Origin of the sequence: Limnohabitans sp. JirII-31 (assembly GCF_002778315.1) — a bacterium.
In the GTDB taxonomy this organism is placed as follows: Bacteria; Pseudomonadota; Gammaproteobacteria; order Burkholderiales; family Burkholderiaceae_C; genus Limnohabitans.
Genome location: NZ_NESA01000018.1, coordinates 1 through 56837, shown reverse-complemented (window position 1 = coordinate 56837; position 56837 = coordinate 1). Strand labels below are relative to the sequence as shown.

51 protein-coding genes, 1 tRNA gene and 1 pseudogene are annotated in these 56837 nt (G+C 57.6%); 30 read left to right on the top strand and 23 right to left on the bottom strand.

The features are described 5' to 3' along the window. The first annotated feature begins 239 nt into the window (after positions 1-239). On the top strand, positions 240-1199 hold the full coding sequence (locus B9Z41_RS16300; RefSeq protein ID WP_100148138.1) for a tripartite tricarboxylate transporter substrate binding protein: 960 nt from the start codon (positions 240-242) through the stop codon (positions 1197-1199). A gap of 2 nt (positions 1200-1201) precedes the next feature. Here the strand turns inward: B9Z41_RS16300 and B9Z41_RS16295 are convergent, their stop codons facing one another. From B9Z41_RS16295 to B9Z41_RS16225, 15 genes are all read right to left on the bottom strand, one after another. Continuing rightward, positions 1202-2479 (bottom strand): HlyD family efflux transporter periplasmic adaptor subunit, encoded by a 1278-nt coding sequence (locus tag B9Z41_RS16295; RefSeq protein ID WP_199173015.1) that lies wholly within the window; start codon positions 2477-2479, stop codon positions 1202-1204. A gap of 8 nt (positions 2480-2487) precedes the next feature. Next, positions 2488-4623, bottom strand: a complete 2136-nt coding sequence (locus B9Z41_RS16290) for an ATP-binding cassette domain-containing protein (protein WP_100148137.1) — start codon at positions 4621-4623, stop codon at positions 2488-2490. Between the two features lie 22 nt (positions 4624-4645). After that, entirely contained in the window at positions 4646-5893 is a 1248-nt protein-coding gene (locus B9Z41_RS16285) for a TolC family protein (RefSeq protein WP_158236206.1), read from the bottom strand. Between the two features lie 173 nt (positions 5894-6066). Next, the gene (locus B9Z41_RS16280; RefSeq protein ID WP_100148135.1) at positions 6067-6513 is read right to left on the bottom strand and encodes a GatB/YqeY domain-containing protein; all 447 of its coding nucleotides are present in this window, start codon (positions 6511-6513) and stop codon (positions 6067-6069) included. A 103-nt stretch (positions 6514-6616) separates the two neighbouring features. Next, complete coding sequence (rpsU, locus tag B9Z41_RS16275) at positions 6617-6829, bottom strand: 30S ribosomal protein S21 (RefSeq protein WP_007833691.1); 213 nt, start codon at positions 6827-6829, stop codon at positions 6617-6619. Positions 6830-6955: 126 nt separating this feature from the next. Beyond that, entirely contained in the window at positions 6956-8203 is a 1248-nt protein-coding gene (locus B9Z41_RS16270; protein ID WP_100148134.1) for an NAD(P)/FAD-dependent oxidoreductase, read from the bottom strand. Positions 8204-8238: 35 nt separating this feature from the next. Next, positions 8239-9036 (bottom strand): uroporphyrinogen-III C-methyltransferase, encoded by a 798-nt coding sequence (gene cobA / locus B9Z41_RS16265; RefSeq protein ID WP_100148133.1) that lies wholly within the window; start codon positions 9034-9036, stop codon positions 8239-8241. Between the two features lie 25 nt (positions 9037-9061). Next, complete coding sequence (ybiB, locus tag B9Z41_RS16260) at positions 9062-9967, bottom strand: DNA-binding protein YbiB (RefSeq protein WP_100148132.1); 906 nt, start codon at positions 9965-9967, stop codon at positions 9062-9064. A gap of 34 nt (positions 9968-10001) precedes the next feature. Further along, positions 10002-12815, bottom strand: coding sequence for a nitrate reductase (locus B9Z41_RS16255; protein ID WP_100148131.1), 2814 nt, complete (start codon positions 12813-12815; stop codon positions 10002-10004). Between the two features lie 2 nt (positions 12816-12817). Continuing rightward, positions 12818-13156: a nitrite reductase small subunit NirD gene (gene nirD, locus B9Z41_RS16250; RefSeq protein ID WP_100148130.1), complete on the bottom strand. Its 339-nt coding sequence runs from the start codon at positions 13154-13156 to the stop codon at positions 12818-12820. 14 nt (positions 13157-13170) lie between these two features. After that, complete coding sequence (gene nirB, locus B9Z41_RS16245) at positions 13171-15633, bottom strand: nitrite reductase large subunit NirB (protein ID WP_100148129.1); 2463 nt, start codon at positions 15631-15633, stop codon at positions 13171-13173. Further along, a complete protein-coding gene (locus tag B9Z41_RS16240) occupies positions 15630-16463 on the bottom strand; it encodes an ABC transporter ATP-binding protein (RefSeq protein WP_100148128.1) in 834 nt (277 codons plus the stop codon). Before B9Z41_RS16240 ends, nirB begins: the two co-directional genes overlap by 4 nt. Further along, on the bottom strand, positions 16460-17254 hold the full coding sequence (gene ntrB, locus B9Z41_RS16235) for a nitrate ABC transporter permease (RefSeq protein ID WP_100148127.1): 795 nt from the start codon (positions 17252-17254) through the stop codon (positions 16460-16462). The genes B9Z41_RS16240 and ntrB overlap by 4 nt, the downstream gene beginning before the upstream one ends. Positions 17255-17264: 10 nt before the next feature. Continuing rightward, positions 17265-18509 carry a CmpA/NrtA family ABC transporter substrate-binding protein gene (locus tag B9Z41_RS16230; RefSeq protein ID WP_100148126.1) on the bottom strand — a complete coding sequence of 415 codons (1245 nt, stop codon included), beginning with the start codon at positions 18507-18509 and terminating at the stop codon, positions 17265-17267. A 232-nt stretch (positions 18510-18741) separates the two neighbouring features. Continuing rightward, a complete protein-coding gene (locus B9Z41_RS16225) occupies positions 18742-19395 on the bottom strand; it encodes an ANTAR domain-containing response regulator (protein ID WP_100148125.1) in 654 nt (217 codons plus the stop codon). A 97-nt stretch (positions 19396-19492) separates the two neighbouring features. Between B9Z41_RS16225 and tsaD the strand changes: the two genes are divergently transcribed. Continuing rightward, positions 19493-20536, top strand: a complete 1044-nt coding sequence (gene tsaD, locus B9Z41_RS16220; RefSeq protein WP_100148124.1) for a tRNA (adenosine(37)-N6)-threonylcarbamoyltransferase complex transferase subunit TsaD — start codon at positions 19493-19495, stop codon at positions 20534-20536. Positions 20537-20541: 5 nt separating this feature from the next. Here the strand turns inward: tsaD and B9Z41_RS16215 are convergent, their stop codons facing one another. After that, positions 20542-20904: an Hsp20/alpha crystallin family protein gene (locus B9Z41_RS16215; RefSeq protein WP_100148123.1), complete on the bottom strand. Its 363-nt coding sequence runs from the start codon at positions 20902-20904 to the stop codon at positions 20542-20544. Between the two features lie 276 nt (positions 20905-21180). Here B9Z41_RS16215 and rpsO point away from each other — a divergent pair, with 276 nt between their 5' ends. The 22 genes from rpsO to B9Z41_RS16105 all read left to right on the top strand — a co-directional run bounded on the left by rpsO (position 21181) and on the right by B9Z41_RS16105 (position 42280). Beyond that, a complete protein-coding gene (rpsO, locus tag B9Z41_RS16210; RefSeq protein WP_100148143.1) occupies positions 21181-21444 on the top strand; it encodes a 30S ribosomal protein S15 in 264 nt (87 codons plus the stop codon). 232 nt (positions 21445-21676) lie between these two features. After that, a complete protein-coding gene (pnp, locus tag B9Z41_RS16205) occupies positions 21677-23896 on the top strand; it encodes a polyribonucleotide nucleotidyltransferase (protein WP_100148122.1) in 2220 nt (739 codons plus the stop codon). 25 nt (positions 23897-23921) lie between these two features. After that, positions 23922-24926 (top strand): NAD(P)H-quinone oxidoreductase, encoded by a 1005-nt coding sequence (locus tag B9Z41_RS16200; RefSeq protein ID WP_100148142.1) that lies wholly within the window; start codon positions 23922-23924, stop codon positions 24924-24926. Then, positions 24923-25681, top strand: coding sequence for a triose-phosphate isomerase (gene tpiA / locus B9Z41_RS16195; RefSeq protein ID WP_100148121.1), 759 nt, complete (start codon positions 24923-24925; stop codon positions 25679-25681). The genes B9Z41_RS16200 and tpiA overlap by 4 nt, the downstream gene beginning before the upstream one ends. Positions 25682-25704: 23 nt before the next feature. Further along, on the top strand, positions 25705-26067 hold the full coding sequence (gene secG, locus B9Z41_RS16190) for a preprotein translocase subunit SecG (protein WP_100148120.1): 363 nt from the start codon (positions 25705-25707) through the stop codon (positions 26065-26067). 102 nt (positions 26068-26169) lie between these two features. Next, positions 26170-26254: transfer RNA gene (locus tag B9Z41_RS16185), tRNA-Leu, on the top strand. Positions 26255-26341: 87 nt separating this feature from the next. Further along, positions 26342-26701 (top strand): NADH-quinone oxidoreductase subunit A, encoded by a 360-nt coding sequence (locus B9Z41_RS16180; protein WP_100148119.1) that lies wholly within the window; start codon positions 26342-26344, stop codon positions 26699-26701. Positions 26702-26742: 41 nt separating this feature from the next. Then, complete coding sequence (locus B9Z41_RS16175; RefSeq protein WP_100148118.1) at positions 26743-27219, top strand: NADH-quinone oxidoreductase subunit B family protein; 477 nt, start codon at positions 26743-26745, stop codon at positions 27217-27219. 14 nt (positions 27220-27233) lie between these two features. Further along, positions 27234-27845 (top strand): NADH-quinone oxidoreductase subunit C, encoded by a 612-nt coding sequence (locus tag B9Z41_RS16170; protein WP_100148117.1) that lies wholly within the window; start codon positions 27234-27236, stop codon positions 27843-27845. Positions 27846-27935: 90 nt separating this feature from the next. Beyond that, on the top strand, positions 27936-29189 hold the full coding sequence (locus B9Z41_RS16165) for an NADH-quinone oxidoreductase subunit D (RefSeq protein ID WP_100148116.1): 1254 nt from the start codon (positions 27936-27938) through the stop codon (positions 29187-29189). Then, the gene (nuoE, locus tag B9Z41_RS16160; protein WP_100148115.1) at positions 29186-29707 is read left to right on the top strand and encodes an NADH-quinone oxidoreductase subunit NuoE; all 522 of its coding nucleotides are present in this window, start codon (positions 29186-29188) and stop codon (positions 29705-29707) included. The genes B9Z41_RS16165 and nuoE overlap by 4 nt, the downstream gene beginning before the upstream one ends. A gap of 85 nt (positions 29708-29792) precedes the next feature. Further along, positions 29793-31145, top strand: a complete 1353-nt coding sequence (gene nuoF / locus B9Z41_RS16155) for an NADH-quinone oxidoreductase subunit NuoF (protein ID WP_100148114.1) — start codon at positions 29793-29795, stop codon at positions 31143-31145. Positions 31146-31157: 12 nt separating this feature from the next. Continuing rightward, the gene (gene nuoG / locus B9Z41_RS16150; RefSeq protein ID WP_100148113.1) at positions 31158-33302 is read left to right on the top strand and encodes an NADH-quinone oxidoreductase subunit NuoG; all 2145 of its coding nucleotides are present in this window, start codon (positions 31158-31160) and stop codon (positions 33300-33302) included. After that, complete coding sequence (gene nuoH, locus B9Z41_RS16145) at positions 33302-34384, top strand: NADH-quinone oxidoreductase subunit NuoH (RefSeq protein WP_100148112.1); 1083 nt, start codon at positions 33302-33304, stop codon at positions 34382-34384. The genes nuoG and nuoH overlap by 1 nt, the downstream gene beginning before the upstream one ends. Positions 34385-34400: 16 nt before the next feature. Further along, positions 34401-34913, top strand: coding sequence for an NADH-quinone oxidoreductase subunit NuoI (nuoI, locus tag B9Z41_RS16140; RefSeq protein WP_100148111.1), 513 nt, complete (start codon positions 34401-34403; stop codon positions 34911-34913). A gap of 11 nt (positions 34914-34924) precedes the next feature. Next, entirely contained in the window at positions 34925-35656 is a 732-nt protein-coding gene (locus tag B9Z41_RS16135; RefSeq protein ID WP_100148110.1) for an NADH-quinone oxidoreductase subunit J, read from the top strand. Next, positions 35653-35961: an NADH-quinone oxidoreductase subunit NuoK gene (gene nuoK / locus B9Z41_RS16130; RefSeq protein WP_100132908.1), complete on the top strand. Its 309-nt coding sequence runs from the start codon at positions 35653-35655 to the stop codon at positions 35959-35961. The genes B9Z41_RS16135 and nuoK overlap by 4 nt, the downstream gene beginning before the upstream one ends. Before the next feature lie 92 nt (positions 35962-36053). Further along, on the top strand, positions 36054-38081 hold the full coding sequence (gene nuoL, locus B9Z41_RS16125) for an NADH-quinone oxidoreductase subunit L (protein WP_100148109.1): 2028 nt from the start codon (positions 36054-36056) through the stop codon (positions 38079-38081). A 12-nt stretch (positions 38082-38093) separates the two neighbouring features. Next, positions 38094-39572: an NADH-quinone oxidoreductase subunit M gene (locus B9Z41_RS16120; protein WP_100148108.1), complete on the top strand. Its 1479-nt coding sequence runs from the start codon at positions 38094-38096 to the stop codon at positions 39570-39572. Positions 39573-39585: 13 nt separating this feature from the next. Next, on the top strand, positions 39586-41073 hold the full coding sequence (gene nuoN / locus B9Z41_RS16115; RefSeq protein WP_100148107.1) for an NADH-quinone oxidoreductase subunit NuoN: 1488 nt from the start codon (positions 39586-39588) through the stop codon (positions 41071-41073). Positions 41074-41105: 32 nt separating this feature from the next. Next, positions 41106-41717: an NUDIX domain-containing protein gene (locus B9Z41_RS16110; RefSeq protein WP_233202753.1), complete on the top strand. Its 612-nt coding sequence runs from the start codon at positions 41106-41108 to the stop codon at positions 41715-41717. Between the two features lie 26 nt (positions 41718-41743). Continuing rightward, positions 41744-42280 (top strand): DUF1178 family protein, encoded by a 537-nt coding sequence (locus tag B9Z41_RS16105; protein ID WP_100148141.1) that lies wholly within the window; start codon positions 41744-41746, stop codon positions 42278-42280. Here B9Z41_RS16105 and miaA read toward each other — a convergent pair. Beyond that, positions 42261-43247, bottom strand: a complete 987-nt coding sequence (miaA, locus tag B9Z41_RS16100) for a tRNA (adenosine(37)-N6)-dimethylallyltransferase MiaA (protein WP_100148105.1) — start codon at positions 43245-43247, stop codon at positions 42261-42263. The two genes, B9Z41_RS16105 and miaA, sit on opposite strands and share 20 nt — an antisense overlap. Then, positions 43247-45160 (bottom strand): DNA mismatch repair endonuclease MutL, encoded by a 1914-nt coding sequence (gene mutL / locus B9Z41_RS16095; protein WP_100148104.1) that lies wholly within the window; start codon positions 45158-45160, stop codon positions 43247-43249. Before mutL ends, miaA begins: the two co-directional genes overlap by 1 nt. A gap of 32 nt (positions 45161-45192) precedes the next feature. Between mutL and B9Z41_RS16090 the strand changes: the two genes are divergently transcribed. Next, positions 45193-45837, top strand: a complete 645-nt coding sequence (locus B9Z41_RS16090) for a VTT domain-containing protein (RefSeq protein WP_100148103.1) — start codon at positions 45193-45195, stop codon at positions 45835-45837. A 6-nt stretch (positions 45838-45843) separates the two neighbouring features. On the opposite strand, the gene B9Z41_RS16085 is transcribed toward B9Z41_RS16090, so the two are convergent. Genes B9Z41_RS16085 through tsaE form a run of 4 tightly spaced genes read right to left on the bottom strand, consistent with a single transcriptional unit; the run spans position 45844 to position 49189 of the window. Next, a complete protein-coding gene (locus B9Z41_RS16085) occupies positions 45844-46104 on the bottom strand; it encodes a VF530 family DNA-binding protein (RefSeq protein ID WP_100148102.1) in 261 nt (86 codons plus the stop codon). A 3-nt stretch (positions 46105-46107) separates the two neighbouring features. After that, complete coding sequence (locus tag B9Z41_RS16080) at positions 46108-47262, bottom strand: aminotransferase class V-fold PLP-dependent enzyme (protein WP_100148101.1); 1155 nt, start codon at positions 47260-47262, stop codon at positions 46108-46110. Between the two features lie 8 nt (positions 47263-47270). Next, on the bottom strand, positions 47271-48704 hold the full coding sequence (locus B9Z41_RS16075) for an N-acetylmuramoyl-L-alanine amidase (RefSeq protein WP_233202752.1): 1434 nt from the start codon (positions 48702-48704) through the stop codon (positions 47271-47273). Further along, positions 48701-49189 (bottom strand): tRNA (adenosine(37)-N6)-threonylcarbamoyltransferase complex ATPase subunit type 1 TsaE, encoded by a 489-nt coding sequence (gene tsaE, locus B9Z41_RS16070; RefSeq protein WP_100148099.1) that lies wholly within the window; start codon positions 49187-49189, stop codon positions 48701-48703. Before tsaE ends, B9Z41_RS16075 begins: the two co-directional genes overlap by 4 nt. Positions 49190-49242: 53 nt before the next feature. Here tsaE and queG point away from each other — a divergent pair, with 53 nt between their 5' ends. Both queG and B9Z41_RS16060 read left to right on the top strand, forming a co-directional pair. After that, positions 49243-50319, top strand: coding sequence for a tRNA epoxyqueuosine(34) reductase QueG (queG, locus tag B9Z41_RS16065; RefSeq protein ID WP_100148140.1), 1077 nt, complete (start codon positions 49243-49245; stop codon positions 50317-50319). Positions 50320-50624: 305 nt separating this feature from the next. Beyond that, the gene (locus B9Z41_RS16060; RefSeq protein ID WP_100148098.1) at positions 50625-53105 is read left to right on the top strand and encodes an autotransporter-associated beta strand repeat-containing protein; all 2481 of its coding nucleotides are present in this window, start codon (positions 50625-50627) and stop codon (positions 53103-53105) included. Between the two features lie 77 nt (positions 53106-53182). On the opposite strand, the gene mltB is transcribed toward B9Z41_RS16060, so the two are convergent. Further along, positions 53183-54238: a lytic murein transglycosylase B gene (gene mltB, locus B9Z41_RS16055; RefSeq protein ID WP_100148139.1), complete on the bottom strand. Its 1056-nt coding sequence runs from the start codon at positions 54236-54238 to the stop codon at positions 53183-53185. 147 nt (positions 54239-54385) lie between these two features. On the opposite strand from mltB, the gene B9Z41_RS16050 reads away from it, so the two are divergent. The 3 genes and pseudogenes from B9Z41_RS16050 to B9Z41_RS16040 all read left to right on the top strand — a co-directional run. Continuing rightward, positions 54386-55339, top strand: a complete 954-nt coding sequence (locus tag B9Z41_RS16050; protein WP_100148097.1) for a histone deacetylase family protein — start codon at positions 54386-54388, stop codon at positions 55337-55339. A 15-nt stretch (positions 55340-55354) separates the two neighbouring features. Continuing rightward, positions 55355-56590 carry a mechanosensitive ion channel family protein gene (locus B9Z41_RS16045; protein WP_100148096.1) on the top strand — a complete coding sequence of 412 codons (1236 nt, stop codon included), beginning with the start codon at positions 55355-55357 and terminating at the stop codon, positions 56588-56590. Positions 56591-56715: 125 nt separating this feature from the next. Continuing rightward, positions 56716-56837: pseudogene (locus tag B9Z41_RS16040) on the top strand (electron transfer flavoprotein subunit beta/FixA family protein); the annotation flags it as partial.

Genomic DNA, 56837 nt, shown 5'->3' with positions numbered 1-56837 from the left:
TTAATAACGCCACGTTGATCACTCCTGTGTCTCCTGCTCAATGCTGAGCAGGACAGTTTGACTACGTGGGTCAAATTTGGATGCAAATACCTAGGTTTAGTGGCTCACTATTGGATGCAATTCAACATGCTTGCAGGTAAAGTGGCGCGTGCGATGGTGCTGATTGGGCTGTGCTCTACGAATGTGCAAGGCCGCAGTTTCAGTGGCCTGTTGATTCATGACATATACAAGGAGACACGATGGACTTCAAGAAAATAGCAGGGGTGGTGTTACTCGGTGTCGCACTGCCTATATTTGCCCAAAGCTACCCCAACAAGCCCATCAAAGCGATTGTTCCATTTGCTCCTGGTAGTGCGACCGATCAAATCGGTCGCGCATTCGCATCCAAGATGTCTGATGTTTTGGGGCAACCCATCATCGTAGAGAACAAAGCTGGTGTGAATGGCATGCTAGGTGCCGATGTAGTCGCCAAATCAGCAGCAGATGGCTATACCTTGCTGATTGGCACCAACAGCACCAATGCTGCCCTCAAAAGCTTGATGAAGAAGCTGCCTTACGACCAAGACACCGCTTTTGCACCCTTGGGTTATTTGGGGTCTGTTCCATTGGTTGTCGCCATCAACAACGACGTTCCTGTGAAGACGTTGCGTGATTTGGTGAACTTGGCTAAATCAAAGCCTGGTCACGTCACATTCGCCAGCGCCAGTACATCTCAATTGGTGTCCAGTGAGGTGTTGGCAAATATGGCAGGAATTGAGATGACCAGTGTCCCTTACAAAAGCGGGCCAGCGGCCATGACTGATCTCATTGGTGGACAAGTGATGCTGTTCACTGCCGACTTCGCCGTCATGCTACCCCAGGTGAACGCTGGAAAGATTCGAGGCTTGGCCGTGACATCAATGAAACGCTCTTCTGCGATTCCAGAGTTGCCGACAGTCAATGAGGCTTTGGGACTCAAAGATTACGAAATGATTGCTTACTTTGCCATGTTCGCACCCGCAGGCACGCCTTCGGAAATCGTCACAAAACTCAACCAAGCCATCAATGTGGCCGCGCAAAGCAAGGACCTTCAAGAGAAGTTCTCTCAGATTGGTTTTGTGGTCGAGCCCGGCACGCCTGAAGCATTGGGGCGTCGCACCCAACTGGAGAGCGCTAAGTGGGCCAAAGCGATCAGAGACGCGAAAATCGAACCTCAATAATTTCAACGTTCACCCATGGATTGACTGAACGCCTTGCTGAGTGGCTTGACCAAATAGCTCAGTACAGAGCGTTCATTGGCTTTGATGTCCACCGATGCGCTCATACCAGGCTTGAGTTGAATACGACTGCCCTTGTCTGTTTGTAAGTGCCCAGCCTCTGGGCGAATGCGTACCCGGTAGTACAAAAAGGGGCCTTGTCGGGTGTCTTCACTCAGCACGTCTGAGCTGATGTAAGTTACCTTGCCTTGTAGTGATCCAAAAATGGAAGAGTCGTAGGCGTCGACTTTGATGTTGGCGTCTTGTCCGACCAAGACGAAGGCAATATCAACGGGTGTGACTTTGGCTTCGATGATCAATTCTTCGCTCCAGGGCAGCAACTCCATCACCGACTCCCCTTGACGCACGACACCGCCCAGGGTGTTGATGCGGATGTTGTTGACAACACCATCTACCGGCGCCGTCAGCACCGTGTGTTCGAGCAATTGGTTGCGATCTCTCAGCAGCTCACTTTGCGTGCTGAGATCTTCCTGCGCCTTGGTCATTTCGGCCTGAGCATCTTGAAAGTATTTGTTCTTTTTGCTGGCCAGTTGTGCGCGCACATCTGCAACCGAGCGTTCTAGGCGCAAAACTTCGGTTCTGCTCACGTCACCGCTGGCTTCCAGTTTTAAATTGATTTTTAACTCGCTGTCACTGAGCTCCAGTATCTTGGTCAGTGCATCAATGTCTTCGCGAAACGCCTGTTGTCTTTTTTTGTATAGATCGGTTTGGTTGCTGATGTATTCAGGATAGGCTTTCAAGTCGTTGTCAAAAGTCAATGGACGGCCATAGACCTCTGCTTGCAGGCGAACCAAGGTAATGCGCAGAGCTGCCACTTTGGCTTTGGTTTCTGACACAGCTGCTTCTGCACGCTCTTTTTGCAGCGTGGCCAGCACTTGCCCAGCTTTGACTTTGTCACCTTCTTTCACATGCAATTCGGTCAGCACGCCGCCATCGGGAGACTGAATGACTTGGGTTCTTGCCTCTGCCACTACCTGGGCTTGCGCGCGTGTCACTTGATCCAGTTTTCCAAGGGCAGCCCAGGTGACCAGCAATAACAATCCGGCAAACATGACGCGCAAGGTGGTGCGAGCACCACGAGGATGCTCTTGGTCATTCAGATTTCCAGACAGCGATTTCGGATTCGACTTCGGCAGCACGTCCTTGGCTGTGTCCGCAGCAACAGCTTCGCTGGTTATCTCTGTCTCGTGGCGTGATGGTGCTTCGTTGTCTGGATGCTGCATGTTTAACTTTAGATCGCGGGGTTTAAGACGGTCGGTGGTGCAGGTTGAGCCGTTGCGGGTTGAGACAATCGTTGCAGCACGGCATCGCGGGGGCCATCCATGGCAATGGTGTGCCCGGCCACGATGATGATTCGAGAGACAAGCGGCAAGATGTTGGGCTTGTGTGTGACCACGATCAACATTTTTCCGGCCTTCACGAGTTCTTGCATCACACGGATGCAACGGCGCTCTTGTTCATCGTCCATGCTGGCGGTGGGCTCATCCAACAAAAGAATGTCTGGATTGCACAAAATCAAACGTGTGAATGCAAGCAATTGACGTTGTCCACCGCTGAGCCCTTTGCCGCCTTCCATGATGGGACGATCTAAGCCTTTCGGATGCGCTGAGACAAAGTTAATCATGCCAGTACGTTCCATGGCTTGCTTGATGACGGTATCACCCGGATCCGGCATACCAATCAGCAAGTTTTCTCTCAGCGTGCCTTGAAAAAGGCGATGGTCTTGCTGTAGATAGCCTACTTTTTGGCTGATGACTTGTCGGCTGATGTGCGACAGATCAAGCCCGTCGAGCAGCACCTGTCCCTCCTGCGGCACGTACAGACCGCTGAGCAGGCGCAACAAGGTGGATTTACCCGCTCCGATGGGACCCAAAATGGCAATGTTCTCACCGGCTTGGATATTCAAATTTGCTACCACCAAAGCGGGAGGATTACCTGGGTAAGCAAACTTGGCAGAAACGATCTTGAAGTGCCCCTGTAGATGGTCTGGCACCAGTGGGCGCTGTACACCATGGGTATCTGTTTTGAGTTGGTAAATTGCTTCAATGCCTTTGAGTGCCGCCATGGCTTGTCCCTGTTGCACAAGCAAACCGGGCAAGGCCAGGATGGGGGCTAACACTCTGCCGCTCAAAATAGAACACGCGATCAATGCGCCCATGGTCATGCTGCCTTGCATGACCAGCATGGAGCCTACTATCACCAAACCGGCATAACTGAGTTGTTGGGTCATGGCCGAGATGTACCCAATGCCTTCAATGAAGCCACGCATTTTCGAATCGCTTTTGATCGTGTGGCTGTTCACCGCAATCCAACGTGCTAAGAACTTCCAACCACCTGAACCTGCTTTGATGGTTTCTACGCCTTCAACCGCTTCAACCAATAGCCCTGTTTTGGCGTTTGAATATGCGGCCGAGTCCATCGAAAACTGATTGATTCTTTGTCGAGATGCCACCCCAATCAAAATACTCAGCACACCAAACACCAGTGGAACCAGGGCCACCCACACACTACCGATGGCCATCATTCCTAACAAAAAGATGATGCCAAAAGGCAAATCAATCAAGGTGAACATGGTGGAGCTGGTGTAAAACGCACGCAATTGTTCGTAGCCGCGCAGCTGTCCTGCCAGACTGCCCACAGAGGGCGGCAGTTGATCGACCCGCAGTTGCAACAAGCGGTGAAAGATTTCGCGTGACAGGCGGCTGTCAACCCCCACCACCACGTAGTCCATGAGTTTGGAGCGTGCATATTTCATGGCCAGTTCGAACAGGATCGACAACATCACACCCAGGCTCAAGATCAACAGGGTGTATTCACTGCGCGTCGGAATCACACGGTCGTATACCTGCATCGAAAACATCGATGTGGTGAATGCCAACACGCCGATAAAAAACGAAGCCAAGGAGGCCTCTACCAGCTCAGCTTTGTAATGTTTGATCGTTCCCAATGCGAATTGAATGAAGCTCTTGGTCAACATCGAATCGCCCGCTTCTGTGCTGCCGATCCAAGTTTGTTCGCTCTGAAATTTGATCAAAAACGCACCAGCAGCCAAGGCTTCAGCCGTCGTTGTGAATTCTTCTTTCTCGCTGCGCACCAACCACTGGCCTGAGGCGTCTTGGTTGAGTACAACACCCCATCCATGGTTGGAGTCACCGTAGAGAAACGGCAAATCAACGGCTTCTGGCACGACCGATTCAGATGCCAGCTCAGCATCCAAGGCCTCACACACGAGAGTCAGTTGCTGACGTGCTGGCAAGTTGTCTTGCATGTCTGCGAGACAGGTGTTGAGTTTGAGCAAATCCAGATGCTCGCCTTTGAGGCGCGCCAGATGTTGAATAGCCCATGTCAATCCGTTGTGGTTGGTCATTGTGATGGCGTCTTTGAGTCTTTTACAGTGGTATTCCAGCTCGAACTTGGTATCTGTAGACAGCGCCCATCAGACTTGTCTTTGCGTCTGCCAGTGCGTATTCGTTTTGCGTCAATTCGCGCACTGCATTGAGCAGGTCGAGCCATGATTTCTTACCACCTTGAAACTGTCGTTGGTACGAAGCCAAAACGGCTTCTGAGCCTGCGACGGCACGCAGCAAGGCCCGTACGCGTTTGTGCGACGCGACGATGTCTTCTCTGTCGTTTTGAAAGGCTTCAATCACTTCGCGCTGCGTGGTCTCTACCAGTTGTTGTGTGCTCTCAATGCGCGTGACCAAGGCCTGGGCTTGCAGCAAATTGGAGAACCCGGCGTTGGGTGTGTATTGCAGTCCCACGAACGCACTCATGCGTGTGTCTGTGTAGCTGACAACTTTGCCAATCGGTTGATCGACGCGCACAAAAATTTGCGGCCACTTCTCAGCATCCTTTGTGTTAAACCGTGCACGGGCTGCTTCCACCTCAGCTTGGGCACGCAACACAGCGTTGTCGCGAGATGCCAAGTACTCAAAGTCTTGGGACTGGATGTTTAAGAACATCGCATTGGCTTGCTGTGGGCTGTAAAAATCAAATGCAATGCGCCCTGGTTGTCGCAGTCCTAATAAACCCGTGATCTGCTCGAGACGGCTGATGCCATTTGCATAGGCACTTTGAGCAGTGCTCAATTCAACGTCTGTTTGAAACACACGCGCGTCAACCAACTCCAAGTCAATTTTGGGGGAGGCCAAGGCTTCAACCCGGCGTGCCATTTGGGCTTGAAACTCTTGCAGTCGAGACAAGGCGCGTTCAGCTGTGAGAATTCTTTCCTTGCTGGACATCACGCTTTGCCATGCGCTGACCACTGCCTGAAAAACTTGCTGCTGCTGTTGGTAGTACTTGTGCGTGGTGACTTTTTTCTGCGCCTCTGATTCAGAAACGACAGAAGCAATACGTCCGCCATCCCACAAAGGCTGTTGTGCGCGCAACGCTCTAGAAGGTGTACTGGATACCGTGCCTGTTTTAGATTCCACAATGGCTGACAGGACGGGCCATTTGCCCCGCTCTGCCACTTCTAGGTCTTGTCCACTGGCCATCACATCCAACCAAGACGCTTTGAGTTGCGGATTTCCTTCGACAGTGGCCATCAGTAAATCAGGTAAGCCAGCGCCTGGTTCTTTGGCATGGCTACCGAAGCTTGCAGCAGCAAGAGCGATACCGATTGCCACAGAGGCCATGAATGTATTCATCATCACCGCTAAAATAATCCTAAAGTTTAATTATTGTATTTGATTTAGATATTAAAGTTTAAAAAATATCAAAAACGATACAACAATTTATAAGAATTTTATGCGGCTTTTCCTACAGCCCTTTGCTTTTTGCGTGCGTTAAATGTCAACGACGTGTGTGCTTAGCCAGCCAGTGCTGTTTTGACCGCAGCAGAGACCAGTCCCATATCAGCTTTGCCAGCCAACTGAGCTTTCACCGCGCCCATGACTTTGCCCATGTCGCCAGGTCCCGTTGCACCCACTTGGTCCACGATGGCTTGAACTGCCAAGGTGATTTCTTCAGCGCTCAAACGCTGGGGTAGGTAGACCTCTAAGACCCTCATTTCAGCGGACTCCACATCGGCCAAGTCTTGGCGGTTGGCGCTCAGGTAGGCCGTCACCGAATCTTTGCGTTGCTTGATCAGTTTGTCGACGATGGCAATCACAGTGGTGTCATCCAGCTCGACGCGCTCATCCACTTCTTTTTGCTTCATGGCCGCCATGAGGAGACGAATTGTCCCCAAACGTGCGCTGTCTTTGGCACGCATCGCGGTTTTCATGTCTTCGGTGATTTGGTCTTTGAGGCTCATGGGAACTCCAGTAAAAAAATGATTGACGAAAAAAAACTCGCTTGAGCGTCCCCAAGCGAGCTTCTGAATAGACCCAGCAGGTCTGCTTCAGGGAAGAGGCTGATTAATACAGCTTCTTCGGCAATTGCATGCTGCGCACACGCTTGTAATGGCGTTTCACGGCAGCTGCTTTTTTACGTTTACGTTCAGCGGTGGGCTTCTCGTAGAACTCGCGGGCACGCAAGTCGGTCAACAGACCGAGTTTTTCAATGGTGCGCTTGAAGCGACGCAGCGCGACGTCAAACGGTTCGTTTTCTTTTACACGGATGGTGGTCATTACCAAATGTTTCCAAATATTGCAGCCAGAGGGTTCACAAGAAGATCGTGCTTATGCGCCATGTCTGCGGGGTTCCCCAACACAAAGTTGATCAGGCCGTTGGGGGTTTGCCAGCAAAGACGATGATTATAGCGGCTTTAATGCCGCCCCCAAAGCCCGGCCACACGCGTGCGCACTGGCCCAGGCCCACTGAAAGTTGTATCCCCCCAGCCAACCGGTGATGTCCACCACTTCCCCAATGAAATACAAGCCCGGCTGTTTGGATTCCATGGTTTGCTGAGACAAATCTCGCGTGTCCACGCCACCTACCGTCACTTCGGCTTTTTTGTAGCCCTCTGTCCCTGTGGGTGTGAGGGGCCAACTGCCCAAGCGCTGTGCCAGTTGCATCAAGGCTTTGTCGCTCGCCTCCAAGACGGGGCGTTGCCAGGCGGCGTCTTGGCTGGTCCAGGCATCGGCCAGTCGCGAGGGCACCCAAGCAGCCAAAGCGTTGGCAATGAGCTTTTTGGAATGTTGCTTGGCCTGCATCAGTTGCTCACGCAAATCGATTTCTGGTGCCAGATTCACCCGAATGTCGCTGCCCGTTTGCCAGTAGCTGGAAATTTGCAGCACCGCCGGACCGGACAGGCCGCGGTGGGTGAAGAGCAGGTCTTCGTCAAATCCTTGCAAGTTCTTCTTCGATCCTGTTTCGATGCGCACAGGCAGCGACAGACCAGACAGTTGTGCATAAGGCGCCCAGTCTGCGCCATCAAACGTCATGGGTACCAAGCCCGGACGGGGTTCCACCAAGCGCAAGCCGAATTGCTTCGCGAGTCGATAGCCCAAATCTGTTGCGCCGATCTTAGGAATGGACAGGCCACCCGTGGCAACCACTACCGATGCGGCACTGACCGTGCCTTGGTCGGTGTCGACCTCATAACGCAAAGCGGTGGGAGCGGCTGCGTTGAAGCGCACTGCCTTCAAGCCACAGGGCTGCCAGCGGGTCACATGCCCGCCTTGCGCACCTGCCTCGCACTCGCGCAGCAGCATCTGAATCAGGTCTTCGGCAGAGCGGTCGCAAAACAGCTGCCCTTTGTGCTTTTCGTGAAAAGGGATTTGATACCGCTGCACCAGTGCAATGAAATCCTGCGGGGTGTAACGCGACAGCGCGCTGCGACAAAACTGTGGGTTCTCGCCGAGAAAGTGCTTGTGCGGTGCACGCACATCGAGTTCGCGGTTGGTGAAGTTGCTGCGCCCACCGCCTGAGATGCGGATCTTCTCGGCCACCTTCTCGCTGTGGTCCAGCACCAGCACCTGCAAACCTTGTTGGGCGGCCACGCCCGCACAAAACAAACCGGCAGCACCGGCTCCGACAATCACCACATCAAACGAATTCATGCGGTGAGTTTAGTGGGGTCGGTGTGTGTGGCGCTTTAGCGCGATGCTTGTCGCGGTGCCTCGGCGTGATCGTTTTGCATCTCCAACAAGCCTTTGAAGACATCGCCCACCACGATCACCGAGGGACTGGCCATGGCTTCGCGCACCACAGTGTCATGCAAGCGAGCCAAGGTGCACACCACATGGCGTTGTGTGGGCAAGCTCACGTGCTGCACCACCGCCACGGGCGTCTGCGAGTCCAGGCCTTGAAGCAAGGCGGCTTGCAATTGAGCCGCGCCACTCATGCCCATGTAAATCACCAAGGTCAATTTGGCCTGCGCTGCTGTGTGGGCCAAGCCGACCCAGTCCACGCCATTGCCGTCACCTTGTTTGGCGTGGCCGGTGATGAACACCACCCCATGGGCGTGTTCACGGTGGGTGAGTGACACCCCCAATGAGGTGACGCCCGCCAAACCAGCGGTGATGCCGTTGACCACCGTCACCGACACCCCAAGGGCCTGCAAATGCTCAAGCTCTTCACCGCCACGGCCAAAGATGAAGGGGTCGCCACCTTTGAGGCGCACCACGTTTTCACCCGCTTTGGCTTCTTGCAGCATCAGTTTTTCAATGAAGGCTTGCGGGGTGGAGCGGCAACCTCCGCGTTTGCCAACGTACACAATGCGTGCCGTGGGCGCCGCGTAGGCCAGCACCGCGTCACTCACCAAGTCGTCCACCAACAAGACCGTGGCGGCACCAATCGCTTTGACCGCTTTGACGGTCAGCAATTCAGGGTCACCGGGGCCTGCGCCGACCAAGGTGACGTGTGGGGTGGGGGTGGCGTGTGACAAGGTCATGGCGGTGTGCTCGTGACAAGAATGTTCAAAGGGCCAAAGCCTGCAAGGCGGCTTGGACTTGGCGTGCAATTGGGGCTGGCACGGGCAGTTGGCCATTCAGCACGCGTTGGATGTAGCGCGCCGTGGTCACTGCATCGATCTGCGTGGGCACGTCGGGCAGTTGCATCAGGGAGCCAGTTTGCCCTTGAACCAAAGGCCTGCGAGCCCCATGGGCAAAGGCGTCAATTTGCGGTTGACGGCGTGCATCGGCCACCACCTCGCCTTCGGTGCCGCGCAGCAGCAGCGCGCGCGCACCTGTGAGTGCCCAAGTGTTGGCCATGGACACAGCGTATTCAGGGTGCGTGTAGCTGCCCACCAGCAAGGCGTCGCCTGCCATGGGGTTCATTAGCTTGACCAAGCTGTGTGCCGGGTTGCGCAACCCCACCACGCGGCGCACATCCAGCAAGCGCTTGAGGCCTGGGCACAACACTTCGGTCGGCACAAACACCTGCTCGCCCGCTTGCACATTGCGTACATCGTGGAGAGGCGCTTGGCCCATGGCGGCCAGCACCTCTTGGGTGGTGACGCGGGCTGACTCGGTGGCGCAGCCATGCACCACCACGGCCAGTCCCTCGCGTGCCAGCAGGGCAGCCAGCAACGGGGTGAGCACCGGCAGTTTGCGGGCACCGTTGTAGGTGGGCAGCACCACCACACGCGTGCTGGCGTCTGCGCGCATGGGCCGCAGGCGAGCGTGGGTGGCATCCAGAAACCCAGCCATTTCTTCGGGCGTTTCGCCTTTGATGCGCATGGCCAAACAGAAGGCGCCAATTTCCAAGTCGCTCACGTTGCCATCGAGCACCTGGCCCATCAAGTCGGCGGCCTGCGCGCGGTCAATGGCGCGTGCGCCATCGCGACCGCGGCCAATGACTTTGAGGTAGTGTGCAATTGCCATGCCCGTATTGTCCCGCAGCACTGATAACTTGACGCTATAAGGCCAATGACGGCGTGACCGCCTCAGGCGCTAAATGCAGGCGAATCATGCGCCTCAGCTCAGGCACGCACGACCCGCACTGGGTGCCGCATTTCAGTGTGCCTTGCAAGTCCGACAGGCAACTGTTCTCGTCTTGCTGCGCGCTGTGTGCAAGCTGCGCTTGAATCGCCAGATCGCGCACACCCACGCAGGTGCACACCGTGGTGCCAACGCTGGTCAAGGCGACTGGGGGTGTGTGACCCGTCATCAGCAAGCGACGGCCATAGGCTTTTGCCGACTGTTGGGTTTGTAGCAAGGCTTTGAGCCAAGCTTCGGCCGAGGTGTCGCCTGCAATCACAAAGGCGTCCAAGGTGGAGTCTGACTCGGCACGCAAGCGCATGCAACGCAGCTGGCTGCGCTTGGCGTCGACATAGCGCAAGCTGTTGTCTTCACTCAAGCCCAGTTGTTGCTCGACGTCTTGCACCACCGCCATATCCGGTGGCTCGCTGCACGCGGCGCGCAGCAGCACGCCTTGGCGCGGCGTGTCGGTGTTGCCGCTGTCGGCAAAGGGCACACAGCTGGCAAATTCAAACTGGGCCATGCGTGCACGCAGGGCTTGCAGCACCGTGTGGGCGCTGTCCTCGGGCAGCCAAGCCACGGCCAGCAGCGTCCAGGGTAATTCGGCTTTGAGTACTTTGACGGCGGCGTGTTTGAGTTCGGGTTGCTTGGAGGTGGGGCAGTACGCCGAGGTGGTGATGGCATTCACACCCGCCAGTGGTTTGTTCTGGTGGTCACGTCCGCCCAAAAAGGCGGGGCCCCAGTGCATGGCGATGAACGCTTGCTGTGGTCCCATGTCGGGGCTGGCTAAGGCGGGGACCACGATGGAGCCGCGTTTGCTGGTGACGTGGACCAAGGTGCCGTCGGACAACCCCAAGCGCGCCATGTCGTCGGGGTGCAGCTGCACCGAGGGTTCGGGCACATGGCCAAACAATTTACCCACCACGCCCGTGCGTGTCATGCCGTGCCACTGGTCGCGCAAGCGCCCGGTGTTGAGCGAAAACGGAAAGCGCGATTCACGCGCTTCGGCCACAGGCACGTAGTCGATGGCGGCAAAGCGGGCTTTGCCGCTGGGTGTGGCAAACACCCCGTCTTGGTAAAGACGCGCTTGGCCATGGGCTGCGCCTTCAGGCATGGGCCACTGTTGGGGGGCAACTTCCAGCTGGGCATAGCTCAAGCCCGTGATGTCTAAGTCGCGCCCACGGGTCGATTCGCGGTGCTCCAACCAAATGGCTTCGGGCGAGCTGTAGTTCATGTGCAAGCCCTCACGACGTTCGCCCACGCCAGGTTCTTGGGCCAGACGCTGCGCCAGATCGACCACGATCTGCCAGTCATGGCGGGCCAGACCGGGAGGCGGCACGGCGGCGCGTACACGCGTGATGCGGCGTTCGCTGTTGGTGACCGTGCCTTCTTTCTCGCCCCAGGTGGTGGCCGGCAGCAGCAAGTCGGCAAAGTCGCAGGTCTCGGCGGTGGCAAAGGCCTCTTGCACCACCACAAACTCGGCACGCTCCAAGGCACGACGCACCGTGTGTTGGTCGGGCATAGATTGGGCCGGGTTGGTGCACGCAATCCACAAGGCTTTGATTTCGCCGTCCGCTGCGGCTTCAAACATTTCGACGGCGGTCTTGCCGGGTTTGGCGGGCACCTCGTCAATGCCCCATAGCGCGGCCACTTCGGCGCGGTGCACGGGGTTGGCCAGGTCGCGGTGGGCACTGAGCAAATTGGCCAAGCCGCCCACCTCGCGTCCGCCCATGGCGTTGGGCTGGCCGGTGAGCGAGAAGGGCCCAGCACCGGGTTTGCCGATCTGCCCAGTGGCCAAGTGCAGGTTGATCAGCGAGGCGTTTTTGGCGGTGCCACTGCTCGACTGGTTCAAACCTTGGCAATACAGGCTGAGCGTGGCTTTTGCTGTGGCAAACCAGCGTGCAGCTTGCAGCAAGTCTGGCATGGGCAGACCGCAGAGTTGGCTCACGCGCTCGGGGGTGAAGTCGCGCACCAAGGTTTGCAGGGCAGCAAAACCTTCGGTGTGCGCGTGGATGTAGGCCGTGTCGACCCAGCCTTCGTGCAACATGATGTGCAGCAGGCCATGGAACAGCGCCACGTCGGTGCCGGGCTGCAAGGGCAGGTGCAGGTCGGCGCTGCTGGCGGTGTCGGTGCGGCGTGGGTCGGCCACGATGATTTTCAAATTTGGGTTTTGCGCGCGGGCTTCTTCGATGCGGCGAAACAAAATCGGGTGGGCATAAGCCGCGTTGCTGCCGGCAATGAACAAGCAGTCGGCCTGCATCACATCGTCATAGCAAGCCGGTGGCGCGTCGGCCCCCAGGGTGAGCTTGTAGCCCGCCACCGCGCTGCTCATGCACAGGCGGGAGTTGGTGTCGATGTTGTTGCTGCCCAGCAAGCCTTTGACCAGCTTGTTGAACACGTAATAGTCTTCGGTCAACAGCTGACCCGACACATAAAAGCCCACCGCTTCAGCGCCATAGGTGCGCACGATGTGGCCCAAGCTTTGGCTGGCCCATTGCAGCGAGGCGTCCCACGACATGGGCAGCAGTTGGCCGCCGCGCACCAAGCGCCGCTGAGGTTGCAGCAAGCGGGTTTGGGCGGCTGCCACGGGGCTGGCACTCAGGTGCAGGGTCGAGCCCTTGCTGCACAGGCGACCCAAATTGGCAGGGTGCTCGGGGTCGCCGCGCACACCCGTGATGCGTGCGCCCGACGATTCGATGATCACGCCGCAGCCCACACCACAGTACGGACAGGTGGAGCGGGTTTCTTTCATGTTTAGTCCAAGGCCAAGCCGGCCAGCTCTGCACGGCTGAGGGCCACTTCGCCGTGGGCCACCTGCACCGCAAAGCGTTGCGCACAGCCCTCGTCAGGCGCTTGGGCACAGCCGTCTGCCAAGCCAATTTGCCAGTTGTGCAACGGGCAGGCCACGGTCGTGCCATACACAATGCCTTGGCTCAAGGGGCCGCCTTTGTGGGGGCAGCGGTCGAGCAGGGCGAACACCTGATCTTCGGCGTTGCGAAACACCGCCACCTCGCAGCCTTGTGCGCGCTGCACGCGGCGGGCGCCCAGCACAGGAATGTCTTCGACCTTGCAAATGACTTGCCAATCGCTCATGGTGTGGCTCCGATTCAAGCGGTGATCTGGGGAACGATGGGCACAAACTGGCGCGTGTCCACCTGGGCTTTGGCGTGTTCGAACCAGGGGTCGGGTTCGCCTTCCAGGGCAAATTGCAAGCGGGCCCACAGGGCTTGGCGGCCTGCGTGGTCGTCCAAGATTTTTTGCTTCACATAGTCCAAGCCGACGCGGTTGACGTAATGCACCGTGCGCTCCAGGTACCAGCCTTCCTCGCGGTAGAGCTGCATGAAGGCGCCGGTGTACTCCAGCACTTCGGCGGCGGTTTTGACCTTGGTGAAGAAATGTGCCACCTCGGTCTTGATGCCGCCGTTGCCTGCGATGTACATCTCCCAGCCACTGTCCACGCCGATGATGCCCACGTCCTTGATACCGGCTTCGGCGCAGTTGCGCGGACAACCCGAGACCGCGAACTTGACCTTGTGCGGGGCATACATGCGCCACATGGCGCGCTCCAGGTCTTTGCCCATTTGCGTGCTGTCTTGCGTGCCCATGCGACACCATTCGCTGCCGACGCAGGTTTTCACGGTGCGCAAGGCTTTGGCGTAGGCGTGGCCACTGGGCATGCCAATGTCTTTCCACACGTTCACCAAGTCTTCTTTTTTCACGCCCAGCAAGTCGATGCGCTGCCCGCCGGTGACCTTCACGGTGGGGATCTTGTACTTGTCCACCACATCGGCAATGCGGCGCAACTCGTCGGCCGTGGTCTCTCCCCCCCACATGCGCGGAATCACGCTGTAGGTGCCATCTTTTTGGATGTTGGCGTGGCTGCGTTCGTTGATGAAGCGGCTTTGTGGATCGTCCACCGCCTCTTTGGGCCAGCTGCTCAAACGGTAGTAGTTGATGGCCGGGCGACAGCTGCCACACCCGGTGGGCGTGCGCCACTCTAGGAACTTGAACACCGCGTCGTTGGTCAGCAGCTTATGGTCCCGGATGGCGTCGCGCACGTCTTGGTGGCTGTGGTCGGTGCAGCTGCACACGGCTTTTTTCTTCGGCGTGGCCGAGTAGTCGCCACCGGCAGTGAACATCAAAATTTGCTCCACCAAGCCGGTGCACGAGCCGCAGGAGGCGCTGGCTTTGGTGTGCTTGCGCACCTCATCGAGTGTGAACAAACCCTTTTCTTGAATGGCTTTGCAGATGGTGCCTTTCTTGACCCCGTTGCAGCCACACACCTCGGCGTCGTCGGGCATGGCGGCGGCTTTGTTGTGGCCTGCGTGACCCACATCGCCGATGTTGGATTCGCCAAACATCAGCTTCTCGCGAATGTCGGCCACGCTGCGGCCATCGCGCAACAACTTGAAATACCAGCTGCCATCCACCGTGTCGCCGTACAGGCAGGCACCAATGAGTTGGTCGTTGCGGATCACCAGTTTTTTGTACACCCCATCGTGCGGATCGCTCAGCACAATTTCTTCGGTGCTGCCATCGGTGCTGCCCATGAAATCGCCCGCACTGAACAGGTCGATGCCTGTGACTTTGAGTTTGGTGGATGTCAATGAGCCGGTGTAGCGGCCAATGCCGTACTCGGCCAAATGGTTGGCCAAGACCTTGCCTTGTTCAAACAAAGGTGCGACCAAACCATACGCAATGCCACGGTGTGCCGCGCATTCGCCCACGGCATAAATGCGTGGGTCGGTCACGGTTTGCAAGGTGTCGCTCACCACGATGCCGCGTTCACAGTGCAAACGCATTTGCTCGGCGAGTGCGGTGTTGGGACGAATGCCCACCGCCATCACCACCAGCTCGGCGGGCACATGCGTGCCGTCTTTGAACAGCACAGACTTCACACGACCGTTCGCGTCACCTAGCAATTCTTGGGTCTGTGCACCCAGACGGAACTGCATGCCACGTGCCTCGAGTGAGCGTTGCAACATGCCGCCAGCCACGCGGTCGAGCTGGCGCTCCATCAGCCATTCGGCCACGTGCACCACCGTGACCTGCATGCCGCGCTTCATCAAACCGTTGGCGGCTTCCAGGCCCAACAAGCCGCCGCCAATGACCACAGCATGCTGGTATTTTTTGGCTGCATCAATCATGGCCTGTGTGTCTGCCATGTCGCGGTAGGCCAAGACGCCGTCGAGTTCACGCCCAGGAATAGGCAGCATGAACGGGTTAGAGCCGGTGGCCAACAGCAAACGGTCATAAGGCGCTGTGCGGCGCTCCCCGGTGGCGTTTTCGGCGGTCACCAGGCGTTTGACGCGGTCCACCTCGGTCACCTTCCAGCCGGCATGCAGGGTGATGCCGTTGTCGCGGTACCAGTCGAAGGGGTTCAGCACGATCTCGTCCATGGTTTGCTCACCGGCCAAGACCGGGGACAACAAGATGCGGTTGTAGTTGGGGTGAGGCTCGGCCCCAAACACCGTGATGTCGTACAGGTCTGGCGTGAGCTTGATCAGCTCTTCCAGCGTGCGTACACCCGCCATGCCGTTGCCAATCATCACCAATTTGAGCTTGTTCATGTTTTCTCCACATGCGCTTGGCGCGTGTACAAAAAGTCGATCACGGCTTTGCGGTACTGCAAATAGCGCGGATCGTCCGCCAGCTGCACGCGTGAGCGTGGGCGTGGCAGGTCGACGCTGAGCACCTCGCCAATGGTGGCGGCGGGGCCGTTGGTCATCATCACAATCTTGTCGGACAGCAACACGGCTTCGTCTACATCGTGCGTCACCATGACCACCGTGCTGTGGGTGGCTGCCACGATAGACAGCAACTCGTCTTGCAGCTTGGCGCGCGTCAACGCATCGAGAGCGCCAAACGGTTCATCCATCAGCAGCACCTGGGGCTCCATCGCCAGGGCCCGTGCAATGCCCACGCGTTGCTTCATGCCGCCCGAAATTTCTCCGGGCCGCTTGTGTGCCGCATGGCTCAAACCCACCAGGTCCAAGGCCGCATCGGTGCGGGCTTTGAGTTGCAGCTTGGTTTCTTTGGCTTTGCCGTCGACCAAACCCGATTGACCAAACACACGCTCCACCCCAAGGTAGATGTTTTCAAAACAGGTGAGCCAGGGCAGCAGCGAGTGGTTTTGAAACACCACCGCACGCTCTGGGCCGGGCCCTGAGATTTCGCGGTTGGCGCAAATCAGGTTGCCTTGGGTGGGGGTCGTCAATCCGGCAATCAGGTTGAGCAGGGTGGACTTGCCGCAACCGGAGTGGCCAATGAGGGCGACAAACTCACCTTTGGCCACCGTCAGGTCGATGTCGCGCAGGGCAGGAAAGTCTCCTTTGGCCGTGCGAAAGGTTTGGGCCACGCCCTGAATTTCTAAGAACTTGTGGGTCAGCGACGCATTCATGAACGCACCTCCTCAAAGGTAAACGCGGTGGCGAGTTTGATGAGTGCGTACTCCAGCACCAAGCCGACGATGCCAATCACAAAGATGGCGATGATGATGTTTTTGACGTTCAGGTTGTTCCATTCGTCCCAGACCCAAAAGCCAATGCCCACACCACCGGTCAACATCTCGGCGGCCACGATGACCAGCCAAGCAGTGCCCACAGCCAGGCGCACACCAGTCAACATGTAAGGCAGCACAGCAGGGAACAAAATTTTGCTGATGATCTTCCACTCAGACAGGTTGAGCACACGCGCCACGTTCATGTAGTCCTGGGGCACGCGCTGCACACCCACGGCGGTGTTGATGACCATGGGCCAGATCGAACAAATGAAGATGGTCCAAATGGCCGCAGGGTTGGCCCCTTTGAACACCAACAAGCCAATCGGCAACCAGGCCAACGGGGACACGGGGCGCAGCAAGCTGATGAGCGGGTTGAACATGCGCGACAAAAACTCGAAACGCCCAATCAAGAACCCCATTGGAATGCCCACCAATGCCGCCAAACCAAAGCCCATGGCCACGCGCTTGAGTGAGCTCAGCACGTTCCAGCCCACGCCTTGGTCGTTGGGGCCGTTGCTGTAGAAGGGGTCACTGAACACCGAGATGGCTTGCACCAAGGTGTCACTGGGGCTTGGAAAGTTGTTGGTGCTGCTGAGCGACACCAACGACCAGATGCCCACTAGCAGTGCCAGCCCCAAGAAGGGCGGCACCAGCTGTGACAGCAGCGATTTGAAAAAGCGAGCCAGCATGCCGTTGTCCTTAAGCTTTGACTTTGAAACCGTCGGCGTATTTCTTAGGGTCTTTGCCGTCCCACACCACACCGTCGACCAGCTTGCTGGTGCGCATCACGTCTTTGGGCAGCGGGGTTTTGCTGGCCGTAGCAGCTTGTTTGTAGACGTCAATGTGGTTGACTTCTTTGGCCACCTTCAGGTAGTCGGGGTGGTCTTTGAGCAGGCCCCAGCGCTTGTGCTGGGTCAAGAACCACATGCCGTCCGAGAGGTAAGGGAAGGTGGCCTGACCGTCGGCGTAAAACTTCATGTGGTTGGGGTCGTCCCAGGTTTTGCCCAAGCCGTTTTGGTAGCGGCCCAAGATGCGCTGGTTGATCACGTCCACACTGGTGTTCACATAGGCTTTGTCGGCAATCGTCTCGGCCATCTTCATCTTGTTTTGCAAGCCCGCGTCAATCCATTTGCCGGCTTCCAAAATAGCGGCCGTCACAGCGCGTGCGGTGTTGGGGTATTTCTTGACGAACTCGGCCGTGGTGCCCAGCACTTTTTCCGGGTGGTCTGGCCAGATGTCTTGGGTGGTGGTGGCGGTGATGCCAATGCCATCGGCAATGGCGCGGTGGCCCCAGGGCTCACCCACACAGTAGCCGTCCATGTTGCCCACGCGCATATTGGCCACCATTTGCGGAGGCGGCACAGTGATCACCTTGGCGTCTTTGAGCGGGTTGATGCCCACACTGGCCAACCAGTAGTACAGCCACATGGCGTGGGTGCCGGTTGGGAAAGTTTGGGCGAAGGTGTATTCGCGTTTCTCGGTGTTCATCAGCTTGGCCAAGCTGGCCGCATCCACGGCCCCTTTGTCTGCGAGCTTTTTGCTCAGGGTGATGGCCTGGCCGTTTTGGTTCAGGTTCATCAGAACGGCCATGTCTTTTTTCGGACCCGAGGTGCCCAGATGCACGCCATACACCAAGCCATAGAGCACATGGGCAAAGTCCAGTTCGCCATTCACCAATTTGTCGCGCACACCGGCCCAGCTGGCTTCTTTGGTGGGAATGATCTTGACGCCGTACTTTTTGTCGATGCCCAGCACCGAGGCCATGACCACGCTGGCGCAGTCGGTCAGCGGGATAAAGCCAATGCGCACTTCTTCTTTTTCGGGCTTGTCTGAGCCTTGGGCATAGACCGCTGCGCGCAAGGCGGGCGCAATAGTCAGGGCACTGGCGGTGGCGGCTTGCAGCACATTGCGACGGCTCATAGGGGTCTCCAGCAGATCGGTCATGAATCACTCCTTGAAAAAAACAGGCAACTCCAAAAGCGTTGAGGCAAAGAAAAAGGCGTCCACAGAGACAGCTCGTGAAAGCCATGTCTGGGGACGCCTTTGTCCGTTCCAACCTTGGAGGGTTATGCCTTGGGTTACGCAAGGCTTGTGCCAGCTGATTACAAGCCGATGCCGCTAGGGTTTGCCCTGATCGGGTGCGTGATCGGGTGTGTTCGGGGCGTGGTGCACCAAATTAGGACAGGAGGTCTGCCATGTCCAGAATGCGTTGGGCGACATCGGCCAGCTTGAGGCCTTTGTCCATCGCTACCTTGCGTAATTTCGCGTGGGCTTGCGCTTCGGTCAGCGATTGCTTGTCCATCAACAGAGCTTTGGCCCGGTCCACCAGACCGCGCTCTTGCAGTGCGTGTCGAGCCTGGTCACGTTCGTCACGCAAATTTTGTTCGTATTCGAAGCGCGCCATCGCCACATCCAGGATCGGGCGAATGCGCGTGCTGGAGAGACCGTCCACGATGTAGGCCGACACACCGACCGCCACGGCATCGCGCACATGGCTGGTGTCGTTGTCATCGGTGAACAACACGATGGGCCGCCTCGCATCACGGGTGGCAAACACCACATGCTCCAGTGCGTCACGGGCCTCGGATTCGGCATCCACAATGATCAGGTCGGGTTGCAACTGGCTGATGCGGTCGGCCAAAAACACATCGGCGGGCAGTGTCGCAATCAGGTTGAAGCCGCTTTCCAGCAAGCCAATGCGCAGCGCACGTGAGCGCTCGGCTTGGGTGCGTGCATGGTCGTCGTGGGGGTCGGTCACCACCAAGTCAGGAGCCACCACCACGATGCGCAAGGCTTCCTGGGGTTTGATCTTCTTGGGGCTGGCTTTCATTCCGGAACTTTCTAGGCACACTCACTGTCGGTGTGAGTGATGCAAATTGTGCGCCAGTCATGTGAGGCAACAACCCATCCGCATAAACTTGTCCACTATGTTGATCCTTGGTATTGAATCTTCTTGCGACGAGACCGGCGTGGCTTTGGTGCGCGCCGATGGACAGGCCTTGCCTTGCTTGTTATCGCATGCATTGCACAGCCAAATTGCCATGCACCAAGCCTACGGGGGCGTAGTGCCCGAGCTGGCCAGCCGTGACCACATCCGTCGCGTCATTCCTCTGGCGCGTGAGGTGTTGGCCCAAGCGCAGCAAAGCTTGCAAGCGGTGGACGTGGTGGCTTATACACGTGGCCCAGGCTTGGCCGGCGCTTTGCTGGTGGGAGCGGGTGTGGCCTGTGCGTTGGGCGCAGCTTTGGGCAAGCCGGTGCTGGGCGTACACCATCTGGAAGGGCACTTGCTGTCGCCGTTTTTGAGTGAGGATGCGCCAGAGTTCCCGTTTGTGGCTTTGTTGGTGTCGGGGGGGCATACGCAGCTGATGCGGGTGGATGGGGTGGGCCGGTATGTGTTGCTGGGCGAAACCATCGACGACGCCGCAGGCGAAGCCTTTGACAAATCAGCCAAGCTGATGGGCTTGGGTTACCCAGGTGGACCTGCTTTGTCCAAGCTGGCGCAACAAGGTGATGCCACAGCGTTCAAGTTGCCGCGCCCTTTGCTGCACAGCGGAGATTTGGATTTTTCGTTTGCAGGGCTCAAAACAGCTGTGCTGACCCAAGCGCAAAAGTTGGGGGCGCAACTTGAGGCGCGCAAGGCGGACTTGGCCGCTTCGACCGAGGCCGCGATTGTGGAGGTGTTGTTGAAGAAGTCCTTGGCCGCTTTGCGCCAGACCGGCTTGACACGCTTGGTGGTGGCTGGTGGTGTGGGAGCCAATCGTCACCTGCGTGAGCAGCTCAACGCGGCTTGTGCGCGTTTGAATGTGCGGGTGCACTACCCTGAGTTGCATTTGTGCACCGACAACGGCGCGATGATTGCCATGGCCGCTGCCATGCGCTTGCAGGCCGAGTCTCAAGAGAGCTCGGCACTGTCCACCAGTTATAGCTTTGACATCAAACCGCGCTGGCCTCTGGCCGAGCTGGTTGGATGACGCTGTTATTGCACCGACAGTGAGGTGGCGTTGCTCTTGGGTTGCTGCTTGACCAATTCCAAGGTCAACACGCCATTTTCCAATTTGGCACTGCTGCTGGCGGTGTCAATGTGCTGCGGCAATTCGTAGCTGCCACGGTATTGACGGGGGGCATCGGCCACAGTTTGGATACGCACCACGTTGTCTTCAATCTCAATTTGCAATTGCTCACGGCTGATGCCTGGCACATCAAAACTCAGACGATAGGCCTTGTCGTCTTGTTGGAAGTTTTGTGAGGGGCCGGTTTGACGCATCACATCACCCAAAAAACGCTCAAACGAGTGGAGAGCGGGGCGGTTCAAACGGGCATTGACGGGGGTAAACAACATGGTGATTTCTCCTTGCAAATAGCGGGCTGCACTGCGGAATGCGGTGCAGCATGAACAGAAATTGCGCGCGGCTCGGCTGATTTCAAGGGCATGGCAAAGAGGAATATTTTTGGATCTTGTGACTTGAAAAAGCGGCCCTTGGCGCTATGGCAAACGCCGGTCAGCGGCCTAAAGTTGGGGTTTGCTATACTCTGTGGGCTTTATCTATGAGGTGAGGCAAGCACGTTGGGTCTAAGTTCCATGGCCCAACGCAAGTCAAACATCAAAGGAAAACACATGCTGACTGCAAAAATTGCTGAAGTTGTCAAAGACAACGCACGCGCCGCTGGTGACACCGGTAGTCCTGAAGTGCAAGTTGCACTGCTGACTGCCCGCATCAACGAACTCACCCCTCACTTCAAGACACACGCCAAAGACCACCATGGTCGTCGTGGCTTGTTGCGCATGGTGAGCCGTCGTCGCAAATTGCTCGACTACCTCAAGTCCAAAGACTTTGACCGTTACGCTGCACTGATTGCCAAGCTTGGCCTGCGCAAGTAATCGCTGAAGTTCGCGACAAACGCCTGAGTTATTTAAATAGCTCAGGCGTTTTGCACTTGTTGCACTGAAATTTTTAATCCAACGGAACGGTACGAGGCGCAGATTCGAAAAGCTGTGTCATTCCAAAAAAGACGACCTAGTGGGCTTTTTTGGAATGGCATCGTTTGCTGCACCAGTTCCTCCGGGCTTCGGCGAAGTGGCCTGCACTTCCCAAACTCTTTAGGAGAAAACCATGTCACTTTTCAACAAAGTCACCAAAACCTTCCAGTGGGGCCAACACACGGTCACCATGGAAACCGGCGAAGTTGCTCGCCAAGCCGGCGGCGCTGTGCTCGTCAACATGGATGACACCGTGGTCTTGGCCACGGTGGTGGGTTCGAAGATTGCCAAAGCTGGCCAAGACTTCTTTCCTTTGACCGTTGACTACATCGAAAAAACCTATGCCGCAGGCAAGATCCCTGGCAGCTTTTTCAAGCGCGAAGCCAAGCCCAGCGAACACGAGACGCTGACCAGTCGCCTGATCGATCGTCCGATCCGTCCTTTGTTCCCTGAAGGTTTCTACAACGACGTGCACGTGGTGATTCACACCGTGTCCCTGAACCCTGAAGTCGACGCCGACATTGCCGCCTTGATCGCCGTGTCTGCTGCCCTGAGCATTTCGGGTATTCCTTTTAATGGCCCTATCGGCGCAGCCCGCGTGGGCTACATCAACGGCGAATACGTCTTGAACCCCGGCCAAACCCAGCGCAAAGACAGCCTGATGGACTTGGTGGTGGCAGGCACTGAAGCCGCTGTGTTGATGGTGGAGTCCGAGGCCCAACAACTGTCGGAAGACATCATGTTGGGTGCTGTGGTGTTTGGCCACGAGCAAGGCAACATTGCCATCAATGCCATTCACGAGTTGGTGCGCGACGCTGGCAAACCCGCTTGGGACTGGACTGCACCTGCTAAGGACGAGCCGCTGATCGCCAAGGTCACCGCACAAGCTGAAGACAAGCTGCGCGCTGCCTATCAGATCCGCAACAAACAAGCCCGTACCCATGCTTGCCGCGAAGCCTACGCCGCCGTCATGGCTGGCCTCAAGGCTGACGGTGTGGAGTTTGACGCCGTCAAGGTTGAGAGCATGTTGTTTGACATCGAAGCGCGCATCGTGCGCAGCCAAATTTTGGCTGGCGAGCCCCGCATCGACGGTCGCGACACGCGCACCGTGCGTCCCATCGAAATTCGCAACAGCGTGTTGCCCCGCACCCACGGTTCGGCCTTGTTCACACGTGGTGAAACCCAAGCTTTGGTGGTCACCACTTTGGGTACCGAGCGCGACGCACAACGCATTGACGCCTTGGCCGGTGAGTACGAAGACCGTTTCATGATGCACTACAACATGCCTCCCTTTGCCACCGGCGAAGTGGGCCGCATGGGCAGCACCAAACGCCGCGAAATCGGTCACGGCCGTTTGGCCAAACGTGCCTTGGTGGCGGTGTTGCCAAGCAAAGAAGAATTTCCCTACACCCTGCGTGTGGTGTCTGAAATCACCGAGTCCAACGGCTCATCTTCTATGGCTTCGGTCTGCGGCGGCTGCTTGTCGCTGATGGACGCTGGCGTGCCCATGAAAGCGCACGTCGCCGGTATCGCCATGGGCCTGATCAAAGAAGGCAACCGCTTTGCCGTGTTGACCGATATCTTGGGTGACGAAGATCACCTGGGAGATATGGACTTCAAAGTGGCCGGTACCACCCACGGCATCACCGCTTTGCAGATGGACATCAAGATCCAAGGCATCACCAAAGAGATCATGCAAGTGGCTTTGGCTCAGGCCAAGGAAGCTCGCATGCACATTCTGGGCAAGATGCAAGACGCCATGGGCGAAGCCAACACGCAAGTCTCTGACTTTGCACCCAAGCTCTTCACCATGAAGATCAACCCTGAAAAAATCCGTGACGTGATTGGCAAGGGTGGTTCTGTCATTCGTGCGCTGACCGAAGAAACCGGTTGCCAGATCAACATCGACGAAGACGGCACCATCACCATCGCTGCCACCGATGGCGACAAGGCCCAAGAAGCCAAGAAGCGCATCGAGCAAATCACAGCTGAAGTTGAAATTGGCAAGGTCTACGAAGGCCCGATCACCAAGATCCTGGACTTCGGCGCTTTGGTTAACCTGTTGCCTGGCAAAGACGGTTTGCTGCACATCAGCCAAATCAGCCACGAGCGCATTGCCAAGGTCACCGATGTGTTGGCCGAAGGTCAGATCGTGCGCGTGAAAGTGTTGGAGACGGACGAAAAAGGTCGCGTCAAGTTGTCGATGAAAGCCTTGACCGAGCGTCCTGCTGCTGAGCACCAGGGTGAGCATCAAGGCGAGCAGCGTCACCACCATGGTGAGCGCCAGCACGCTGACAACCAACATGCTGAGCGTCCCCATGCAGGGGATGCCCATCAAGACCATCAGTCTTGATTTGACAGCCGAGGTGACGCACATGATGCGCATTGTTGACATCACATCGCCCGGTGCTGCTGAGGTGCTGCGTCCAGGCCAACGGCCTGCGCCGCAGCCAGGCGTGGGCGAGTTGCTGATTCGCGTCAGCGCTAGCGGCGTGAACCGCCCTGACGTGTTGCAGCGTACTGGCAACTACCCTGTGCCTCCTGGGGCATCGGATGTGCCTGGGCTGGAAGTCGCCGGTGTCATCGCCTCAGGCGACGCAGCGGCTATGGCGGCTGCAGGTCTGAAGGTGGGTGACCGTGTGTGTGCCTTGGTAGCCGGTGGTGGTTATGCCGACCATTGTGTGGCACCTGTCGGGCAGTGTTTGCCAATTCCAAAAGGTCTGAGCGATGTCGAGGCTGCATCGTTGCCAGAGACATTCTTCACGGTGTGGAGCAATGTGTTTGACCGCGGTCGTCTACAGGCAGGGGAAACCTTGTTGGTGCAAGGCGGCTCGAGCGGCATTGGTGTGACGGCCATTCAAATGGCTAAAGCCCTGGGTGCCAAGGTCATCGTGACTGCGGGCAGCGACGACAAATGCGCCGCCTGCGTGGCGCTGGGGGCAGATCACGCCATCAATTACAAAACACATGACTTTGTGGCTGAGGTCAAACGCCTGACCGATGGCAAAGGCGTGGATGTGGTGCTCGACATGGTGGCCGGTGACTATGTGACTCGTGAAGTAGAGTGTTTGGCTGAAGATGGCCGTTTGGTCATCATCGCTGTTCAGGGTGGGGTTAAGAGCGGCTTCAACGCAGGCTTGGTCCTGCGTCGCCGCTTGACCATCACGGGTTCAACCTTGCGTCCACGTCCCGTCGCGTTCAAAGCCGCCATTGCCAGCAGTCTGCGCCAGCATGTGTGGCCCCTGATCGAAGCCGGTCGAATCAAGCCGGTGATTCATTCAACTTTTGATGCAGCCTCGCTGGATGGCGCTGAACGGGCCCATCGCTTGATGGAGTCGAACCAGCACATTGGCAAGATTGTGTTGACTTGGAACTTGTCATGAAACAAAAACTCATTGCAGGCAATTGGAAAATGAATGGCAGCTTGGCTGCCAACCAGGTTTTGATGCAAGGCATTGCACAAGGCTTGAGTGCAGCACTCGCGGGTCAGCAAGCGCAAGTGGCGGTATGTGTGCCTGCGGCTTATTTGTCGCAAGTGCAGCAACTGACACAGAGCTCGGGCATTGAGCTGGGCGCGCAAGATTTGTCTGCGCACGAGCAAGGTGCCTACACCGGTGAAATTTCTGCTGCCATGTTGAAAGACTTTGCGGTGCGTTTTGCCATCGTGGGGCACTCTGAGCGTCGTCAATACCATGCCGAAAGCGATGAGTTGGTGGCTATCAAGGCGCAACGTGCCTTGTCGGCAGGCATCACACCCATCGTGTGTGTGGGTGAGACCTTGGCCGAGCGCGAAGCCGGTCAAACCGAAGAGGTGGTGAAGCGCCAACTGGCTGCGGTCATTCACACCAACGGGCATTGCATCAGCGAGATCGTGGTGGCTTACGAGCCCGTGTGGGCCATTGGCACAGGCCAAACTGCCACGCCAGAGCAAGCTCAAGCCGTGCACGCTGTGTTGCGTGCGCAATTGCAGGCAGCGACTGCACATGCGGACCGCGTGCAAATTCTTTATGGTGGCAGCATGAACGCTGCCAATGCGGCTCAGTTGCTGAGCCAACCAGATATTGATGGTGGGTTGATTGGCGGCGCGGCGTTGAAGTCGGCTGACTTTTTGACCATCATCGCAGCGGCTGCCCGCTGACACACAGCTATTTCGGAGTTTTTATGAATTTGATTCTTAACATTGTGCAAGTGGTTCAGTTGTTGGCTGCTTTGGCCATGATCGGCCTCATCTTGGTCCAGCACGGCAAAGGTGCCGACATGGGCGCAGCTTTTGGCAGTGGCAGCTCAGGCAGCTTGTTTGGTGCCAGTGGTGGTGCGAACTTTTTGTCGCGTACCACGGGCGTATTAGCCGCTGTATTTTTTGCTTGCACGCTGGCCTTGGCTTACTTTGGCAACTTGCGTCCTGCCAGTTCGGGCAGTGTGCTTGAAGGTGCTGTGGTGGCACCTGCTGCGGGTGCCTCAGCCGATGCTGTTCCTGCCGCTGTTGTGCCTGCGTCTGGCGCGGCACAAATCCCCACCAAGTGAACATAAAACCTCAAGCTTCAGAGAGAAAATCGTTCTTTTCAGGGTAAACTCTGAGGCTGTTCAGTAAGCGTTATTCCTCTTCGTTGAACTGAACGCATACAAGCCGTCGTGGTGAAATTGGTAGACACGCTATCTTGAGGGGGTAGTGGCGAAAGCTGTGCGAGTTCGAGTCTCGCCGACGGCACCATCCAAACAAAGTCTGCTGTCAATCTGGTGTCAACCAGGTCGGGCAGACTCGCAGACTAAGAACGACTAGTCATACCGCGAGATTGCGATGAGCCTTGAACAGTACCTCCCCGTCCTCCTGTTTATCCTTGTAGGCCTTGGCGTGGGGGTTGTCCCCCAAGTTCTGGGTTACTTCCTGGGCCCTAATCGCCCCGACCCTGCCAAAAACTCCCCTTACGAATGCGGTTTTGAAGCGTTTGAAGACGCCCGCATGAAGTTCGATGTGCGTTACTACCTGATCGCCATCCTCTTCATTTTGTTCGACCTCGAAATTGCATTTTTATTTCCTTGGGCCGTGGCGCTCAAGGAAATTGGTTTCATCGGCTTCATCGACATGATGATTTTCCTGGCCATTTTGGTTGCAGGCTTTGCCTACATGTGGATCAAGGGTGCCATCGATTGGGAATGATCCCGAGCGTTGCATGGCAGGAAAAGAATTAAGGAGCTCATATGGCAATTGAAGGCGTTTTCAAAGAAGGCTTCATCACCACGTCCTACGACTCGGTGGTGAACTGGGCCAAGACTGGCTCGTTGTGGCCCATGACCTTTGGTCTGGCTTGCTGCGCGGTGGAGATGATGCATGCGGGCGCTGCCCGTTACGACATTGACCGCTTTGGCATGTTGTTTCGCCCCAGCCCCCGTCAATCGGACCTGATGATCGTGGCCGGCACCTTGTGCAACAAGATGGCCCCTGCTTTGCGCAAGGTCTACGACCAGATGTCTGAGCCGCGTTGGGTCTTGTCTATGGGCTCATGCGCCAACGGCGGCGGCTACTACCACTACAGCTATTCGGTGGTGCGCGGCTGCGACCGTGTGGTGCCAGTGGATGTGTATGTGCCCGGTTGCCCGCCCACTGCGGAAGCCTTGCTGTACGGCATCTTGCAATTGCAGAGCAAGATTCGCCGCGAAAACACCATTGCCCGTTGAGCAGGACTGCGACCATGAGCCACTCCATTCACACGCTTCAAGCCAACCTGCAAGAGGTGCTGGGCGACAACATCCAGCAACTTGATGCGGCGCTGGGCGAGGTCACGCTGACCGTGTCAGCCGCCAACTACCACGCGGTCATGCGCACCTTGCGCGATGACGCGCGCTTGGGCTTTGAGCAACTCATCGACTTGTGCGGCTTGGACTACTCCAGCTACAAAGACGGTGCCCATTCCAAATTCACCGACGCACCGCGCTTTGCGGTGGTGAGCCATTTGCTGTCGATTGCCCACAACTGGCGTTTGCGTGTGCGCGTCTTTGCTGTGAGCGACGACATGCCTTTGGTGGCTTCGGTCAACGACGTGTGGAACTCGGCCAACTGGTTTGAGCGTGAAGCCTTTGACCTGTATGGCATCGTGTTTGAAGGCCATGAAGACCTGCGTCGCATCTTGACCGACTACGGTTTCATTGGCCATCCGTTCCGCAAAGACTTCCCGACCTCGGGCTATGTCGAAATGCGCTATGACGCTGAACAAAAACGTGTGGTGTACCAGCCGGTCACCATTGAGCCGCGCGAGATCACGCCGCGCATCATCCGCGAAGACAACTACGGCGGCTTGGCATGACGCATCGCCCCCACGCTCATCACTTCGTGTATTCGCTGCCCCCCGAGGGGGCGCAGGCCTCCCTTGGGGCGGCCCGGCGGGAGTCCAATCATGGCTGATATCAAAAACTACACCCTCAACCTTGGTCCGCAACACCCGGCCGCGCACGGTGTGCTGCGTTTGGTGCTCGAGCTCGACGGCGAAGTGGTGCAACGCGCCGATCCGCACATCGGTCTGCTGCACCGCGCCACTGAAAAATTGGCCGAGAGCAAAACCTACATCCAATCGCTGCCCTACATGGACCGTCTGGACTATGTGTCCATGATGAGTAACGAGCATGCGTACTGCTTGGCGATTGAAAAAATGATGGGCATCGAGGTGCCCGAGCGTGCCCAGTACATCCGCGTCATGTATGCCGAAATCACCCGTTTGCTCAACCACTTGTTGTGGTTAGGTTGCCACGGGTTTGACTGCGGCGCGATGAACATCTTGATCTATTGCTTCCGCGAACGCGAAGACCTGTTTGACATGTACGAGGCTGTGTCGGGCGCCCGCATGCATGCCGCTTATTTCCGTCCAGGCGGCGTGTACCGCGACTTGCCAGACACCATGCCCCAGTACAAGGCCAGCAAGGTGCGCAACGCCAAAGCCATTGCGCGTTTGAACGAAAACCGCCAAGGCTCTTTGCTCGACTTCATCGACGACTTCACCCAACGCTTTCCCAAGCTGGTGGATGAGTACGAAACCCTGCTGACCGACAACCGCATCTGGAAACAGCGTTTGGTCGATGTCGGCATCGTCACGCCCGAGCGCGCCAAAAACCTCGGCTTCACCGGTGCCATGTTGCGTGGTTCGGGCATCGCCTGGGACTTGCGCAAGCACCAGCCGTATGACGTGTATGACCGCATGGATTTCGACATCCCTGTGGGCAAAACCGGTGACTGCTATGACCGTTACTTGGTGCGCGTCGAAGAAATGCGCCAGTCCAACCGCATCATCCAGCAGTGCGTGCAATGGTTGCGTGCCAACCCAGGGCCCGTCATCACCGACAACCACAAGGTGGCTGCGCCCAGCCGTGAAGGCATGAAGTCCAACATGGAAGAGCTGATTCACCACTTCAAGCTCTTCACCGAAGGTTTCCATGTGCCCGAAGGCGAGGCTTATGCCGCCGTCGAGCACCCCAAAGGTGAGTTTGGCATTTACCTCGTGAGTGACGGTGCCAACAAGCCTTACCGATTGAAAATTCGCGCCCCTGGTTTTGCCCACTTGGCAGCCATGGATGAAATGGCGCGTGGCCACATGATCGCCGACACCGTGGCGGTGATTGGCACCATGGACATTGTGTTCGGGGAAATTGACCGATGAGTTCTCACACCACCACCCACAGCCCCGCGCTGTCGGCCCAAACCTACGCGCGTTTCGACCGCGAAGTGGCCAAGTACCCCGATGACCAAAAGCAGTCGGCCGTCATGGCCTGCTTGGCTATCGTGCAGCAAGAGCAGGGCTTTGTCAGTGCTGACAGCGAGCGCGCCATTGCCGAGCACCTGGGCATGGCGCCCATGGCTGTGCATGAAGTGACCACCTTCTACAACATGTACAACCAGCAACCGGTTGGCAAGTTCAAGATCAATGTGTGCACCAACCTGCCATGCCAGTTGCGCAATGGCCAAGCGGCTTTGGTGCACTTGGTGAAAAAGCTGGGCATTGAGGTGGGTGAAACCACCGCGGATGGCCTGTTCACGGTGCAGCCCGGTGAGTGCATGGGCGCTTGCGCCGATGCACCGGTGTTGCTGGTCAACGACCGCACCATGTGCAGCTACATGAGCCACGACAAGATCGACCAGTTGGTCGATGGTTTGCGTGCGGTGAAGGAAAACACATGATGCCCCCACGTTCATCGCTGCGCGTATTCACTGCCCCCCGAGGGGGCGCTGGCCTCCCTTTGGGCGGCCCTGCGGGAGTCCAACCATGAACCTCCAACACCTGCTTTCTCAATTTCAGACCAACGCGGTCGAGACATGCTTTCATGGCCGTCACCTGGGCCCCCAAATCTTGGCCGACTTGAATGGCAGCAACTGGTCGCTGCAAGACTATGTGGCGCGTGGTGGCTACCAGGCCTTGCGCAAAATCTTGGGCCAAGACGGCGGCGAGGGCCTGACCCAAGACCAGGTCATTGCCACCGTCAAAGAGTCGGGCCTGCGTGGTCGCGGCGGTGCGGGCTTTCCTACCGGTTTGAAGTGGAGCTTCATGCCCCGCCAGTTCCCTGGCCAAAAGTATTTGGTGTGTAACTCGGACGAAGGTGAGCCGGGCACTTGCAAAGACCGTGAGATCTTGCAACACAACCCTCACATCGTGATTGAGGGCATGGCCATTGCGGCCTATGCCATGGGCATCAGCGTGGGCTACAACTACATCCACGGCGAAATTTTCCAGACCTACGAACGCTTTGAAGCGGCCCTCGAAGAAGCGCGTGCCGCAGGCTTTTTGGGCGATCGCATCATGGGCTCGAACTTCAGCTTCCAGTTGCATGCCGCCCATGGTTTTGGTGCTTACATTTGCGGTGAAGAAACCGCGCTGTTGGAGTCACTTGAAGGCAAGAAGGGTCAGCCCCGCTTCAAGCCACCGTTCCCAGCCAGCTTTGGTTTGTACGGCAAACCCACCACCATCAACAACACCGAAACCTTCGCGGCCGTGCCGTGGATCATTCGCAACGGGGGGCAGGCCTACCTCGAATGCGGCAAGCCCAACAACGGCGGCACCAAGATCTTCTCGGTCAGCGGTGACGTGGAACGTCCTGGCAACTACGAAATTCCCATGGGCACGCCGTTCTCCAAATTGTTGGAGTTGGCGGGTGGCGTGCGCAAAGGTCGCCAGCTCAAAGCGGTGATTCCTGGCGGATCATCTGCCCCGGTGTTGCCGGCCCACATCATCATGGACTGCACCATGGACTACGACTCGATCGCCAAAGCTGGCTCGATGTTGGGTTCGGGCGCTGTCATCGTGATGGACGATTCACGCTGCATGGTCAAGAGCCTGCAACGCTTGAGCTATTTCTACATGCACGAATCATGTGGCCAATGCACCCCTTGCCGCGAAGGCACAGGTTGGCTGTGGCGCATGGTGGACCGCTTGGAGCGCGGCGAGGGCCGACCCAGCGACATGGACTTGTTGGACAACGTGGCAGAAAACATCATGGGCCGCACGATTTGCGCCTTGGGTGACGCCGCTGCCATGCCTGTGCGCGGCATGCTCAAACATTTCCGCCACGAATTTGAACACCACATCACGCACAAGACCTGCATGGTCCCGGCGTACGTTTGACGGATAAGCACCATGGTTGAAATCGAACTCGACGGCAAAAAGATAGAAGTCCAAGAAGGCTGCATGGTCATGCATGCGGCTGAAAAGGCGGGCACCTACATTCCGCACTTTTGTTACCACAAGAAGCTCAGCATTGCGGCCAACTGCCGCATGTGTCTGGTCGATGTGGAAAAAGCCCCCAAGCCCATGCCCGCCTGTGCCACGCCCGTGACGCAAGGCATGATCGTTCGCACCAAGAGCGACAAGGCGGTCAAAGCGCAGAAGTCGGTGATGGAGTTCTTGCTCATCAACCATCCGCTCGATTGCCCGATTTGCGACCAAGGCGGTGAGTGCCAGTTGCAAGACTTGGCGGTGGGTTATGGTGGCTCGACTTCGCGTTACGAAGAAGAAAAACGCGTCGTGTTCCACAAAGACGCAGGTCCGCTCATCAGCATGGAAGAGATGAGCCGTTGCATCCATTGCACCCGCTGCGTGCGCTTTGGCCAAGAAGTGGCCGGCATCATGGAGCTGGGCATGTCGCACCGCGGCGAGCATGCCGAGATTGAAACCTTTGTGGGCCAGTCGGTGGACTCCGAGTTGTCGGGCAACATGATCGACATCTGCCCCGTCGGTGCCCTGACCAGCAAACCCTTCCGCTACCAGGCCCGCACCTGGGAGTTGAGCCGTCGCAAGTCGGTCAGCCCGCACGACGCCACCGGCGCCAATTTGATTGTTCAAGTCAAGAACAACAAAGTGCTGCGTGTTGTGCCTTTGGAAAACGAAGACGTCAACGAGTGCTGGATTGCCGACCGTGATCGCTTCAGCTACGAAGCCTTAGAGAGCGCCGACCGCTTGACCACCCCCATGCTCAAGCAAGGTGGCGAGTGGAAAGAAGTGGATTGGCAAACCGCCTTGGAATACGTGGCCAATGGCCTGCAAGGCGTCAAAGCCCAGCACGGTGCACAGGCCATCGGCACCTTGGCCAGTCCGCACAGCACCGCCGAAGAGTTGTTCCTGGCCGCGTCTCTCATGCGCGGCTTAGGCAGCCAAAACATCGACACGCGTTTGCGTGCCGCAGATTTCCAACACGACGCGACAACGCGTTGGCTGGGCACTTCATTGGCATCGCTGAGCACATTGCAGCGTGTGTTGGTGATTGGCAGCAACATCCGCAAAGACCAGCCTTTGATGGCACAACGCCTGCGCCAAGCGGTGCGCAACGGTGCCAAGCTGCATGCCTTGAACGCGCAGTCCTACGACTGGGCCATGCCGGTGGCCAACACTTTGCTGGCTGACGCCGCCCATTGGGTGCAAGCCCTGGCCGATGTCGCCGCTGCGGTAGGGGCCATCACCGGGGCTGCGGCACCTGTGGCGGGTAACGCCAGCAACGCACAAGCGCAAGCCATCGCCAAGTCTTTGACGGGTGGTGAGCGCAAAGCCATTGTGTTGGGCAATGCCGCCGCGCACCATGCACACGCATCGAGCTTGTTGAGCTTGGCCAACTGGATTGGCGCACAAACGGGTGCCACCGTGGGTTATCTCGGCGAAGCCGCCAACACCGTGGGTGCCCAAGTGGTGGGTGCCTTGCCGGTGGCTGGTGGCCTGAATGCAGGCCAGATGTTGGCTGGTGGTTTGAAAGCCGTGGTGTTGCTCAACACGGAACCTGCTGTTGACGCTGCCAACGGTGCTGCGGCTGCACAGGCCATTGGTCAAGCCGAGATGGTGGTCACCTTGTCACCGTTCAAAACCAATCTGGACATCAGCGATGTGCTGTTGCCCATCTCGCCTTTCACCGAAACAGCAGGCACCTTCATCAACACCGAAGGTCGCGTGCAAAGCTTCCACGGCGTGGTCAAGCCTTTGGGTGAAACCCGTCCTGCCTGGAAAGTGCTGCGCGTCTTGGGGTCGATGTTGCATGTGTCAGGTTTTGCCTTCGAGACCATTGACGAAGTGCGCGCCCAGGCCATTCCTGCCAACGTGGCAGCCTTGTTGTCCAACGCTTGCAGCGCGAACGTGGATGTCAGCCCAGTCGCAGGGCAACCTGCCACGGCTGCGATTTACCAACTCGACAGCTTGGTGCGCCGTGCACCGTCGCTGCAGCTCACGGCGGATGCCAAGCAACCTGCGGCGGATGCCAAACAACCTACGGTTGATGCGAAGTTGGAAGGAGGTCTGTGATGGTGGACGCAATTTTCAACGCAGGTCTGGCCCTGTCGTCCCAAGTGTGGTGGACCACCATGGCCTGGCCGGTGTTGTGGACGCTGCTCAAGATCGTGGCGGTGCTGCTGCCTTTGATGGGCTGCGTGGCTTACCTCACGCTGTGGGAGCGCAAAGCCATTGGCTACACCCAAATCCGCAAAGGTCCCAACCGCACCGGTCCCGGTGGTTTGTTGCAACCGATTGCCGATGCACTCAAGCTGTTGACCAAAGAAATCATTGTGCCGACCCAAGCCTCTACCGGCTTGTTCTTGCTCGGCCCCATCATGACCATCATGCCCGCGCTCGCGGCCTGGGCGGTGATTCCCTTTGGCCCGGATGTGGCCTTGGCCAATGTCAATGCTGGCTTGCTGTTCTTGATGGCCATCACCTCGCTGGAGGTGTACGGCGTGATCATTGCGGGTTGGGCTTCCAACTCTAAATACGCTTTCTTGGGCGCCATGCGTGCCTCGGCCCAAATGGTGAGCTACGAAATCGCCATGGGCTTTTGCTTTGTGATCGTCTTGATGGTGTCTGCCAGCCTCAACATGAGCGACATCGTGATGGGCCAGGCCAAAGGCATGATGGCCGACAAAGGCCTGACCTTTCTGTCGTGGAACTGGTTGCCCCTGTTGCCCATCTTCTTGGTCTATTTCATCTCCGGTCTGGCTGAAACCAACCGCCACCCGTTTGACGTGGTGGAAGGCGAGTCTGAAATTGTGGCCGGCCACATGATTGAGTACTCGGGCATGTCATTTGCCATGTTCTTCTTGGCCGAATACGCCAACATGATTTTGGTGTCCATGCTGGCCGTGGTGATGTTCTTGGGCGGCTGGTTGTCTCCTCTGGACAACGCACTGTTCAACCTGGTGCCGGGCTGGATTTGGTTAGGCCTCAAAACCTTCGTGGTCGTGACCATGTTCCTGTGGGTGCGCGCCACCTTCCCACGCTACCGCTATGACCAGATCATGCGTTTGGGCTGGAAGATTTTTATTCCCGTGACCTTGGTTTGGTTGCTGGTGGTGGGTGTCTGGATGCAGACCCCATGGAACATCTGGAACTGATGCCGGAGCACACACCATGACTACAACGACACATTCCGCCCCTTTCTCGTTGCGCGACTTTTTGTCGAGCTTCTTGCTCACCGAGCTGTTCAAAGGCATGGCCTTGACTGGCAAGTACATGTTCTCGCGCAGCATCACGGTGCAGTTTCCTGAAGAGAAAACGCCCATGTCGCCACGTTTCCGTGGCCTGCACGCCTTACGTCGCTATGAAAACGGCGAAGAGCGTTGCATTGCTTGCAAGCTGTGCGAAGCTGTTTGCCCGGCCATGGCCATCACCATTGAGTCCGACCAACGTGCCGATGGCAGCCGCCGCACCACACGCTATGACATCGACCTGACCAAATGCATCTTCTGCGGTTTTTGCGAAGAGAGCTGCCCGGTCGACTCGATCGTCGAAACCCACATCTTTGAGTACCACGGCGAAAAGCGCGGTGACCTGTACTTCACCAAAGAGATGTTGCTGGCCGTGGGTGACCGCTACGAACCCGAGATTGCGGCCAACAAAGCTGCTGACGCCAAATACCGCTGAAAGATTTCATGATGGACGTTCAATCGGCTCTTTTCTACGCGTTCTCAGCAGTCTTGCTGTTTGCCGCATTCCGCGTCATCACGGCGCGTAACCCTGTGCACGCCGCCCTCTATTTGGTGCTGGCGTTCTTCCAGGCTTCGGGCGTGTGGATGCTGCTCAAAGCAGAGTTCCTCTCCATCGCCTTGGTGCTGGTGTACGTGGGTGCTGTGATGGTCTTGTTCTTGTTTGTGGTGATGATGCTCGACATCAACATCGACAGCATTCGCCAAGGCTTTTGGAAACACTTTCCTCTGGCTGCCACGGTGGGCGCGGTGATTGCGCTTGAACTGGCTGCCGTGCTGTTGGGTGGCTTTCGCGTCAGCGAGCCACGTGTCTCGGCCTTGCCCTCGGTGGTCACGCCCGTGGTCGTGACGGCTCCTGCTGACACAGCCTCTGCGGCGCTGGCCGCAGCGTCTCAGGCGGCCGATGTGGGCCATGTGGTGGTGGCGCAAGTCTCCAACACCAAGGCCTTGGGCGTGTTGCTCTACACCGAGTACCTCTACCCCGTGCAAGTGGCCGCGATCATTTTGTTGGTGGCCTTGATTGCTGCCATCGCCTTGACCTTGCGCGCCCGCAAAGACACCAAAACCCAGGACCCGAGTCAGCAAGTGCGCGTCAAAGCGCGTGACCGTGTGTCCTTGGTCAAGATGGCAGCGGTTCAACCTGCCGCTGAGCCCGCCCCTGAGCAGGAGAAAAAAGCATGAGCATCACCTTAGGCCACTACCTGACGCTGGGCGCAATTTTGTTCGCCTTGTCTGTGACTGGCATCTTCTTGAACCGCAAAAACTTGATCGTCTTGTTGATGGCGATTGAGTTGATGCTGTTGGCGGTCAACATGAACTTTGTGGCGTTCTCGCACTACTTGGGCGACTTGAACGGTCAAATTTTCGTTTTCTTCATCTTGACGGTGGCGGCTGCTGAGTCGGCCATTGGTCTGGCGATTCTGGTGCAGTTGTTCCGCAACAAGTCCAGCATCAACGTGGATGAACTCAACACGCTCAAGGGCTGATATGAAGCCCCCACGTTCATCACTTTGTGTATTCACTGCCTCCCAAGGGGGCTCAGGCCTGCCTTGGGGCGGCTCTGCGGAGGTCTGACACCATGTCACAAACCCTACAAGCTTCTACTTTGCTGGCCGTTCCCCTGGCCCCGCTGGTTGGCTCCACTTTGGCGGGCCTGTTTGGCACCCGTTTCGGTGGCAACTGGATTGGCCGTCGCCTGACGCACACCCTGACCATTTTGGGCGTGTTCATCGCCTTTGTGCTGTCGGCCATGACGCTCAAGAGCGTGGCCATCGACGGCGCCCGCTTCAACGACACCCTCTACACCTGGATGGTGGTGGGTGGTTTGAAAATGGAAGTGGGCTTTTTGGTGGATGGCCTGACCGCCATGATGATGTGCGTGGTCACCTTCGTCTCATTGATGGTTCACCTGTACACCATTGGCTACATGGAAGAGGACGAGGGCTACAACCGCTTCTTCTCCTACATCTCGCTGTTCACTTTCTCCATGTTGATGCTGGTCATGAGCAACAACATGTTGCAGCTGTTCTTCGGCTGGGAAGCCGTGGGCTTGGTGTCGTATCTGTTGATCGGTTTCTGGTTCAACAAACCCACGGCCATCTTCGCCAACATGAAAGCCTTCTTGGTCAACCGTGTGGGTGACTTTGGCTTCATCTTGGGTATTGGCTTGATCGTGGCCTATGCCGGCACCTTGAACTACACCGAAGCATTTGCCAAAGCGGCTGAACTGGGTGCCATCACCTTCCCCGGCACCGACTGGATGTTGGTGACGGTGATCTGTATTTGCCTGTTCATTGGCGCCATGGGCAAGTCAGCCCAATTCCCGCTGCATGTGTGGTTGCCTGACTCGATGGAAGGCCCCACGCCCATTTCTGCCTTGATCCACGCCGCCACCATGGTGACCGCTGGCATCTTCATGGTGACGCGCATGTCGCCCTTGTTTGAGTTGTCAGACACGGCGCTCAACTTCATCTTGGTGATCGGTGCTATCACTGCCTTGTTCATGGGCTTTTTGGGGCTGATTCAAAACGACATCAAGCGCGTGGTGGCTTACTCCACCTTGTCGCAACTGGGCTACATGACGGTGGCCTTGGGCGCTTCAGCCTACTCGGTGGCGGTGTTCCACCTCATGACCCACGCTTTCTTCAAAGCCCTGTTGTTCTTGGGCGCAGGCTCGGTCATCATGGGCATGCACCACAACCAGGACATCCGTTGGATGGGCGGCGTGCGCAAGTACATGCCCATCACCTGGATCACTTCGTTGCTGGGCTCGCTGGCTTTGATTGGCACGCCATTCTTTGCCGGCTTCTATTCCAAAGACAGCATCATCGAGGCCGTGGCTGAAAGCCACCTGCCAGGCGCGGGCTTTGCGCACTTTGCTGTGTTGGCCGGTGTGTTTGTCACCGCCTTCTATTCCTTCCGCATGTACTTCTTGGTGTTCCATGGCGAAGAACGCTATGACCAGAACCCCGATGCACACCACGCACACGATGACCACCATGGCCATGATGACCATGGCCACGACCACAGCCCGCACGAGTCACCCTGGGTGGTGACGGTGCCTCTGCTGTTGTTGGCGATTCCTTCGGTGGTCATTGGTTACCTCACCATCGACCCGATGCTCTATGGCGAGTTCTTCAAAGACGCCATCTTCATCGATGCCGACAAGCACCATGCCATGCATGAGCTGGCCCACGAGTACCACGGTGCTGTGGCCATGGCCTTGCATGCCTTCAGCTCGCTGCCGTTTTGGTTGGCCTTGGCTGGCGTGGCCAGCTCGTACTACATGTACATGGTCAACCCCGCCGTGCCCGCTGCCATCCAACGCGTGTGCCAACCCATCTACACCTTGTTGGAAAACAAGTACTACCTGGACTGGTTCAACGAAAACGTCTTGGCCCGTGGCGCACGTGCCTTGGGCACAGGGCTGTGGAAGGGTGGCGACCAAGCCATCATCGATGGCGGCATCGTCAACGGTTCCTGGAAGCTGGTGGGTTGGGTGTCTTCGGTGACGCGCGGCTTGCAGTCGGGCTACCTCTACAACTACGCCTTGGTGATGATCTTGGGCGTGTTCGTGCTGATGACTTGGTTCGTCTGGCTCAAATAAGGAGAATAAAAAATGGGTTTGTTGAGCCTTGCCATTTGGACGCCAATTTTCTTCGGCGCTGTGTTGTTGGCTTTCGGGTCAGACCAACAGGCCAAGACGGTGCGTTGGATTGCCCTGATCGGCTCGCTGGTCAGCTTGGCAGTCACCGTGCCTTTGTACAACGGCTTTGAGCTGGGCACCTCGGCCATGCAGTTTGTCGAGAAAGCCTCTTGGATTGAACGCTTCAATGTGTTCTACCACCTGGGTGTTGACGGTTTGTCGCTGTGGTTCGTGCTGCTGACCGCATTCATCACCGTCATCGTGGTGATTGCGGGCTGGGAGGTCATCACCGAGCGCGTGAACCAATACATGGGCGCGTTCCTGATCTTGAGCGGTTTGATGATTGGCGTCTTCAGCGCCATCGACGGCATGCTGTTTTATGTCTTCTTCGAAGCCACGCTGATTCCGATGTACCTGATCATCGGCATCTGGGGTGGTCCGAACAAGATTTATGCCGCCTTCAAGTTCTTCCTCTACACCTTGCTCGGCTCTTTGCTGATGCTGATTGCCTTGATCTATTTGTACACCCAGTCGGGTGGCAGCTTCGATTTGGCCACTTGGCACAAACTGCCCTTGCCGGCCAACGCACAAACCTTGTTGTTCTTTGCCTTCTTCGCTGCCTTTGCGGTGAAGGTGCCCATGTGGCCAGTTCACACGTGGTTGCCTGACGTGCACGTGGAAGCGCCCACCGGTGGTTCTGCCGTGCTGGCGGCCATCATGCTCAAGCTCGGTGCCTATGGCTTCTTGCGTTTTTCATTGCCCATCGCGCCCGATGCAGCGCGCGAATTTGCGTGGCTCATGATTGCCTTGTCCTTGGTGGCGGTGGTCTATGTAGGCTTGGTGGCCATGGTGCAAGAAGACATGAAAAAGCTGGTGGCTTATTCATCGGTGGCGCACATGGGGTTTGTCACACTCGGCTTTTTCATCTTCAACGACATCGGTGTCTCTGGTGCCTTGGTGCAGATGATCGCGCACGGCTTTGTGTCGGGTGCCATGTTCTTGTCCATCGGTGTGCTCTACGACCGCATGCACTCGCGTGAAATTGCCAGCTACGGTGGCGTGGTCAACACCATGCCCAAGTTTTCCGCCTTTGCGTTGTTGTTTGCCATGGCCAACTGCGGTTTGCCAGGCACCGCTGGTTTTGTGGGCGAGTGGATGGTCATCCTGGGTGCCATCCAATACAACTTCTGGATCGGCTTTGCCGCTGCTTCCGCTTTGATCTTTGGTGCGGCCTACACCTTGTGGATGGTCAAGCGCGTGTATCTGGGCCCTGTGGCCAACGACCACGTGAAAGAGCTCACCGACATCAACAGCCGCGAGTTCCTGATGCTGGCTTTGCTGGCCATTGCGGTGCTGGCCATGGGCTTGTTCCCCAAGCCCTTCACCGACGTGATGGACACCTCTGTGGCTGACTTGCTCAAGCACGTGGCTGTCTCCAAGTTGCCCCAATAAAGAGGGATAGAAAATGTTTGAAAAACTGAGCATCGCTGCGGTTTATCCTGAAATCTTGCTGGCTGTCATGGCGATCGTCATTGCCATGATCGACCTGTTCGTCAAGAGCCCACGTCGTACCACCACCTATGCCTTGTCGCTCATCACCCTCGGCGTGGTGGCTTGGTTGGAGGCCAACGCCGCAGGTTCAGGCAGCACCGTGTACAGCTTTGGCAACATGGTGGTGTCTGACCCCATGGGCAACTGGCTCAAGTGCTTTGCCTCGCTGGCCGTGATGGTCACCCTGGTCTATGGCCGCCCTTATGCGGCAGACCGTGACATGTTGCGTGGTGGCGAAATATTCACCTTGGGTTTGTTTGCGTTGCTGGGCATGTTTGTCATGATCTCGGGCAACAACTTCCTCGTGCTGTACCTCGGCCTCGAATTGCTCACGCTCTCCAGCTACGCCTTGGTGGCTTTGCGTCGCGACAACGCCACCGCCAGCGAAGCCGCCATGAAGTACTTTGTGCTGGGCGCTCTGGCCAGTGGCTTCTTGCTCTACGGCTTGTCCATGCTGTACGGTGCCACCGGTTCGCTCGACATCAGCACCGTGTTCAAGGCGGTGGCCTCGGGCCAAATCAAGCACCAAGTGTTGGTGTTGGGCTTGGTGTTTGTGGTGTGTGGCCTGGCGTTTAAACTGGGCGTGGTGCCTTTCCACATGTGGATTCCCGACGTGTACCAAGGTGCCCCCACCGTGGTGACCTTGATGATTGGTGGTGCGCCCAAGTTGGCTGCTTTTGCCATGACCATCCGCTTGTTGGTGGAAGGCTTGCTGCCTTTGGCGATTGACTGGCAGCAAATGTTGATGGTGCTCTCCATCGGCTCCTTGCTGGTGGGTAACCTGGCCGCCATTGCACAGACCAACCTCAAGCGCATGTTGGCTTTCTCCACTATTTCGCAAATGGGTTTTGTGTTGATCGGTCTGCTCTCTGGCGTGGTCAACGGCAACACCGTCGCGGCGGCCAACGCCTACAGCTCGGCCATGTTCTACGTGATCACCTATGTGCTCACCACCTTGGCCACCTTCGGCATCATCTTGCTGTTGGCGCGCGAAGGCTTTGAAAGCGAAGAAATATCCGATCTGGCAGGCTTGAACCAACGCAGCCCGCTGTACGCAGGTGTCATGGCCGTGTGCTTGTTCTCGCTGGCAGGCGTGCCACCGTTGGTGGGCTTTTATGCCAAGCTGTCGGTGCTGCAAGCCTTGATCGCGTCAGGCCAAACCAGTGCCCTGGTGCTGGCTGTGTTCGCGGTGATGATGTCGCTCATCGGTGCCTTCTACTACCTGCGCGTGGTCAAAGTCATGTACTTCGATGCCCCCATCACCGCCAGCACCGTGTCGGCTGGTATCGATGTGCGCGTGGTGTTGACCATCAACGGCGCTTTGGTGTTGATCTTGGGCCTGTTGCCCGGTGGCCTGATGGCGCTGTGCGCACGTGCCATCGTTTCGACCCTGGGCACTTGATTCAGCCCTGTGGGCCTGAAGGAATGACGCCCGTGCACCAAGCCTTCAGCCATGCCGCGCCCATCGCCGCGCAAGACCAACATTTGGTTGAGCAGACCTTGCACCAAGCCGAGGTGTTCAAAGGCCACTTTCTGCACGCGTTTCGTGACCAAGTGCGTTTGCCCAATGGCGACATCACCACCCGCGAGTACGTGATTCATCCCGGCGCGGTGATGGTCATTGCCTTGTTGGACGATGGTCGCTTGGTCATGGAGCGCCAATACCGCTACCCCATGCAGCAGGTGATGATTGAGTTTCCGGCAGGCAAGCTCGACCCGGGCGAAGACCGCTTGGCCTGTGCCCAGCGTGAGCTGCTGGAAGAAACCGGCTACCGCGCCACCGAGTGGGCCCATGCGGGCGTGCTGCACCCGGTGATCAGCTACTCCACCGAGTTCATCGACATCTGGTTTGCCCGTGGCTTGCGTCTGGGTGAGCGTCAGCTGGACCAAGGCGAATTCTTGGATGTGTTCAGCGCCAGTGTGGACGAGTTGCTGGCCTGGTCACGTGACGGGCAATTGACCGACGCCAAAACCTTGACCGGTTTGCTGTGGCTGCAAAACCACCTCAGCGGTGCATGGCCTTTGCGCTGGCAGCCTGCACCCTGAACCTTGGCCTGCGGGATAATCGAGGCATGAAAGTTCTCGACTTGCACTGCGCCCACCAACACAGCTTTGAAGGCTGGTTCGCTTCGGAAGACGACTTCCAAAGCCAGCTTGCACTTGGTTTGGTGACATGCCCGATGTGCGGCGACGCCAGCATCACCAAAATGCTCAGCGCCCCTCGCTTGAACTTGAGCAGCGCACGCGGCGAGCCTGAGCCGCGCAGCACCCCAAGCGCCAACGCAGACACGACCGAACACGAACAGCACGCTGGCGTGCCCCCCGCACCATCTTCTGTTCCCGCCACCGTCAGCCCCCAAGAGGTGGCCAGCCTGGCACCCGCGCAACTGCAAGCGGCCTGGATGCAGATGGTGCGCCATGTGGTGGCCAACACCGAAGACGTGGGCACTCAATTCTCAGAAGAAGCCCGCAAGATGCACTACGGTGAGAGCGAGCCACGCAACATTCGCGGGCACGCCACGCCAGAAGAAACAGAGGCCTTGCTGGACGAAGGCATTCAGGTCGTGCCCTTGCCCATGCCCGACGCGCTCAAAGGTCCGCTGCAATAAACCCTTGCGCCGCGCGCACCGTCTGTTGCAGCGCGTCGGCTGCGTCACAGGCCACCACCACCCGATCGTCCATGCTGCGCAGCCAGGTCAACTGACGTTTGGCCAACTGCCGCGTGGCGGCGCTGCCGAGTTCATGCAACACCGGCAACAAGCGCTCAAACGCCATGCCGCGCAACTCGGCCTCATCAAGCAACTCCCACGCTTGGCGGTACCCCACACAGCGCATGCTGGGCAAGTCGGCATTCAACTCAGGGCGTTGGCGCAAGGCGCGCACTTCTTCCACAAAGCCGGCGGCCAGCATGGCGTCAAAGCGTTGGCCAATGCGTGCATGCAACCAGGCTCGGTCGTGGGGTTCGAGCGACAGCACCGGCATGTTCAGCGCCTTGGGCGTGCTGCGTTGTGCATCCGCTTCGGCGAACCACTGCGACAGAGGCTTGCCGCTGACCCGCCACACTTCGAGCGCGCGCGAAATGCGCTGCGCATCGTGGGGCGGCAGGCGCTGGGCGGTGATGGGGTCCACCCGTGCCAACTCTGCGTGCAGCGCGGGCCAACCTTCGCGCGCGGCCTGTGCGTCGATCTCGGCACGCAGCGCGGGTTGCGCCGTGGGCAAGTCGTCCAGACCTTCGCGCAGGGCTTTGAGGTAGAGCAGGGTGCCGCCCACCACCAGAGGCAGGCGACCACGGCTGCGTATGTCGGCCATCAAGGCCTTGGCATCACGAGCAAATTCAGCCGCGCTGTAGGCCTGCGTGGGCTCGCGGATGTCGATCAGGTGGTGTGGCACCTGGGCCAGCTCGGCGGCGCTGGGCTTGGCGGTGCCAATGTCCATGCCACGATAAACCAAAGCCGAATCCATGCTGATGATCTCGACTGGCCAACGCTCTGCGATGGCCAGTGCTGCCGCTGTTTTGCCGCTGGCAGTAGGGCCCACCAAGGCCAAGGCATCCACGTTGAATTCAGGGCTGGGCATCAACGTCCGCGCAAAAACAGGGCGTCAAGTTCACGCATGCTCAGTTGCCGCCAGGTGGGGCGTCCGTGGTTGCATTGGTCGGAACGTTCGGTCACTTCCATTTGGCGCAACAGGCCATTCATCTCGTCCAGCGTCAAACGCCGGTTGGCGCGCACCGCCCCGTGGCAGGCCATGGTGGCCAACAGTTCGTTGCGCGCGCGTTGCACCACCGTGCTGGCGTCGTGTTGTGACAACTCGGCCAACACACTGCGCGCCAGTGCCACCGCATCGCCTTGCGCCAAGCTGCTGGGCACCGCACGCACGGCCAAGGTTTTGGCGGACAAGGCAGAAATTTCCAGCCCCAGCTCCAGCAGCGCTTCGGCACAGGCCTCGGCGGTGGCCACCTCTTGCGCGGTGGCGTTGAAGGTGGCGGGAATCAACAGCGGTTGGCTGGCCATGGCCTGCACGTCCATCTGTTGCTTGAGTTGTTCGTACACGATGCGTTCGTGCGCAGCGTGCATGTCGACCAGCACCAGGCCTTGCGTGTTCTCGGCCAAGATGTACACGCCGTGCAACTGGGCCAGGGCTTTGCCCAGCGGCCACGTGCCTTCTGGGTGCTCGCTGGGGTTGGCCGTTGTCGTGCTGGCCGCGTTGCCAGATGCGTCATAGGCAAAGCTGCCGGGGGTTTCTTCTTGTGCCGTGGGTTGCGTTCGCACGCTGGGTTGCCACAGCTGACCCACGTTGCTGACCCGGTTGCCGCTCAGGGGCATGGCGGCTTGCTGCCAGTTGGCGTTGGGCCAGGCGGGAGCGGAAGGGCGCAGTACAGGTGTGGACGGGTTCAGCACAGGTGCTGAGGGGTTCAGCACAGGCGCTGAGCCTGGGCCGTCCAACAACTCGGGGGAGGTGTCGCCAATCAAGGTGGCGCGGGGAATCGCCAGCGCGTTCTCCACCGCATGGCGTACCGCTTGGTGCACTTCGCGGCCATCGCGAAAACGCACCTCAATTTTGGTGGGGTGCACGTTCACATCCACCCGAGTGGGGTCTATCTCCAGGTACAGGGCGTAGACCGGTTGGCGCTGGCCGTGCAGCACGTCTTCGTAGGCGCTGCGTGCGGCGTGGCTCATCACCTTGTCGCGCACATAGCGGCCATTGACGTAGGCGTATTGGTGGTCTGAGCGGGCCCGCGCGGCGTCTGGAATGCCCGCGCGGCCCACCACGGTGAAGTGACCGCTTTGGTAATTCACCGCCACCGAGTCACGCACAAAGTCCTCGCCCAACACATCGGCCAAGCGGCGCTCCAGCGCGCCGTCGCCTTGCTGTGCGCGCCACTGCTCCACCAACTTGCCTTCGTGCCAAATGGCAAAGCCCACTTCGGGGCGCGTCAGCGCATGGCGGCGCACAGCCTCCACGCAATGCGCCAGTTCGGTGTTGTCGGTCTTCAAAAATTTGCGCCGTGCGGGCGTGCTGTAGAACAGCTCTTTCACTTCCACCGTGGTGCCTTGGGCACGTGCCACAGGTTGCAACTCGCCGCTGCGACCGTCGAGCAGCATGGCGCTGTCTTGCTCGGCGGTGCGCGACAACACCGAGAGTTCAGACACCGAGTGAATGGCAGCCAGCGCCTCACCGCGAAAGCCCATGGTGCCCACCGACTCCAGCTCGTGCAGGCTGTCGATCTTGCTGGTGGCGTGGCGCTTGAGGGCAATGGGTAACTCGGCAGCTGGAATGCCCACGCCGTTGTCTTCCACACTGATCAAGCGCACGCCCCCGGCCAGCAGACGCACGGTAATTTGCGTGGCCCCCGCGTCGAGCGCGTTGTCCACCAACTCGCGTACCACCGAGGCGGGGCGCTCCACCACCTCGCCAGCAGCGATCTGGCTGATCAGTTCATCGGGGAGTTCGCGGATGGGGCGAGAAGGTTGGTGGGTTGGATGCACGGGCGGATTTTAGAGCCTGCAATAATCCAAACATGAACTCCCTCACCTTCTTCCTCGACCTGGTTCTTCACATCGACCACCACCTTGAAGCCTTGATGGAAACCTTCGGGCTTTGGGGTTATGCGTGGTTGTTTTTGATTGTCTTTGTCGAAACGGGCATTGTGGTGATGCCGTTTTTGCCAGGCGACTCTTTGCTGTTTGTGGTGGGCACCTTGTGTGGTCTTGGCATGATGGACTACAACTTGTCGGTTGGTTTGTTGTTTGTCGCGGCGGTGGCGGGTAACCAAACCAATTACACGATTGGTCGCTACTTCGGACCCAAGGTGTTTGGGTGGGAGGACTCCAAGTTGTTCAACCGCCGCGCCTTTGACCAAGCCCATGCGTTTTACGAACGCTATGGCGGCATCACCTTGGTGGCTGCGCGCTTCATGCCCTTTGTGCGCACCTTTGCGCCCTTTGTGGCAGGTGTGGCACAAATGACGCGACGCAAGTTCATCTTGTTCGACGTGCTCGGCGGCGCACTGTGGGTGGGCAGCCTCGTTACCACTGGCTATTTGTTTGGCAACCTCTCATGGGTCAAAGCTCACCTGGGGCAAATCATTTGGGCCTTGATTTTGATTCCCAGCACCCTGGCGATTTACGGTTCCTGGAAAGCCTCGCGCAGCAACAAAGCGTGATCGGTTTCAGTCCTTGTGGGCGCGGCGCACGTCGCGCAGCATGAACAGGTAGAGGCCCTCTACCTTCTCACGCGCCCAAGGCGTTTTACGTAAAAACTTCAGACTCGACGCCACGCTCGGGTCGTGCGTGAAGCAGCGCACCGCAATGCGCTCCCCCAAACCTTCCCAGCCGTAGTGGGCTTCGAGCGCCAGCAAGATTTTTTCGAGCGTCATGCCATGCAGCGGGTTGCGGGCTTGGGGGGCGGGGGTGCTGTCGTGTTCGGTCATGGGTCAAGGCTTTGTGGCCAGGTGAGTTAAGGCCGTCACCAGCGCTTCGATTTCTTCGTCGCGGGTGTCGGTGTGGGCCGAGGCGCGAACCACGTCATGCAGGCCACGTGCCGCCATGTCCAGCGGCGTGAACGACAAGCCATTCACGGCCACGTCCACGCCGTGCGTCATGAGGTGGGCGCGCACCACGCTGGCGGGCATACCTTTTACGGTGAAGGCCACCAGGGGAGAGCGTTCGGTGCCCAGGTCTTGCAACTGCACGCCCTCTATCGCAGACAGGGCGTGACGCATGCACTCGGCGCGTTCACGCACTTTGGCTTGAATGGTCTCCACGCCCATCGCCAAGGTTTGACGAATGGCCACCCCCAGCCCCAAGCGTGCGGCCATGCAAGCCTCAGAGGTTTCAAACCGCTTGGCGTCTGCGCGCAAGTGGTAGGCCCCGTCGCGGTACGGTGCCGTGTACTGGTCGACGGTGCGGGGCTTGAGCTGAGACATGAAGTCGCGCCGCACATACAGCAGGCCCGTGCCACGTGGGCCGCGCAACCACTTGCGCCCGGGTGCTGTCAGCACATCGCAGCCCAGCGCACGCACATCCACGGGCAGCTGTCCCAGCGCTTGTGCAGCGTCCAGCACATAAGGCACGCCAGCGGCACGTGCCAGGGCACCGACTTGTTGTGCGGGTTGAATCAAGCCACCGTTGGCGGGCAGCCAGGTCAGCGAGATCAAGCGCACACGTGCATCCATCATCTGGGCCAACTGCGTCAAGCACAGCGTGCCGTCGGCGGTGCACGGAATCACCTCCACGCGGGCCCCTGTGCGTTGCGCGATGTGGGTGAGTGCCGCGTAGTTGCCGCCCCATTCGCTGCGCGCCACCAAGATGCGGTCGCCCGCTTCAAAGTGCATGCTGCCCACCACCTCTCGCCAGCCACTGGCGTGGCCGGTGGTCAGCGCCACCTCGTCGGCGTCGCATCCCATCAACTGGGCCGAATCGGTGTACACAGCGTCCAGTTCGGGGGCCATGGCTGCTGCTGCGGTGTAGCCACCCAGCAGCGAATCACGTGCGAGGTGGTCCACCATGGCTTGGCGCACAGCTGGGGGCATCAACGAAGCACCTGCGTGGTTGAGGTAGGCCTTGGGGGGATGCATAGAAAGAGGCATGAGCGGGCTCAGGTGTTGCGCGTGCGCGCGAGCGGCGGGTTGCGCGAGAAATAGCGCTCGATGCTGCGCATCAGCGCATCGGCCAATTCGTTTTGGTAGCTGTCGCTGATCAGTCGGGTTTCTTCGTCGGGGTTGCTGATGAAGGCCGTTTCCACCAACACGCTGGGGATATCAGGCGCTTTGAGGACCGCAAAACCGGCTTGTTCGACCTTGGGTTTGTGCAGTTTGCCGATGCGCCGAATTTCCCCCAACATCTCGCCGCCCAGCTTCAAGCTGTCGTTGATTTGGGCGGTGGTGCTCATGTCCAACAAGGCGCGTTGCACAGTGGCGTCTTGCACCTTGAGGTTCAAGCCCCCCACCAAGTCGGCACGGTTTTCTTGGGTCGCCATCCAACGCGCGGCGGCGCTGGAGGCCGCACCCTGGCTGAGCGCAAACACGCTGGCACCCCGTGCCTCCGGGGTGAAAAAAGCATCGGCGTGCAGGCTGACAAACAAGTCGGCTTGCACCCGCCGCGCTTTGTCGACGCGCACATGCAAGGGCACAAAAAAATCTGCATCGCGGGTCAGGAAGGCACGCATGGGCAAGGTGCCGTGACGGGTTTTGATCTGCGCTGCATTGATGCGATCGCGCATGCGGTGTGCGATCTGCAACACCACGTCTTTTTCTTTGGTGCCACGCGGGCCAATGGCACCCGGGTCTTCACCGCCGTGGCCAGGGTCGAGTGCCACGATGATGAAGCGCTCGTCTGTGCTGGGCGCTTGGGCCGCAGAGGCGGCAAAGGTGATGGGCGCAGCCTGCACCACGGCTGGCGCAGGGGGCAGGGCAGTGGGCTGGCGTTTTTGGGTGGCCAGTAAATCACCCAGTGGGTCGGCAGAGCTGCCCAGCTTCGAAGCAGAGGGGGGCGCAGGCAAGGCCGTCATCGATGGCGCTGTGCTGGCCGCACTTGCGCCCAGGCGCTCAGCAATCAGCGCTTCCAGCGGGTCGGCCACTTGGGTGGGGTAGAGGTCGAGCACCAGGCGGTGTTGGTAGCGTGCATTGCCAGCAACCACCGGGGTCAGGTTGAACACCTGCGGTTGCACCATCTGGCGCAGGTCCAGCACCAAGCGCACCGTGGTGGGTGTGTACTGGCCCACGCGCACACCCGTGATGTAGGGGTCGTCCGAACGCACCTTGCCCACCAACTCGCGCAGGGCGGGGTTGAGTTCAATGCCTTCAATGTCCACCGCCAGGCGCGGTGGATTAGCCACAAACAAGGGCACGGTTTTCAGCGCCGTGTCGCTCTCAATCGTGACGCGGGTGTAGTCGGCAGCGGGCCACACCCGCACGGCCACAATGGTGGCACCCCAAGCGATGTCGGCTTGCCCCAACAGCAGCGACAGGGCGCCGGTTTGCAGCCAGGTGCGCCGCTTCATGGGCTGGTGGTGAACGTGTGGGTGTGTCATGCCAGCAGCGATTCGCCCAAGGGGGTGTTGGCGTGCAGGGTGACCTGACGTTGCGTGTCGGTGTCGACTTGGATGTGCAGGTCCAGGTCGGGCGTAGGCATCACGCCTTGGGCGTGTTCGGGCCATTCACACAGCTTCAGGCCGGGGCTGGCAAAGATGTCGCGAAAGCCCGCGTCTTCCCACTCGCGCGGGTCGCTGAAGCGGTAGAAGTCAAAGTGCCAGATGTGCAGGGGCTGCGCCAACGCCGTCACCTCATAAGGTTCGACCACGGCGTAGGTGGGGCTCTTGATGCGCCCTGTCACGCCCAAGGCGCGCAGCAGGTGACGCGCGAAGGTGGTTTTGCCTGCGCCCAAATCGCCGTGCAAAGCCAGGCAGGCGTTGGGCCCGTGTGTGCCAGGTGACAGGCACAGCGCGTGCGCCAGTTGCTGGGCAAAGGCAGCGGTGGCCGCTTCGTCGGGCCAGGAGAGGGTTTTTACAATGGACAAATTGTTCTAGGGAATTACGGTTGTCGAACCACCACACATTGTTGCTGTCACAGATGCAGATTTGGGCTCGGGCCCTGGGATTTTCCCAAATTGCAGTGGCCCCTGTGGATTTGTCGTCGGCTGAGCCCGGCTTGCGCGATTGGTTGGCCCACAACTTCCACGGCGACATGGACTATATGGCCCGCCACGGCATGAAACGCGCCCGTCCCGCCGAGCTGGTGCCTGGCACCCTCAGCGTGCTCACCGCCCGCATGAACTACCTGCCGCGCGACACACCGCCCGATTGGCAAGACCTGGAGTGGCAACGCTTGCGCACCCCGCAACAAGGCGTGGTGTCGGTCTATGCGCGAGGGCGCGACTACCACAAGGTGCTGCGCCAGAGGCTCGACACACTGGCCCAGCAAATTGATGCGCACTTGCGCGCCCACACCGCTGGTGAAGCGCCCTTGCAGTACCGCGCCTTCACCGACTCAGCCCCCGTGCTTGAAGCCGAGTTGGCGACCCGCAGCGGCCAAGGCTGGCGCGGCAAACACACGCTGGTGCTCAACCGCGAGGCGGGCTCGATGTTCTTCTTGGGCGAGATCTACCTCAACCTTGCGCTGCCCACCAGCGAGCCCGTGAGCGCGCATTGCGGCCAGTGCACGGCCTGCATCGATGTCTGCCCCACGCAGGCCATCGTGGCCCCCGGCGTGGTGGATGCACGGCGTTGTATTTCGTACCTCACCATCGAGCATGCGGGGCCCATCCCCGAGGCCTTGCGCCCTTTGATGGGCAACCATGTGTATGGGTGTGACGATTGCCAATTGGCTTGTCCTTGGAACAAGTTTGCACAAACTGCCGACTTGCCCGACTTTGATGTGCGCGAGGGCTGGGTGGACACGGACTTGGCCCAGTGGTTGGGGTGGTCTGAGACTGAATTTTTACGCCGCACCGAAGGCAGTGCCATTCGCCGCATTGGCCACGTGCGCTGGCTGCGCAATGTGGCGTTGGCGGCGGGCAATGCCTTGCGTGTGTCGGACTCGCAGCCCTTACGCCAGGCCTTGGGTGTTCACCTCACGCACCCCAGTGACGTGGTGCGTGAGCAGGTGCAGTGGGCGTTGCAACAAGCACCGGTTTCAGGCTGCGATTGAGCCATGCAGCTCCATACGATGCACTGAACACGTGCAACGCCCTTCTGCTGCCAAGAAGTATCGCCACGCCGAAACACGCGGGTCTGTCCACTAGGCGTGGCGTGCCTCTCCAGCACCAACACTTGCTTGCCAGTGACAGCTGCCAACTTTTGTTGGGGTAATTTAAATACGCTGAGATATTTAATAATATTTACCGAAATGCTAATGGATAAATTTTTATAATATTCAATATATTTAATCTAATTTAATTTTTTATTAATATTTTAATGTTATTTATTTGAATTTTCGAATTGAGAAAATTAGTTATGATTGGATTGCAACTATTTCTTCGAAAAATGAAATCAACGTTTTCAAAAATTCTATTAGGTTCGTTGGCGTTTTCTTTAGCTTCCGGCCCATTTGCTCACACGACATCTATTGGGTATACCGTACAAGGTACTGATACTGTCAATATTTGGTACGGGTCTTACCATACGGGCACAACGTTTAACGAAGGTTCGCTGACGCTCGTTGGAATCAACGGCAACTCTTATGCTTCCAATACGGTACCCTTTTCATTTGTCAGCCAGTCGTTGCCTAATGGCTTGGTTTCAGGAGTCAATTATTTTGGGACAACGGGCGGTAGCGGTGCTCTAAATGCCACGTTGATAGGATTCGATCAGTCCTACTATGCGTTGACGCAGAGCCTACCGCAAACAGTATTTCAGGGGGCGCAATTCTCGAGTCTTGGGGTTGGAACATATCAGTTTACATACCAGCCTCTTGGTGCTCCATCTGCAAACTGGGCGCCAATTAATAATTCAATTCTTACTTCTCAGTTTACGTTGGGTGCAGGAGGGTCAATATCTGTTCCTGGAGTAACTGCGCCAACCTCATCAGTTCCTGATATTGATACCCAAGCTGCTCAATATACAGTGCAACAAATCAATAATTCACAGGTTAATCCAAGATTTACTGGTGGCACGCTACAAATAGCATCGGGCGGCACTATCACGACTAATTTTACTATTACCAATTCTAATGGAACAATAGATCAAAATGGTAATTCAACTACCATAGCTGGACGAATCTCAGATGATAGTAGCAGCGACCATGGAAAAATGATCATCACCAACAGCGGGACAGCAGGCAGCGGGAAAATTGTTTTGTCTGCTACTAATACCAACTCTGGGGGCTATGAAGTCAACGCTGGCGCAATATTAGAAATTGCCTCTGCTTCAGCACTTGGAACCGGCACGCTAGCTCTTGTGGGAAGTTCTACCGTCCCTGCAACACTTTCAGTTACGGCAGATACGACGATTTCAAACGCCATCACTGTCTCAGGTGATCCCGTATTTAATATCGCCTCTGGAACTACCACAACGATATCTAGTTCAATCACTGACGGAGCTCAGTCAGGTGATGTCGTCGTTCAAGGCGGCGGTACATTGTTATTAACGGCAGCAAATACATACACAGGCCCTACGACTGTGGATCAAGGCTCAACACTGGCCCTAAGCAGTTCTGGCAGCATTGCCGCATCAAGCAGTGTGACCAATAATGGCACATTTGACGTGACAGGAAAAACAGGCAACATCGGTTTAAAGAATTACTCGCAGTCTTCAACAGGTACATTGGTGATGAGTTTTTCACCAACTAATAATCAACGTATAAATATTGATGGGTCGGCCAGCTTGGGCGGTGGATTATCCTTAGCCGCCAGCTCTGGATCTTATGCGCTAGGCCGATACACATTGATAACAGCTAACAGCGGAGTATCTGGCACTTTCTCTTCATTTAATTCAAGCTCATTGGCTGGATATACGAGTTATTTGTACTCATTGAGCTACGACGCCAATAACGTATATTTAGATTTGAAATTGGATAGCCCCGACACACAAAGCGCACTCTTGCAATCAGCCGCTGCTCTGCGTAGTGTCTATAACATGCAGGCAGCCACGATCAATAACAGTCTCAATTATGACTGCACAGTATTTGCTGAAAATAAATTGTGTGTAAGTGCGGGTGGTCGCTATGCAACAACTAACAATATCACGGGTGAGCAAACGAGTACATTGCTAGTTGCGGCATATAAGGTTAAGGATAACTTGCGTTTAGGTACATTTATTGACCAAAATGCGCCCACAATTAATGCCACTGGCATCACGCTTGAGAAGAGTCCCGTCTATGGCGTGTTTGGGGTTTGGAATGAAAATTCTGATGCGATGGGATATCAAGTTCGTTTGTCTACAAGTTACGCAAACCAGAATATCAGGCAGACTCGTAATGTTGTCGCTACATCAGAAGCTGGAACAGGCACTGCTTCATTGACTTCGCAAGCAATCTCAGGTGTCGTCAGCTATGCCATGCCATTATCTGACAGCAGCTGGATTGCAAGCCCTTATTTTGGGGTTCGTAAAACCAAAATCAATCGCTCTGGCTATACAGAAACCAATGCTGTCACAACACCATTGACTTATAGCGATCTGACACAAAACATCACAACCGCTTTGGTTGGTGTGCGCACGAGCAAGAAATATGGCGACGATTTGCATGTATCAGCCAGTGTTGGAGTTGAGCAAAACATTGATTCGAGCATCAGCAACTTGAATGCGACGGGCATAACGGGTTTGACGGCGACTGACTTCAGTGCCAACTATGCCAAAACACGTCCAGTGGCTTCAGTTGGCGCCAGCTACGCTATTGCAAAAGATCAACGCATCAGCTTGACTGCTATGTATCGCAAAGAGGCGTTCCAATCCGCTGGTAGCACCACGGCTTTGTTCATGTACCAAGTAGGTTTGTAATCACTGGATCACACGATGTGCATAGACGCATGATCAAAGTCTGTTCGTTGCAACAGACGCCAACGCCCAGAGCCATCTCAGGGTAGTGCCGCTTTCACGGCGGCACCCAGTTCAATCACCGCCAGCGCGTAGTAGCTGCTCCAGTTGTAGCGCGTCACCACGTAAAAGTTGTCGGTGCCTGCCACATAGCTGGGTGCGTCTTCGCCGTTGAAGAGTTCAACCAAGGCCAGTGGGCCAGGGTGTTGTTGGGCCACGTCGTCCAGCACCGCGCCTTTGTCTTGAAAGTTGCGCACGCTGAACGAGGGCAAGATGTCGGGGGCCAACAGCGTGGGCTTGTCTAAGCGCGCTTCATCAAAGCGCACCGGGTAGTGGGTGGGCATGCCGGTTTGCCAGCCAAAGGCCTTGAAGTAGTTGGCCACCGAGCCAATGGCATCTACCGGGCTGTTCAACAAATCAATACGGCCATCGCCATCAAAGTCCACTGCAAATTGCCCCCAGCTCGACGGCATGAACTGCGGCCAACCCATGGCACCGGCAAAGCTGCCTTTGATGGGCGCAGCACCGGCAGGCTGCTGGCGCATTTGCACCAGAAAGTGCCCCAACTCCGATTGAAAGAACGCTTGTCGCTCGGCAGCGCGTGGGTGCTCTGGCGGAAAGTTCAAGGCCAGGGTGGTCAAGGCATCGAGCACCCGGTAGTTGCCCATGTGCTGACCATAAAAAGTTTCCACGCCCAAGATGCCCACCACCATTTCGGCAGGCACGCCGTAGGTGGCCTCGGCCTTTTCCAATGCGCTGCGGTGGGTTTGCCAAAAGGCCACGCCTGCGTTGACGCGACGTGGTTCGATGAAGCGCTCGCGGTAAGCACGCCAGTTCTTGGGTGTGCTGACGGGGGGCGGCAACACCAGTTTGGGCACGCCGCGTAGAAACTGTGCCGTGCCGAGTTGCTGGCGCACCCAGGCGCGCGGCAACTGGTGACGCTGTGCCAGGGTGTCGGCCAATTGCAGGACATCAGGGGTGGCGCCAAAGGGTGTTCCGCTGGTGGCACGCGAGTTCTGTGACACATGCTTGCGGGCGTGGTGCTTGACCGCTGCGTGGGTGGACCCCAACAGCAAGGTCATTGCCAAGTACGCCATCAGTGGAAGCCAGGCGCAGCGCATGGGTTTGCGCCACATCAATGGCAAGGAGGAAGAGGGTGGCACGCGGTGCATGTGTAGGTCGAAAGCAAGGCTCGCATGTTAAGCTGGATCGAGACCTTCAAAAGACGACAGAGACAAGAGACGATGCGTAAAACTGGTTACTACACCCATCCCGTTTGTTGGCAGCATGAGATGGGAGCGGGGCACCCCGAATGTCCCGAACGGCTGAGTGCCATTCAAGACCGATTGCTCATCAGTGGCGTGGACTTTGGGCTCACCCAGATGGAGGCGCCAGAAGCACCTTTGGCCGATATCGAGTTGGCGCACGACCGCATGTACATCGCCGCTTTGCGTGGCATGTCGGATCGACTGGTGGAGGATATGGAAGCGGGTGGCCCAGCTTACGCGCACATGGATGCCGACACGGCCATCAATGCCCACACTTGGAAGGCCGCTTTGCATGCCGCTGGGGCCGCGATTGCAGCCACCGATGCGGTGCTTGCAGGCGAGTTGGAAAACGCTTTTTGTGCGGTGCGTCCTCCAGGCCACCATGCCACGTCCAAGCAGGCCATGGGTTTTTGCTTTTTCAACAACGTGGCCGTGGCGGCTAAGTACGCGCTGGAGCGACATGGTTTGAAGCGTGTCGCGGTGGTGGACTTTGACGTGCACCATGGCAATGGCACCGAAGACATCTTGTCTGGCGATGATCGTGTGTTGATGGTGAGTTTTTTTCAGCACCCGTTTTATCCCCACACCGGCACAGACAACCCGGCTTCGAATATGCTCAATTTGCCTGTTCCAGCGTACACCAAAGGCATGGAGATCCGTGAGTTGATCGAGATTTATTGGGTGCCGCGGCTCGAAGCGTTCAAGCCCGAGATGATTTTTATCAGTGCAGGGTTTGATGCCCACCGTGAAGATGACATGGGCCAAATGGGCTTGGTGGAACAAGACTACGCTTGGATCACCGACCGGATTCGCCAAATCGCGTTGCGCCATGCCAAAGGCCGCATCGTGTCTTGCCTCGAAGGAGGCTATAGCTTGAGTGCCTTGGGCCGCAGTGTGGAAGCGCACTTGCGTGTCTTGGCTGACATTTGATGTGACCTCCCCGACATGAACGACTTGCAAGAACTGCTTCTGGATTTGCAAAGCCCTGCCATTGCGCTGGAGCTGGGCGGCTTGTTGCTGTGCCTGGGGCTGGCGTGGTGGATCAGCCACATGTTGGGGCGTGGCTTTTCTGGGCCCTCCATTTGGTTTGGTCGCCGCACGGTGGATGGCGTGTTGTTCCCGGCCTTGAGCTTGGTGTTGACCTATGCCTTGAAGTTGGGGTTGTTGAAAATCCAGCATGTGCCGGTGCTCAAGGTGGCCTTGCCTGTGTTGGTGTCTTTGGTGGTCATTCGCCTGATTGCCCGTGTCTTGGCTTCGGTTTTCCCCGACTCCAACGGCGCACGCGCCATTGAGCGCGTGGTGTCGTGGATGGCCTGGGGCTTGGCTGTGTTGTGGATCACGGGTTGGATGGCCCCGGTGCTTGACGAACTGGATGGCGTTCAGATTGCCTGGGGCAAAACCCACATCACCTTGCTGCATGTGCTGCAAGTGGTGATGACTTCCAGCTTGGTGTTGGTGGTGACCTTGTGGATTTCTGCCGCTTTGGAAGATCGGGTGTTGCGTCGGGCCGTGACGGATTTGTCGATGCGCCGTGTGCTGGCCAATGCCATGCGCGCTTTGTTGTTGGTGTTGGGGGCTTTGTTTACCTTGTCAACGCTGGGGGTCGACCTCACCGCTTTGTCTGTGCTGGGCGGTGCGTTGGGGGTTGGCTTGGGCTTTGGTTTGCAAAAGCTGGCGGCCAATTACGTGAGTGGCTTTGTTATTTTGCTGGAGCGTTCGCTGCGCATTGGCGACTATGTGCGGGTCGATGGGTTTGAGGGCAGTGTGTCGGACATCAAAACCCGCTACACCTTGCTGCGGGCCAACAACGGCATTGAGTCGGTGGTGCCCAACGAGTTGTTGATCACCCAGCGGGTGGAGAACTTGTCGTTGGAAAACAGCCGCATGCTGCTGACCTGTCACTTTTGGGTGGGGCTCGATGCCGATCCGGTGCTGGTGCAAGGCCTGTTGGTGCAAGCTGCGTTGGGCGCGCCACGCGTGTTGGCTGATCCCGGACCTTCGGCTTTGTTGACGGAAGTCACGCCTCAGGGCCTGCATTTCAGCCTGAACTTTTGGATGGATGACCCCTCCAGCGGCCAAGCCCCGGTGCGCTCTGGCGTCAACCTGGCGGTGCTCAGTGCCTTGCGTGGTGCCAAGATTGCTTTGGGTCAGGCCCCTCAAGAAATGGTGATAAAGCGTTGATAGTTTTTTCGACGAAAATCGTAAAAAAGCACGAGCGTTCTAAAATGCTCGCTTGTGAACCTTACAATGTGACGTTTACGTAAACGTCAATCTCTTTTTTTCAATTCAACCGTGGAGTTTTTCCCATGAAAGCATTGGTCGCTGTCAAACGCGTGGTGGACTACAACGTCAAAGTCCGGGTCAAGTCGGACAACTCGGGCGTGGACATTGCGAACGTGAAGATGAGCATGAACCCGTTTGACGAGAT

Coding starts and splice junctions, on each gene's coding strand:
- tpiA (WP_100148121.1), top strand. CDS start 24,923: ATGAAACAAAAACTCATTGCAGGCAATTGGAAAATGAATGGCAGCTTG.
- B9Z41_RS16090 (WP_100148103.1), top strand. CDS start 45,193: ATGAACTCCCTCACCTTCTTCCTCGACCTGGTTCTTCACATCGACCAC.
- queG (WP_100148140.1), top strand. CDS start 49,243: ATGCAGATTTGGGCTCGGGCCCTGGGATTTTCCCAAATTGCAGTGGCC.
- rpsU (WP_007833691.1), bottom strand. CDS start 6,829: ATGACCACCATCCGTGTAAAAGAAAACGAACCGTTTGACGTCGCGCTG.
- B9Z41_RS16240 (WP_100148128.1), bottom strand. CDS start 16,463: ATGAATGCGTCGCTGACCCACAAGTTCTTAGAAATTCAGGGCGTGGCC.
- B9Z41_RS16105 (WP_100148141.1), top strand. CDS start 41,744: ATGAAAGTTCTCGACTTGCACTGCGCCCACCAACACAGCTTTGAAGGC.
- B9Z41_RS16300 (WP_100148138.1), top strand. CDS start 240: ATGGACTTCAAGAAAATAGCAGGGGTGGTGTTACTCGGTGTCGCACTG.
- B9Z41_RS16060 (WP_100148098.1), top strand. CDS start 50,625: ATGATTGGATTGCAACTATTTCTTCGAAAAATGAAATCAACGTTTTCA.
- nuoN (WP_100148107.1), top strand. CDS start 39,586: ATGTTTGAAAAACTGAGCATCGCTGCGGTTTATCCTGAAATCTTGCTG.
- B9Z41_RS16215 (WP_100148123.1), bottom strand. CDS start 20,904: ATGTTGTTTACCCCCGTCAATGCCCGTTTGAACCGCCCCGCTCTCCAC.
- B9Z41_RS16285 (WP_158236206.1), bottom strand. CDS start 5,893: ATGGCCTCTGTGGCAATCGGTATCGCTCTTGCTGCTGCAAGCTTCGGT.
- B9Z41_RS16165 (WP_100148116.1), top strand. CDS start 27,936: ATGGCTGATATCAAAAACTACACCCTCAACCTTGGTCCGCAACACCCG.
- tsaD (WP_100148124.1), top strand. CDS start 19,493: ATGTTGATCCTTGGTATTGAATCTTCTTGCGACGAGACCGGCGTGGCT.
- cobA (WP_100148133.1), bottom strand. CDS start 9,036: ATGACCTTGTCACACGCCACCCCCACCCCACACGTCACCTTGGTCGGC.
- B9Z41_RS16200 (WP_100148142.1), top strand. CDS start 23,922: ATGCGCATTGTTGACATCACATCGCCCGGTGCTGCTGAGGTGCTGCGT.
- nuoI (WP_100148111.1), top strand. CDS start 34,401: ATGACTACAACGACACATTCCGCCCCTTTCTCGTTGCGCGACTTTTTG.
- ntrB (WP_100148127.1), bottom strand. CDS start 17,254: ATGCTGGCTCGCTTTTTCAAATCGCTGCTGTCACAGCTGGTGCCGCCC.
- B9Z41_RS16180 (WP_100148119.1), top strand. CDS start 26,342: ATGAGCCTTGAACAGTACCTCCCCGTCCTCCTGTTTATCCTTGTAGGC.
- B9Z41_RS16225 (WP_100148125.1), bottom strand. CDS start 19,395: ATGAAAGCCAGCCCCAAGAAGATCAAACCCCAGGAAGCCTTGCGCATC.
- B9Z41_RS16050 (WP_100148097.1), top strand. CDS start 54,386: ATGCGTAAAACTGGTTACTACACCCATCCCGTTTGTTGGCAGCATGAG.
- nuoL (WP_100148109.1), top strand. CDS start 36,054: ATGTCACAAACCCTACAAGCTTCTACTTTGCTGGCCGTTCCCCTGGCC.
- nuoF (WP_100148114.1), top strand. CDS start 29,793: ATGAACCTCCAACACCTGCTTTCTCAATTTCAGACCAACGCGGTCGAG.
- nirB (WP_100148129.1), bottom strand. CDS start 15,633: ATGAACAAGCTCAAATTGGTGATGATTGGCAACGGCATGGCGGGTGTA.
- rpsO (WP_100148143.1), top strand. CDS start 21,181: ATGCTGACTGCAAAAATTGCTGAAGTTGTCAAAGACAACGCACGCGCC.
- B9Z41_RS16045 (WP_100148096.1), top strand. CDS start 55,355: ATGAACGACTTGCAAGAACTGCTTCTGGATTTGCAAAGCCCTGCCATT.
- B9Z41_RS16290 (WP_100148137.1), bottom strand. CDS start 4,623: ATGACCAACCACAACGGATTGACATGGGCTATTCAACATCTGGCGCGC.
- nuoK (WP_100132908.1), top strand. CDS start 35,653: ATGAGCATCACCTTAGGCCACTACCTGACGCTGGGCGCAATTTTGTTC.
- B9Z41_RS16230 (WP_100148126.1), bottom strand. CDS start 18,509: ATGACCGATCTGCTGGAGACCCCTATGAGCCGTCGCAATGTGCTGCAA.
- B9Z41_RS16255 (WP_100148131.1), bottom strand. CDS start 12,815: ATGAAAGAAACCCGCTCCACCTGTCCGTACTGTGGTGTGGGCTGCGGC.
- nuoG (WP_100148113.1), top strand. CDS start 31,158: ATGGTTGAAATCGAACTCGACGGCAAAAAGATAGAAGTCCAAGAAGGC.
- B9Z41_RS16120 (WP_100148108.1), top strand. CDS start 38,094: ATGGGTTTGTTGAGCCTTGCCATTTGGACGCCAATTTTCTTCGGCGCT.
- B9Z41_RS16075 (WP_233202752.1), bottom strand. CDS start 48,704: ATGACACACCCACACGTTCACCACCAGCCCATGAAGCGGCGCACCTGG.
- miaA (WP_100148105.1), bottom strand. CDS start 43,247: ATGCCCAGCCCTGAATTCAACGTGGATGCCTTGGCCTTGGTGGGCCCT.
- B9Z41_RS16270 (WP_100148134.1), bottom strand. CDS start 8,203: ATGAATTCGTTTGATGTGGTGATTGTCGGAGCCGGTGCTGCCGGTTTG.
- mltB (WP_100148139.1), bottom strand. CDS start 54,238: ATGGCGTACTTGGCAATGACCTTGCTGTTGGGGTCCACCCACGCAGCG.
- B9Z41_RS16295 (WP_199173015.1), bottom strand. CDS start 2,479: ATGCAGCATCCAGACAACGAAGCACCATCACGCCACGAGACAGAGATA.
- B9Z41_RS16080 (WP_100148101.1), bottom strand. CDS start 47,262: ATGCCTCTTTCTATGCATCCCCCCAAGGCCTACCTCAACCACGCAGGT.
- nuoH (WP_100148112.1), top strand. CDS start 33,302: ATGGTGGACGCAATTTTCAACGCAGGTCTGGCCCTGTCGTCCCAAGTG.
- nirD (WP_100148130.1), bottom strand. CDS start 13,156: ATGAGCGATTGGCAAGTCATTTGCAAGGTCGAAGACATTCCTGTGCTG.
- B9Z41_RS16280 (WP_100148135.1), bottom strand. CDS start 6,513: ATGAGCCTCAAAGACCAAATCACCGAAGACATGAAAACCGCGATGCGT.
- B9Z41_RS16170 (WP_100148117.1), top strand. CDS start 27,234: ATGAGCCACTCCATTCACACGCTTCAAGCCAACCTGCAAGAGGTGCTG.
- secG (WP_100148120.1), top strand. CDS start 25,705: ATGAATTTGATTCTTAACATTGTGCAAGTGGTTCAGTTGTTGGCTGCT.
- nuoE (WP_100148115.1), top strand. CDS start 29,186: ATGAGTTCTCACACCACCACCCACAGCCCCGCGCTGTCGGCCCAAACC.
- B9Z41_RS16135 (WP_100148110.1), top strand. CDS start 34,925: ATGGACGTTCAATCGGCTCTTTTCTACGCGTTCTCAGCAGTCTTGCTG.
- B9Z41_RS16085 (WP_100148102.1), bottom strand. CDS start 46,104: ATGACCGAACACGACAGCACCCCCGCCCCCCAAGCCCGCAACCCGCTG.
- pnp (WP_100148122.1), top strand. CDS start 21,677: ATGTCACTTTTCAACAAAGTCACCAAAACCTTCCAGTGGGGCCAACAC.
- B9Z41_RS16175 (WP_100148118.1), top strand. CDS start 26,743: ATGGCAATTGAAGGCGTTTTCAAAGAAGGCTTCATCACCACGTCCTAC.
- ybiB (WP_100148132.1), bottom strand. CDS start 9,967: ATGGCAATTGCACACTACCTCAAAGTCATTGGCCGCGGTCGCGATGGC.